The sequence below is a fragment of the Sphingobacterium sp. WOUb80 genome (genome assembly GCF_050058145.1).
In the GTDB taxonomy this organism is placed as follows: domain Bacteria; phylum Bacteroidota; class Bacteroidia; order Sphingobacteriales; family Sphingobacteriaceae; genus Sphingobacterium.
The window spans coordinates 6,459,200-6,516,870 of the sequence record NZ_CP165617.1 but is presented as its reverse complement, the minus strand read 5'-3'; the positions used below and the strand labels follow the sequence as shown (position 1 = coordinate 6,516,870).

General features: G+C 39.2%; 49 protein-coding genes (2 of these 49 running past the window's edge). 27 read left to right on the top strand and 22 right to left on the bottom strand.

What is annotated here, in order from left to right; genetic code table 11:
* On the top strand, positions 1-2,133 hold the 3' portion of the coding sequence (locus AB1Z56_RS26900; RefSeq protein ID WP_426790609.1) for an ABC transporter permease. Its footprint begins 255 nt before the window's first position; 2,133 of the gene's 2,388 nt are visible here — the last part of the coding sequence; the start codon falls outside the window, past its left edge; its stop codon occupies positions 2,131-2,133.
* Positions 2,134-2,334: 201 nt separating this feature from the next.
* Here the strand turns inward: AB1Z56_RS26900 and AB1Z56_RS26895 are convergent, their stop codons facing one another.
* Positions 2,335-3,549, bottom strand: a complete 1,215-nt coding sequence (locus AB1Z56_RS26895) for an outer membrane beta-barrel protein (protein WP_309366808.1) — start codon at positions 3,547-3,549, stop codon at positions 2,335-2,337.
* Positions 3,546-4,124: an RNA polymerase sigma factor gene (locus AB1Z56_RS26890; protein ID WP_309366807.1), complete on the bottom strand. Its 579-nt coding sequence runs from the start codon at positions 4,122-4,124 to the stop codon at positions 3,546-3,548. The genes AB1Z56_RS26895 and AB1Z56_RS26890 overlap by 4 nt, the downstream gene beginning before the upstream one ends.
* Positions 4,125-4,286: 162 nt before the next feature.
* Here AB1Z56_RS26890 and AB1Z56_RS26885 point away from each other — a divergent pair, with 162 nt between their 5' ends.
* The 9 genes from AB1Z56_RS26885 to AB1Z56_RS26845 all read left to right on the top strand — a co-directional run bounded on the left by AB1Z56_RS26885 (position 4,287) and on the right by AB1Z56_RS26845 (position 15,745).
* Complete coding sequence (locus tag AB1Z56_RS26885; protein ID WP_309366806.1) at positions 4,287-5,144, top strand: hypothetical protein; 858 nt, start codon at positions 4,287-4,289, stop codon at positions 5,142-5,144.
* 38 nt (positions 5,145-5,182) lie between these two features.
* Positions 5,183-5,590, top strand: a complete 408-nt coding sequence (locus tag AB1Z56_RS26880; protein WP_309366805.1) for a c-type cytochrome — start codon at positions 5,183-5,185, stop codon at positions 5,588-5,590.
* 10 nt (positions 5,591-5,600) lie between these two features.
* A complete protein-coding gene (locus AB1Z56_RS26875) occupies positions 5,601-6,152 on the top strand; it encodes a YceI family protein (RefSeq protein WP_309366804.1) in 552 nt (183 codons plus the stop codon).
* Positions 6,153-6,171: 19 nt separating this feature from the next.
* Positions 6,172-7,113, top strand: coding sequence for a DUF5777 family beta-barrel protein (locus AB1Z56_RS26870; protein ID WP_309366803.1), 942 nt, complete (start codon positions 6,172-6,174; stop codon positions 7,111-7,113).
* 204 nt (positions 7,114-7,317) lie between these two features.
* Positions 7,318-8,472 (top strand): FecR family protein, encoded by a 1,155-nt coding sequence (locus AB1Z56_RS26865; protein WP_426790608.1) that lies wholly within the window; start codon positions 7,318-7,320, stop codon positions 8,470-8,472.
* 124 nt (positions 8,473-8,596) lie between these two features.
* Entirely contained in the window at positions 8,597-11,968 is a 3,372-nt protein-coding gene (locus tag AB1Z56_RS26860; protein WP_309366801.1) for a SusC/RagA family TonB-linked outer membrane protein, read from the top strand.
* A 10-nt stretch (positions 11,969-11,978) separates the two neighbouring features.
* On the top strand, positions 11,979-13,847 hold the full coding sequence (locus AB1Z56_RS26855; RefSeq protein ID WP_426790607.1) for a RagB/SusD family nutrient uptake outer membrane protein: 1,869 nt from the start codon (positions 11,979-11,981) through the stop codon (positions 13,845-13,847).
* Between the two features lie 19 nt (positions 13,848-13,866).
* Complete coding sequence (locus AB1Z56_RS26850) at positions 13,867-14,871, top strand: BT_3987 domain-containing protein (protein WP_309366799.1); 1,005 nt, start codon at positions 13,867-13,869, stop codon at positions 14,869-14,871.
* A 61-nt stretch (positions 14,872-14,932) separates the two neighbouring features.
* A complete protein-coding gene (locus AB1Z56_RS26845; protein ID WP_309366798.1) occupies positions 14,933-15,745 on the top strand; it encodes an endonuclease/exonuclease/phosphatase family protein in 813 nt (270 codons plus the stop codon).
* Positions 15,746-15,859: 114 nt separating this feature from the next.
* On the opposite strand, the gene AB1Z56_RS26840 is transcribed toward AB1Z56_RS26845, so the two are convergent.
* The 3 genes from AB1Z56_RS26840 to AB1Z56_RS26830 form a co-directional block, all read right to left on the bottom strand.
* Positions 15,860-16,456: an RNA polymerase sigma factor gene (locus AB1Z56_RS26840; protein ID WP_309366797.1), complete on the bottom strand. Its 597-nt coding sequence runs from the start codon at positions 16,454-16,456 to the stop codon at positions 15,860-15,862.
* A 322-nt stretch (positions 16,457-16,778) separates the two neighbouring features.
* Positions 16,779-16,964, bottom strand: coding sequence for a CsbD family protein (locus tag AB1Z56_RS26835; RefSeq protein ID WP_046672091.1), 186 nt, complete (start codon positions 16,962-16,964; stop codon positions 16,779-16,781).
* 128 nt (positions 16,965-17,092) lie between these two features.
* A complete protein-coding gene (locus tag AB1Z56_RS26830; protein ID WP_309366795.1) occupies positions 17,093-17,488 on the bottom strand; it encodes a hypothetical protein in 396 nt (131 codons plus the stop codon).
* Between the two features lie 309 nt (positions 17,489-17,797).
* On the opposite strand from AB1Z56_RS26830, the gene AB1Z56_RS26825 reads away from it, so the two are divergent.
* The 5 genes from AB1Z56_RS26825 (at position 17,798) to AB1Z56_RS26805 (ending at position 24,732) form a co-directional block, all read left to right on the top strand.
* Complete coding sequence (locus AB1Z56_RS26825) at positions 17,798-18,163, top strand: hypothetical protein (protein ID WP_426790606.1); 366 nt, start codon at positions 17,798-17,800, stop codon at positions 18,161-18,163.
* Positions 18,164-18,241: 78 nt separating this feature from the next.
* The gene (locus AB1Z56_RS26820) at positions 18,242-18,772 is read left to right on the top strand and encodes a sigma-70 family RNA polymerase sigma factor (protein ID WP_309366793.1); all 531 of its coding nucleotides are present in this window, start codon (positions 18,242-18,244) and stop codon (positions 18,770-18,772) included.
* A 42-nt stretch (positions 18,773-18,814) separates the two neighbouring features.
* Positions 18,815-19,840, top strand: coding sequence for a FecR family protein (locus AB1Z56_RS26815; RefSeq protein WP_309366792.1), 1,026 nt, complete (start codon positions 18,815-18,817; stop codon positions 19,838-19,840).
* Between the two features lie 25 nt (positions 19,841-19,865).
* On the top strand, positions 19,866-23,222 hold the full coding sequence (locus tag AB1Z56_RS26810; RefSeq protein ID WP_426790605.1) for a SusC/RagA family TonB-linked outer membrane protein: 3,357 nt from the start codon (positions 19,866-19,868) through the stop codon (positions 23,220-23,222).
* A gap of 10 nt (positions 23,223-23,232) precedes the next feature.
* A complete protein-coding gene (locus tag AB1Z56_RS26805) occupies positions 23,233-24,732 on the top strand; it encodes a SusD/RagB family nutrient-binding outer membrane lipoprotein (protein ID WP_426790604.1) in 1,500 nt (499 codons plus the stop codon).
* Positions 24,733-24,891: 159 nt separating this feature from the next.
* On the opposite strand, the gene AB1Z56_RS26800 is transcribed toward AB1Z56_RS26805, so the two are convergent.
* The 6 genes from AB1Z56_RS26800 to AB1Z56_RS26775 all read right to left on the bottom strand — a co-directional run bounded on the left by AB1Z56_RS26800 (position 24,892) and on the right by AB1Z56_RS26775 (position 30,664).
* Positions 24,892-25,677: a hypothetical protein gene (locus AB1Z56_RS26800; RefSeq protein WP_426790603.1), complete on the bottom strand. Its 786-nt coding sequence runs from the start codon at positions 25,675-25,677 to the stop codon at positions 24,892-24,894.
* Positions 25,678-25,829: 152 nt separating this feature from the next.
* Positions 25,830-26,636: a helix-turn-helix domain-containing protein gene (locus tag AB1Z56_RS26795; RefSeq protein ID WP_309366788.1), complete on the bottom strand. Its 807-nt coding sequence runs from the start codon at positions 26,634-26,636 to the stop codon at positions 25,830-25,832.
* Between the two features lie 172 nt (positions 26,637-26,808).
* Complete coding sequence (locus AB1Z56_RS26790) at positions 26,809-27,699, bottom strand: hypothetical protein (RefSeq protein ID WP_426790602.1); 891 nt, start codon at positions 27,697-27,699, stop codon at positions 26,809-26,811.
* A 269-nt stretch (positions 27,700-27,968) separates the two neighbouring features.
* Positions 27,969-28,415, bottom strand: a complete 447-nt coding sequence (locus AB1Z56_RS26785) for a nuclear transport factor 2 family protein (protein ID WP_309366784.1) — start codon at positions 28,413-28,415, stop codon at positions 27,969-27,971.
* Between the two features lie 255 nt (positions 28,416-28,670).
* Positions 28,671-29,648 (bottom strand): zinc-dependent alcohol dehydrogenase family protein, encoded by a 978-nt coding sequence (locus tag AB1Z56_RS26780; protein WP_426790601.1) that lies wholly within the window; start codon positions 29,646-29,648, stop codon positions 28,671-28,673.
* A 41-nt stretch (positions 29,649-29,689) separates the two neighbouring features.
* Entirely contained in the window at positions 29,690-30,664 is a 975-nt protein-coding gene (locus AB1Z56_RS26775; RefSeq protein ID WP_426790600.1) for an alpha/beta fold hydrolase, read from the bottom strand.
* A gap of 94 nt (positions 30,665-30,758) precedes the next feature.
* Between AB1Z56_RS26775 and AB1Z56_RS26770 the strand changes: the two genes are divergently transcribed.
* The 7 genes from AB1Z56_RS26770 to AB1Z56_RS26740 all read left to right on the top strand — a co-directional run bounded on the left by AB1Z56_RS26770 (position 30,759) and on the right by AB1Z56_RS26740 (position 42,461).
* Positions 30,759-31,628, top strand: a complete 870-nt coding sequence (locus AB1Z56_RS26770; RefSeq protein WP_309366778.1) for a LysR family transcriptional regulator — start codon at positions 30,759-30,761, stop codon at positions 31,626-31,628.
* Between the two features lie 364 nt (positions 31,629-31,992).
* Positions 31,993-32,580, top strand: coding sequence for an RNA polymerase sigma factor (locus AB1Z56_RS26765; RefSeq protein WP_426790599.1), 588 nt, complete (start codon positions 31,993-31,995; stop codon positions 32,578-32,580).
* Between the two features lie 59 nt (positions 32,581-32,639).
* Complete coding sequence (locus AB1Z56_RS26760; RefSeq protein WP_426790598.1) at positions 32,640-33,740, top strand: FecR family protein; 1,101 nt, start codon at positions 32,640-32,642, stop codon at positions 33,738-33,740.
* A gap of 184 nt (positions 33,741-33,924) precedes the next feature.
* Complete coding sequence (locus AB1Z56_RS26755; protein WP_426790597.1) at positions 33,925-37,407, top strand: TonB-dependent receptor; 3,483 nt, start codon at positions 33,925-33,927, stop codon at positions 37,405-37,407.
* Between the two features lie 24 nt (positions 37,408-37,431).
* Entirely contained in the window at positions 37,432-39,099 is a 1,668-nt protein-coding gene (locus AB1Z56_RS26750; RefSeq protein ID WP_309366771.1) for a RagB/SusD family nutrient uptake outer membrane protein, read from the top strand.
* 11 nt (positions 39,100-39,110) lie between these two features.
* On the top strand, positions 39,111-40,454 hold the full coding sequence (locus AB1Z56_RS26745; RefSeq protein WP_426790596.1) for an alpha-L-fucosidase: 1,344 nt from the start codon (positions 39,111-39,113) through the stop codon (positions 40,452-40,454).
* Positions 40,455-40,697: 243 nt separating this feature from the next.
* The gene (locus tag AB1Z56_RS26740; protein WP_309366767.1) at positions 40,698-42,461 is read left to right on the top strand and encodes a hypothetical protein; all 1,764 of its coding nucleotides are present in this window, start codon (positions 40,698-40,700) and stop codon (positions 42,459-42,461) included.
* 493 nt (positions 42,462-42,954) lie between these two features.
* On the opposite strand, the gene AB1Z56_RS26735 is transcribed toward AB1Z56_RS26740, so the two are convergent.
* The 5 genes from AB1Z56_RS26735 to AB1Z56_RS26715 all read right to left on the bottom strand — a co-directional run bounded on the left by AB1Z56_RS26735 (position 42,955) and on the right by AB1Z56_RS26715 (position 47,965).
* A complete protein-coding gene (locus tag AB1Z56_RS26735; RefSeq protein ID WP_426790595.1) occupies positions 42,955-43,152 on the bottom strand; it encodes a hypothetical protein in 198 nt (65 codons plus the stop codon).
* 22 nt (positions 43,153-43,174) lie between these two features.
* On the bottom strand, positions 43,175-45,370 hold the full coding sequence (locus AB1Z56_RS26730; protein WP_426790594.1) for a TonB-dependent siderophore receptor: 2,196 nt from the start codon (positions 45,368-45,370) through the stop codon (positions 43,175-43,177).
* Positions 45,371-45,501: 131 nt separating this feature from the next.
* Entirely contained in the window at positions 45,502-46,719 is a 1,218-nt protein-coding gene (locus AB1Z56_RS26725; RefSeq protein ID WP_426790593.1) for a hypothetical protein, read from the bottom strand.
* A complete protein-coding gene (locus tag AB1Z56_RS26720; RefSeq protein WP_426790592.1) occupies positions 46,712-47,314 on the bottom strand; it encodes a hypothetical protein in 603 nt (200 codons plus the stop codon). Before AB1Z56_RS26720 ends, AB1Z56_RS26725 begins: the two co-directional genes overlap by 8 nt.
* A gap of 117 nt (positions 47,315-47,431) precedes the next feature.
* Positions 47,432-47,965, bottom strand: coding sequence for a sigma-70 family RNA polymerase sigma factor (locus AB1Z56_RS26715; RefSeq protein WP_426790591.1), 534 nt, complete (start codon positions 47,963-47,965; stop codon positions 47,432-47,434).
* Between the two features lie 168 nt (positions 47,966-48,133).
* Between AB1Z56_RS26715 and AB1Z56_RS26710 the strand changes: the two genes are divergently transcribed.
* The gene (locus AB1Z56_RS26710) at positions 48,134-48,622 is read left to right on the top strand and encodes a GtrA family protein (RefSeq protein WP_369012343.1); all 489 of its coding nucleotides are present in this window, start codon (positions 48,134-48,136) and stop codon (positions 48,620-48,622) included.
* A 146-nt stretch (positions 48,623-48,768) separates the two neighbouring features.
* Here AB1Z56_RS26710 and AB1Z56_RS26705 read toward each other — a convergent pair whose 3' ends face one another.
* Both AB1Z56_RS26705 and AB1Z56_RS26700 read right to left on the bottom strand, forming a co-directional pair.
* Positions 48,769-50,295, bottom strand: a complete 1,527-nt coding sequence (locus AB1Z56_RS26705; protein ID WP_426790590.1) for a glycosyltransferase family 39 protein — start codon at positions 50,293-50,295, stop codon at positions 48,769-48,771.
* Between the two features lie 98 nt (positions 50,296-50,393).
* Positions 50,394-51,329 carry a hypothetical protein gene (locus AB1Z56_RS26700; protein WP_309366757.1) on the bottom strand — a complete coding sequence of 312 codons (936 nt, stop codon included), beginning with the start codon at positions 51,327-51,329 and terminating at the stop codon, positions 50,394-50,396.
* Between the two features lie 253 nt (positions 51,330-51,582).
* Here AB1Z56_RS26700 and AB1Z56_RS26695 point away from each other — a divergent pair, with 253 nt between their 5' ends.
* From AB1Z56_RS26695 to AB1Z56_RS26685, 3 genes are all read left to right on the top strand, one after another.
* Positions 51,583-52,179, top strand: coding sequence for a porin family protein (locus AB1Z56_RS26695; protein ID WP_309366755.1), 597 nt, complete (start codon positions 51,583-51,585; stop codon positions 52,177-52,179).
* 72 nt (positions 52,180-52,251) lie between these two features.
* Positions 52,252-53,289 carry a sensor histidine kinase gene (locus AB1Z56_RS26690; protein ID WP_426790589.1) on the top strand — a complete coding sequence of 346 codons (1,038 nt, stop codon included), beginning with the start codon at positions 52,252-52,254 and terminating at the stop codon, positions 53,287-53,289.
* A 9-nt stretch (positions 53,290-53,298) separates the two neighbouring features.
* Positions 53,299-54,027, top strand: coding sequence for a LytR/AlgR family response regulator transcription factor (locus AB1Z56_RS26685; protein ID WP_309366751.1), 729 nt, complete (start codon positions 53,299-53,301; stop codon positions 54,025-54,027).
* On the opposite strand, the gene AB1Z56_RS26680 is transcribed toward AB1Z56_RS26685, so the two are convergent.
* From AB1Z56_RS26680 to AB1Z56_RS26670, 3 genes are all read right to left on the bottom strand, one after another.
* Positions 54,028-54,936 carry a DUF6268 family outer membrane beta-barrel protein gene (locus AB1Z56_RS26680; protein WP_309366749.1) on the bottom strand — a complete coding sequence of 303 codons (909 nt, stop codon included), beginning with the start codon at positions 54,934-54,936 and terminating at the stop codon, positions 54,028-54,030.
* A 145-nt stretch (positions 54,937-55,081) separates the two neighbouring features.
* Complete coding sequence (locus tag AB1Z56_RS26675) at positions 55,082-55,930, bottom strand: TraB/GumN family protein (RefSeq protein WP_309366748.1); 849 nt, start codon at positions 55,928-55,930, stop codon at positions 55,082-55,084.
* Positions 55,931-56,009: 79 nt separating this feature from the next.
* Entirely contained in the window at positions 56,010-56,222 is a 213-nt protein-coding gene (locus tag AB1Z56_RS26670) for a hypothetical protein (RefSeq protein ID WP_293904693.1), read from the bottom strand.
* A gap of 288 nt (positions 56,223-56,510) precedes the next feature.
* Between AB1Z56_RS26670 and AB1Z56_RS26665 the strand changes: the two genes are divergently transcribed.
* The gene (locus tag AB1Z56_RS26665) at positions 56,511-57,515 is read left to right on the top strand and encodes an ADP-ribosylglycohydrolase family protein (RefSeq protein ID WP_309366745.1); all 1,005 of its coding nucleotides are present in this window, start codon (positions 56,511-56,513) and stop codon (positions 57,513-57,515) included.
* Here AB1Z56_RS26665 and AB1Z56_RS26660 read toward each other — a convergent pair.
* On the bottom strand, positions 57,512-57,671 hold the final stretch of the coding sequence (locus AB1Z56_RS26660; RefSeq protein WP_309366744.1) for an SRPBCC family protein. It continues 299 nt past the right edge of the window; 160 of the gene's 459 nt are visible here — the last part of the coding sequence; its start codon lies off the right edge, out of view; the stop codon is at positions 57,512-57,514. The two genes, AB1Z56_RS26665 and AB1Z56_RS26660, sit on opposite strands and share 4 nt — an antisense overlap.

The following is a 57,671-nucleotide window of genomic DNA, read 5'->3' as shown; positions in this document are numbered from 1 at the left end:
GAATTTCCCGGCGTAAAAGAAGCTACCCGATTTGATGTGGAGGGCGGCGGTATTATCACGATCGGTAGTCAACAAACAAAGGTGGACGAAATTTTCATGGCTGACAGGAATTTTTTCAATCTCTTTGATTATAAATTTCTTGCTGGCAATCCTGCAACTGCATTAAATAATCCACAGTCTATTGTATTGACAGAAGACTTAGCCATACAATTATTTGGATCTGCGGCAACAGCGCTCAACAAAACCCTTTATTTTAATAAATCAGAGCCAACTCTCGTTACGGGTATTATCCAAAATGTACCACAAAATACTCATTTCACTTTTAGAGCCATTCGTTCTTTTTCAAAAGACTTCAATCCGGATTGGAATCAACTTTATCTCTATACCTACATATTGCTAAAAGACCAGTCTTACTTGCCGCAACTTCAAGAAAAACTTCCCTACATTGTAAAAAAATATATCCATGGGCGCGATCTCGATTTTGATTATAAAATCGAATTACAACCCATTACCGATATCCATCTACATTCTAACCTAAGCTATGAGCTTGGCAATAATAGTAATATCAAATATGTGTACATTTTTTCTATTATCGGTGTGCTCGTCCTATTGATCGCTATCGTAAATTACATTAATATCACAACAGCCCAAGCTTCAATAAGAATGAAAGAAGTTGCTGTTAGGAAAGTGATAGGCTCCAGCACATTAAATCTGACCAAACAGTTTCTTGTCGAGACATCACTAATTATTTTGTTTGCAACATTGCTAAGTATATTACTGGCATCGTTATTTCTTCCTTGGTTAAACCAGATGATCGGCAAGCAATTGGATCTGTGGCATTTTGGAATAGGAAAATCGCTGCTTTTTGTATTGCCGTTTATGGTATTTTTAGTGTTCACAACCGGTATTTATCCCGCATTAGTATTATCCGGACTAAAAACAATTCCTTCTCTAAAAAACCAGATCGGAACGCATGGATACCAACATCTATTGAGAAAATCACTCGTGGTTTTTCAATTTGTAATTGCGGTATTGCTTATTGTATCCACCATAGTCATTTTTCTGCAATTGGATTTTATGACGACAAAAAATCTAGGCTTTGACAAAAATCAGGTCATGGTTTTCCATCTGGACAATGAATCAACCCGTAATAAAGGCGATGAGCTCCGGAATAGCTTACTTGAGGATAGCCATATCACAGAAGTCGCGTTCGCTAGTAATCCTATTGGAAAAAACGACATTGGTGTGGGAACTTTCAATGTTGAAAATAATGGTAAAATTGATCCCAACTTTACACTCGCTAATACCTTAAAAATTGATCCTAATTTTATCCCAGCTATGCATATTCAACTGGTAAAAGGAAGAAATTTCGACAGTACTATGCCAACAGATAGTGCTTCCGTCATTATAAATTCGGCATTCGAAAAAAAACAGGGCTGGATAAATGCTGTAGGGAAACGAATTGAATTTGGAAGGTACAAAGCTGGCAAATCAATTTTGAAATCTGTTATTGGGGTAGTCAGTGATTTTCATATTTACTCACTCCAGCACAAGATTGAACCCCTTGTTTTAGTACTTCCGACCAATAAAATGGAAATGGACAATATTTATATCCGCATGAAATCGACAAATATGAATCATACGATTTCGTATATCAACAAGGTATACAGTAAATACGTCCCCGATTATCCTTTGGAATACACATTTTTAGATAAAACCTATGAGCACCAATATAATTCAGAAGTAAAGCAGGGCCAGATTCTCTTAATTTTTGCATTGCTGTCTATCGTTATTGCCTGTTTGGGCCTATTTGGTGTGATTACATTCTCTATTCAATTACGAATAAAGGAAATTGGCATACGTAAAACATTGGGCGCAACACTTAGCAATTTGGTCTATCTGCTGTGCTCTGATATGGTTAAACTGGTCGGTATAGCTCTGTTGATTGCACTACCTGTAGGATGGCTGCTAATGAATCAATGGTTACAAGAATTCGCCTATCGCATTACAGTAAGCTGGTGGATACTTGCCAGCGCAGGAATCATCGCCCTGGTAATTGCTATTCTCACGCTATGTACAAGAGCAATAGCTGCTGCGAAAGCTAATCCGGTCGACAGCTTAAAAGTGGAGTAAATTTTTAAGACAATATGTTGATACTTACCTTTGCTGGAGGAGAATCTATCACTTTATACGATATCGGAAATACCATACTAACATCCTTGCTAACACGCCTAATTTCAACAGACTCAAATATTCTGGTCAGGCCATTTTCCTGATATAGGTTTTGATTCTTGTCTACAGCAACATGCTAACTTTTGCGCAATTCCGCCAGAATTACAAACTCATTCCTAAGGTAAACGCTACGCCTTTAGATTCTAGATCCACATTTCCGTAACCAATCCCTGTCAATGGCATTTTAACAAAAGGTTTTACACCGATATTAATTTTATCATTGATTTTCTTCTCAATGGAGATTGAAAAATCGGCTACACCAAAAATATGTTGGTTCTCTCCATTCACTTCATAGACGGCACTTTTCTGAGCTCCACCGTAGCTACCTCCGCTTTCATAATCAAAAGTGTATTTTTCCTTTAGCATAAAATAGCTCGAAAGTCCTGCGCTAACATTAAACTTCACTTTTTTACTTTTCAATACCGTATAACTTGCTGTCAGTGGTACATCAAGAACATCACATACTGCGCTGACATTGCTCGGCAATTGCGTCATTTCTGGTGGATTTGATGGCGTATAAAATTTATAAGCTGACGTATAATTCTTTTTAGCATAGGTAGCCCCCACAGATACACGCAATGCTTTTGTGAGGGGATAGGAGTAGGCCAAACCTATATTCTCACTAAGGGATGATTTGCCTGCCCCGCGTACGCTTGTCAAATCTGGCCCTGCCAAGAAACTAACAACCGACCGCTCTCTTTCCTGTGCATTGGATCCGATACTTTCTTTGGGCTGATAAATGGCTGCCAGACGCTCCCCTGTCCCTTCAACCGGTTCTTCTCTTAAGTTGAAATGAGGCAATCTCTGATTGTTATATTCCATGCGCGGAATAGTGAATGTAGTATTTAGTTTTCTTTCTTGCCCGCTTATCGGATTTGCATCCGCTATCTTCGCCAAACGAATATCCTGCAGTACGATGGTTTCATTTGAAATCTGGAACACATTATTCGTACGTTTGATCTGTTGAACTGCAATCCAACCTTGCCCCCGTTTGGATTCCTCTAGCGAATGCTCCTTAGGTTGAACTATTTTGCTCTCCGGAACCTCTTTTTCAGGCGAAATACCCGCCGAATTTATTTCACCTTGTAAATTATTGGTTTTAAATAAAGTGCTATTCCAGGTAAAAAAGATCGTTAAAACTGCTGCAAGTGTAGCAGCCAAGGTCGTTAAAACGACGATCTTTCGTCTCTTTACACGCCTTTCATTGTCTAACCGCGATTCTATATCTTGCCAATGTGATTCATCAAATTCAAAGTTAGCATCACTTAAGCCTTCCTTAAATAGCTCATCAATCTTGTTCTTATCCTTTTCCATCATCTTTTCTCTTCCGTTTTACCAAATTTTACACCTTGAACTTCCACCATTTCTGCCAGTCGACCGCGTGCCTTATGCAGATTAGATTTTGATGTTCCAATAGCAATCCCCAACATGCCACTAATTTCTTCGTGTCCATAACCATCGATCGCGTAGAGATTGAACACTGTCCTGTAGGCAGGTGGAAGCTGCTGTACCATCGCCAACAAGTCTTCATAGTTTAACTTTTGACTGATGCTATCATCTTCAACAATGGTATGCTCATACATGGATACATCTACCAGGATGCCCTGTTTAATCTTTGCCCGATAAAAATCAATTGCAGTATTTGTCATGATTTTTTTGATCCATATGGAAAAAGGCTTCTGAAAATCATATTTGTTGATATTTTTAAAAACCTTGAAAAAGCCCTCATTTAAAATACTTATGGCATCCTCTCTGTGATTAGCGTAGCGCAGACATATCCCTAAAGACATAGCGTAATAGATTGTATAAAGATCTTTCTGAGCCCTACGGTCCTCATCAATACATCCTTTAATAATATGGATAGATTTTTCGTCAACTTCTGTTATCGCCACTCGATATTGCTTCTTTCTTTTGATAAATATAGTATTAAGTCTAATACGAGAGGATAATCGGAAAGGTTGCCTCCATAAAATATTTTTTTTCAACCCGATTTCCAAGCAACCTTTTCGCTGACCTGATCGTAGTATCAAGACATTATTTTAAAACATACAATTATGAAATCAAACCAAAAACAAGTCAAATTAACCTTTATAGGTGGTCTATTGACCTTAGCCATGTTTTCTGCTTGTTCAAAAAACGATGGTGAGCCTGGCAATGTCGAAAATAAAAACAAGGGCGTGCAAATGTCTGCCAATACTCAATTTGGCAATATTTTGACCGATGCCGATGGTAAAACACTTTATTTCTTTTCGAATGATACAAAAGGAACTTCGACCTGCAGCGGTAATTGTTTGGCTACTTGGCCGGTTTATTATAGCAGCGAAACAAGCACAGACCTAAAAATTGACAAAAGCCTGCTCGGTGAAATAACCCGTGAAGATGGTTCCAAACAAAGTACATTTAAAGGCTGGCCGCTTTACTACTATGCAGGCGATAGTCAATCTGGTCAGGTGAAAGGAGATGCTGTAAATAAAATATGGTACGTGGCCAAACCCGATTATTTACTCATGGTCGCCAATGCGCAACTTATCGGTCACGATACTAAAAACTATTTAGGCGACTATACGGAAGGAACAGGAAAAACAATTTATCTGACAGATGATAAGGGCAGAACATTATATGCCTTTAAACCCGACAAATTCAACAAAAACAATTATACTGCTGCAGATTTCAGTAATGATGCGATCTGGCCAATCTTTCAAAAAGAGACGGGAGCTCTGCCTTCGCTTGTTCGTACAGCTGACATCGCTGTCATAACCGTCTATGGAAAGAAACAATTAACTTTCAAAGGATGGCCCTTATATTATTTCGGCCAGGATATACAACGCGGAGACAATAAAGGGATAAGTTTTCCACGCGTTGGCGTTTGGCCAATAGTAAATGACAACACAGTCGTTGCTCCTGCTAACTAAGCCAAGACTAACTAAGCCAAGACTAACTATTCAAACTTATGGTACAAAATCTAAAAACGGTAAATCCTCGCCTCAGCGCACATCGTTACGTTGTTATTTCACTCTTTACCTTAACAGTTCTCTCATTCTCGGCCTGTACCAAAAAGCAAGCGCAAGAACTTACGACCATTCCGGATAACGGAACTGAAACGGTGACAACCCAGAATGTGTCCTACACGAATTTTTCTAAAGCACTTTTTGAAACGAAATGTAGTTCATGCCACGCAACAGGACGTTCGGCAAGTGGGCGATGGGCGTTCAGTGGTTATACCTCTGTCAAAGACAATATTGCAAAGATTAACAATGCGGTATTGGTGACCAAATCCATGCCATTAGGCGGCTCACTCACATCAAAAGAAATAGAGCTGCTGGATGCATGGATTAAGAAAAATTCACCTGAAAATTAATGTTATGCATATGAACAAAATCAACATTTACATAGCGCTCTTCATGATGCTCATCAGTATGACGACATTTGCGCAACAAAAGGCTTCCTTTGTTTCAAAAGAGACCAGCATCACTTTTTTCAGTAATGCACCATTGGAAGACATCGAAGCCAAAAGTATCTTAGGCGCTTCGGCGATGAACCTTCAAAGCGGAGATATCATCTTTCGGGTAAAAAATACATCTTTTCAATTTGACAAAAAGCTCATGCAAGAGCATTTCAATGAAAATTACATGGAAAGTGACCGATACCCCCTATCAGAATTTAAAGGGAAAGTCGAAAATGCAGACAAATTAACAAAAGACGGCAGTTATACGCTGAACGTAACGGGCACACTTCAGATCCATGGAGTTACCAAGCCGTACAGCACCAAGGCTGCATTTATTGTTAAAGATGGGACATTAAAAGCTGTTACAAGTTTTCAGGTAAGACTCGCCGATCACAAAATTTCTATTCCTTCCATCGTCGGAAAAAAAATTGCTGAAGTAGTGAAAATCACAGTTGATGCGACCTATAAACCATAATCACCCGAATTCATTGCAAATGAGAAAAACGCTATTTATACTCCTGTGCTTTACTTCCGTAAGGTCATTCGCTCAGGAAGACCTTGATAAATTAATCCATATCGATGGGGTTAAAAATGAAAAAGTCACTGCAACCTTTAAATCCGGTAACCTGATCAACCTCAAGACGACGGAAACAATTCACCGCCATGAAATGGACTTTAGAGTAGATCACCGTTTTGGCGATATAGCAGGCAGTGCCGGTGGAGGGAAGAATTTCTTCGGTCTCGATAATTCGACCGACATCCGAATAGGTTTTGATTACGGTCTATTAGATAACCTAAACATTGGAATCGCCCGCTCGAAGGGTGCAACAGAGGTTAGACAACTATTTGAGGGGAATGTGAAATATAGATTTATCGAACAAACTGTCGACAATAATGTACCTGTTTCTGTTGCTTTTTTTGGAAGTACAACACTATCTGCCATGGAAGCCAGCCCGGATAAGTCGTCGGCAGCAAGCTTTGAAGACTTTAATGATCGATTGAGCTATGTGACGCAGCTCATCATTGCCCGTAAATTTAGTTCAAATCTATCGCTCGTTGTGGTCCCAACCTATCTTCACCGGAACTATACTGCTTATAACGATCAGAATGATGTATTTGCTCTTGGTATTGGTGGGCGGGCCAAGGTAAGCAATAGGATAGCATTAGTAGCAGACTATACATTTCCTTTCCGAAAGTCGTCGAACAAAAAATACCGTGAAGATGTAAGCGGACAGCATTACTATAATGCACTAGGTGTCGGTTTGGAAATGGATACTGGAGGCCATATCTTCCATCTCAATTTTACCAATGCTACCGCAATACAAGAATCTCAGTTTATTAGCGAAACAAATAGCTCATGGGGTAAAGGACAATTCCGTTGGGGATTTAGCATTGCTCGCCGTTTTAATTTTAACAAAAAGAAACATATTGAATAAAAAGCTATTCAAAGCAAAAAAATATAACGCTTCATCTTACGACTGGCTTATAAACTAATAATTCACTAGTGTTCTGCCTCTAGATCACTAGTGAATCACTATTGCTATTTATTATCTCCTTCAGCTGCGACATCGTGCGTTAAGGCCAAAAAAATATTTTTTTATCGAACCCTACCAAATCTAAATTCAGCTCTATTATAGGGTATGATAGAAGATGATTTTTTAATACTGGTTCAAAAGTTAAACGATAATTCGATCAATAAAGATGAACTCATTCTGCTGGAGTCTATGCTCCGTAACCGAAAGAATTCACAAAATCTCTTATTGAGCGTACGTAAACTATTCGATGAACTTACAACCAACGATACCAACCTGCCTGATAATCCCAATAAGGAGAAAACTAAAAATCGGCTCTTGTCTTCCATTTCCGTGGAAACAAATCACCGCACAAAAAAATCTGTGTGGGCAAATAGGGCGATCAAGCTTGCAGCTATCTCTCTTATCGCCCTTTTTACAGCATTATACTTCTATACTTCTTCAAAGAGAAATCATACAAAAGTACAATGGGCGACAATACACACCAATTACGGGGAGCGCAAAAAGGTAATATTAAATGATTCAACGACTGTTCTCCTAAATGGGAACAGTACGCTGACCTACCCACTCCTACAGATCAGCAATATGCGGATCGTAAAGCTTAAAGGCGAAGCGTTCTTTGAAGTGAGTCCCGATCCTGCCAAACCATTTCTTGTCATAGCAAAAAATTTCACGACACAAGTTGTCGGTACGGCATTTAATATCGATAGTGATATTGAGCGACTGGTGGAAGTCAGTTCCGGAAAGGTCAATGTCTACCGTATAGATGAAAAAGATCTTATCCATATAATTGCCAATCCAACTGACGAGCCACGATCTGGCGTAGGACGCTTTTTTGGGAAAATTAAATCCACACTTTCCCTTTCTTCTGGGGACAAGGGACAACTACAAAATGACGATTGGCATAAATCTCCTATCATTGAAAAACTAGTTACTGTTGAAAACAAGATCACGCTTATAAAAGGAGAACGTGCGAAGCTGACTTCAACCAACGACTGGGCTAAAACAACGCACAATAACATGATGTGGTTTAACAATGAAACAGTACATATCAATGAACCGCTTAGCCAGATCGCCCAAAAAGTTTACCGTATTTATGGTGACTCCATAGCTGTCGACCCAGCCCTTGCTGACACTAAAATTTCAATAACATTCAAAAACAAAGATAAAACACAAGTAATAAAAACATTAGCAGAATTGAGCAATGCTAATTTGACATTTGATAAGAGTAAAAATATATGGAATATTAAAGCTACCAATTAGAAAAAACTAAGCCAGAACTGCAAGGCAATTCTGGCAAATGATCCAGATGTTATCAGATGGCCTGAGAAACTATTGATATCATCTCATCCTTAACAAAGTACTAACCTTATTAATTATTGCAAAGATGCAAAAAAAAAGACATTGTTGTCAAAATCATAATCTTAAACAGTTTATGCGTATCTCTACTGTATTATCAGGATTTTTAATGACATCAGCTATCGTTTGTGCAAGCACAAAGAGCTACGGTCAAAAAGAATTGAATAATGCTGTTTCAGTAAATTTCAAAAACATCAGTCTTCAGGAAGCGCTTGAGCAACTTCAGACCAAATACCATATTCCTTTAGCCTATAACAACCAGGATAGCTTCTTAAAAGTCAAAATAAATTATAGGGGAGCGAAACTCGCAAAGGAGGTTTTAAAGGAAATGCTCGAACCTTATCACCTGACCTATGAAGTAAGACATGACTTTGTACGAATTCTGAAAGCAGCAAATCCAGTTTCAACAGTCAGTCATGTTCAGAAAGATATTACCGGAACAGTAACAAACACCAAAGGTGAGACACTAGCAGGTGTTTCCATCACGCTGAAGGACAAACCCAACGTGGGTACTACGACGGATATTCATGGTAAATTTATTCTGGCAGCACTCCCCGGCAGTGTGCTGGTCTTCCAAAGTATAGGTTACAAAAAAATTGAGATTACAGCTGACGGTCAAGCTCCCCTACAGGTGAGCCTTGAACCGACAGAAGCCGGACTTGACGAAGTTGTTGTGGTAGGATTTGGAACACAGAAAAAAATATCTGTCGTCGGTGCTCAGTCTACTGTGACAGCAAAGGATCTTCAGGTTCCTGTTGCAAACCTTACGAATGCGTTGGCAGGGAGAATTGCCGGTGTTGTTTCCGTGCAAAGAACCGGGGAACCGGGGTTTGATGATTCCAGCATCTGGATTCGGGGGATCTCGACCTTCAGCCAAGGATTGAGTGAACCACTTGTGCTCGTCGATGGTACACCCCGAAAAATGTCTAATGTCGATCCCGAAGATATTGAAAGCTTCACTGTACTCAAAGATGCTGCCGCAACAGCTGTATATGGTGTTCGTGGCGCAAATGGTGTTGTGATCATAAAAACAAAATCAGGAACACCCGGAAAACCCAAGTTCAATGTCCGTTATTATGAAGGCCTCACGCAGATGACCAAACTGCCTGAATTTGCAGATGGTATCACTTATATGAAAATGTCGAACGAAGCCTTGACAAACCGTGGTGCAGCACCGATTTACAGCGATGAAAAAATTCAAAAAACAGCCAGTGGTGAGGACCCCTATTTATACCCAAACGTAGACTGGATGGGGGCGTTATTTAATAAATTTGGTCATCAGCGCCGGGGAAATATGAATATAAACGGGGGCTCTGATATGTCCAATTATTATGTAGGTGTCAGTTATTTCGACGAAGTAGGGCTCTATAAACAAGATAAGTCTGTTAATTATAACCAACAAGTAGGTTATAAAAGGTATAATCTTACGTCCAACTTAACCGTACGACCTTCCACACTGACCAAAATTGAGTTGGGAGTACAAGGCTATCTTGCCAATGCAAACTATCCCGCATCAAGCCAGGGGACAATATTTGAAAATGCCTGGTTAATGACACCAGTGATTCACCCGATCATGTTTGAAAATGGGACCGTGCCTGACCAACGTGCAGGTTCATTAATGAATCCTTATGCTCACCTCACCCAAACAGGATATGCAAACCAGTGGCGCAATCAGCTATTTTCCAATTTGCGTGCTACCCAAGAGCTCCCTTTTATAACCAAAGGTTTATCTGCGACAGCGATGTTCTCATTTGACGTCTACAATTATACAAGTATGCGCAGAACCAAACGTCCAGACTCTTTTTTAGCAACAGGCAGGGACGAAAATGGTGTGATGCAATATGATCAGACCTATGTTGGCGAACGCTTTCTAAGTTTCTCGAGAAACAGTGAAGGGGAAAGAACAATATACCTAGAGGGTGCACTAAACTATAAACGCGATTTCGGCAAACATTCAACCTCCGGAATGGTGCTCTACAACAAAAGTGATAGGTTAAATTCACAGGCGAGTACACTGATCACCTCACTTCCCTATCGGTTTTTGGGTGTATCGGGACGTGCAACTTATAGTTATGACAGCCGCTATTTTATGGAAGCCAATTTTGGATATAACGGTTCGGAAAACTTTGCGCCCACTAATCGATTTGGATTCTTCCCCTCATTTGGACTTGCATGGGTACTGAGCGAAGAGCAGTTTTTCTCGGGATTGAAAGACAAAATTTCACTTGCCAAAATAAGGTTCTCACATGGTAAAGTAGGTAACAGTAAAATTTTAATCTCCAATGATGAGCTCCGGTTTGCCTATATCTCTACCATTAAAGATGACGCTGGAGGATATAATTTTGGAAAAAATAGCCAGACAAAATTTGACAAAGGTGTAAATATCGGCGAGTACGGTGTCAACGTAACTTGGGAGACTTCCATCAAAAGCAACTTAGGCCTAGATCTCCAAACCAAAAACAACGCGGTGAACCTCCAACTCGATTTTTTCAGAGAACGTCGAAGCGGCATATTTCTTAGACGCGGCAATGTACCTAGTTATGTCGGACTTCAATCTGCACCTTCAGGAAATTTGGGAATAATCGACAATAAAGGAATCGATGGATCGTTGACATGGAATAAAAAGTTCGATGATTTTAGTTTTCAGTTGCTCGGCAATATTACCTACAATAGAAATAAGGTCATTGAAAATGATCAACCTAACCCTCTTTATCCCTGGCAAGACGATCGGGGCAGAAAACTCGGATTAAGAAAAGGTTATATTGCACTCGGATTATTCGATTCTGAAGATGATATCAATAATGGCCCATTGCACCCCGGACTGGTAAAGCCGGGGGACATCAAATTCCAAGATGTCAACGGCGATGGGAAAATCGATGATTTTGACAAGGTACCTATTGGCTACGGAACAATTCCGGAGCTTGTTTATGGACTTGGTTTTTCTTTCACTTATAAAAATTGGTCCCTATCAACTTTATTTCAAGGTGTAGGAAATGTTGATGTCATGATGACCGGAGAAGGACTCAATCCATTCTCGGTATCCATGAGCCGCGGAAATTTATTAAATAACATCGAAGATCGCTGGACCATTGATAATCCCCGACAGGATGCATTTTATCCAAGACTGTCAGACGGAAGTCCCAACAGCAATTTTGTACCAAGTACCTGGTGGCTAAAAAATGGTCGATATGTACGTTTAAAAGATGTACAATTAAGCTATCAGCTACCCAAACATGTTGTCAAACACGCAAAACTTGACGCGGCCAGCATTTTCTTTTCAGGCTACAATCTGTTTACCTGGAGTCCTTTCAAATTCTGGGATGTGGAACTCGGCGATGGAAAAGGGTCTAAATACCCCAATATCAAAACCTATTCACTGGGCTTAAATATCAACTTCTAATTCAAGCAAAATGAAAACAGTATTTAAAAATATTATATATAGCACACTAATAACTGCTCTGTTTACATTCCATATATCGTGCAGTAAAGATTACCTAGATCAGGTTCCCGACGACCGTCTTTCGCTCGAGGAGGTTTTTAACAGAAGGGATCTTTCAGAAAAATGGCTGGCAAACACCTATAGTTATATCCGCGATGAAGCCCATCGGACCAATGACACCCCTTGGGATGTGTTGTCTGACGATAACGATGTGTCGCAACGAAACAATCCTTTTCGCGTAAACCTGGGGAACTGGAATGCCTCCTCAAATTATTGGAATTTTTGGGAACATTACTACAAAGGAATTCGAACAGCCACTACTTTTATCAATAACATAGAGGGTAATAAACAAATATTAGAGGACCGCGAAGGGCAGAATTTCATCAAGAGAAGAAAAGCAGAAGCACGTTTTTTACGTGCATTTTTCTACGCTGAATTGCTCAAGCAATACGGACCTGTCATTTTACTTGGCGATCAGGAGATAGATCCAGATCTACCTCTTACCGATCCGGCAATGCAAATACCAAGGAGTTCATACGACGAATGTGTAGACTACATCGTATCTGAATTAAATCAGGCTGAAACTGATCTTGATATAGAACATTACTATTCCGGAGACAATGTACTTGAAAATGATATGGGCCGCGCAAGCAAAGTACTTTGCCGGGCAATCAAGAGCAAGCTACTCCTTTATGCTGCCAGCCCCCTTTTTAATGGCAATCCGGATTTTAACGGCGTGTTAAACAATGATGGGAAGGCACTATTTAACCCTACATCTGATAATAACAAATGGAAAAAAGCAGCGGATGCGGCGAAGACAATTATAGACTACGCTGAATCCTCAGGTAAGCTCGGCCTATACAAGAAAACAAAAAGTGATGGTTCAATAGACGGTTTTCTCTCCTACAGAGATGTGTTCCTTGATTCATGGAATATCGAATGGATACTCGCTCGCAATTCGAACAATCTCGGTAGTTACCAAAGATCCTGTACACCACGGTTGGCTAGTGGATACGCCTCTATGGGGCCTACGCAACAACTGATCGACACTTACAGAATGGCCAATGGAGAATCTCCGATCACTGGTTATGCTAGTGATGGAAGCCCCAAAATAAATACAGCGAGCGGTTATACAGAATCAGGCTTCAGTACGTTTACGGCTCCAGGCGCCACACGGTCAAAGTCAACTTTCAATATGTATATCAATCGGGAACCACGCTTCTATGCCGCCATCACCTATAGTGGCAGCGATTGGATAAATACGACTTCTAGTCTAGGTGTACGGGAAATACAACTATACTACTCAGGTGAATCTGGAAAAGGTGGCTCACACGATTATTCGGAAACCGGCTATTTGTTCCGAAAAAATATATCCCCAACATACCACCCTACCCAAAACAATGTAGCTCGTTCACTGGTGATGATGCGCTATGCTGAAATCCTACTTAACTATGTCGAAGCGCTGAATGAATATACCCCAGGACATGCAGATATATTAAAATATTTAAACCAAATTCGTTTAAGAGGTGGAATTCCGGCGCTAGGCACAGGGCTCAACCAAGCTGAAATGAGGCAACAGATCAGAACGGAAAGACGGATAGAGCTTACGATGGAGCATTTGCGTTATTTCGATACCCGTCGATGGAAAATTGCAGAGCAAACAGATGGGGGAGCTTTTTACGGAATGAACGTCGAGGCAGGAACTTCCAATACCGATATGGCGTTTTTTAAGCGAACTAAATTCGAAACACGAGTTTTCCGCAAGAGCTTCTATTTATTTCCAATACCGCAGACAGAAATCCAACGTAACATTAACTTAGTTCAGAATCCAGGCTGGTAAATTAATCCGTTTAGTCACCATGAAAAAATTCAATAAAAACCAACATACAAATCGCTGGAAGTACTCCGGCGTCCTTCTATGCTTATCGATCATAGCCTTATTTCAGGCTTGCAAGGAACCTGAACTGAATATCGAAAATTCAAAGCAATATGGAAGTGTCTATCTACAATCTGCAGCTAATGGCGCTATCCTCCAATCCTACAACATAAAGGATGAATGGGTTGAAACCACTATCGGTGCAGGATATGGCGGATTAGACAAACTTGCACAGAAAATCAGCATTGAGCTAGCAATTGACGCAAGTAAAGTCGCTGAATACAACATTCAAAATAACAGTAACTATGAGTTACCACCTGCGGGAAGTTATGCCCTTGAAAGCCCCACAGTGGAAATTAACCGAAACTTTGGCGGTAGCAATTCAGCCAAACTCCGGGTCAATGCGATAAATCTAGGGGGCACAAAATCGTACATTATCCCTGTAAGCATAAAAAACGTGTCACCAGAACTTCCAATTACAAAGGGGTTACAGACCACCTATTATATTGTTAACGGTGTATACGAGAGCAATCCATTTCCTCCGATCCCATTGACAGGATGGAAAATAATTGACTTCTCTGACGATGATTATGATGCCATTGGTGGAAGAGCACCTTTCTGTATCGACGGTGATAAAACAACATGCTGGCTCTCTACCTATAGAAAAGTAAACGGCTGGCGTCCAACACATCCGCACCACGTAACAGTTGACATGGCTCACGAACATACCCTTCATGGCCTAAAGTTATATGGAAGAACTGGAACCAGCAATGCCTATCTATTTCCTAAGACTGTGCAAATCGAAACAAGTATAGACGGTCAAAGCTGGAAGAGTGCCGGGATTTTTATTATCGGAGCATCTTCAGAAGAAACCGCAGCGACCATGTACTTTGAGAAGAGTGCAAATGCCAAATATTTTAAAGTTACTGTACTCAATAGTGCCGGAAATGGTGACACCACAGCTATTGCTGAACTTGAAGCCTTTTAATTAACCACGAAAAGCTGCTCCAAAATTTATTGGGGCAGCTTTCATAAAATAAAAATTTCCAATGAGACACTTCATCGTAGCCTGCTTGGCAATACTTCATTTTGCCTGTAGCAAAAGTCCATCCCTACCAACACCTGAGCCAGAAAAAAAAGAAACAACGGTAAAAATAATGACCTATAACATTTTTGGAGCCCGTACCGGAGGGATACCCGATCTTAAAGTAATTGCAGATGTTATCAAGCGTGCTGACCCTGACCTACTGGCATTGCAGGAGGTGGATAAATTTACCGATCGAAACAAAAACAATGGCGATATTGCAAAAGAACTAGCCTTATTAACAGGAATGAATTATTTCTTTGCTAAAGCCATAAATGTACAAAACGGTGAATATGGGGATGCAATACTAAGCAAGCTCCCCATTAAGGAGCGAGTTGCCTATAATCTGGAAGTAGATCCCACATTAGGCGGAGAGCGCAGGTCGGTGGCCCGCATTTTAATAGAAAAAGATAACAAAGCTTTTTATTTTATCAGCACGCATTTTGACCACTTAAGTGACGAAAGAAACCGGATTAAGCAAGCAAATGACTTTGTTGCATTGGCAAAGTCTTTTGACAAACCCGTTATCGTAGGAGCCGACTTTAATTGCCTCCCCACCTCCAACCCGATGAATGTTTTACGTAAATACTTTTCTGTGGGCTGTCTAAATGGAAACTGCGATCAATTTACCTTTCCAACGACGGGTGCAAATCGAACAATAGACTACCTGCTATATGCCCCTATTGATGCGATTAGTCCAAAAGCATATGCTGTGTATACCTGGGCAAATAAAGAATCTGACCATTTTCCTGTTCTTGCTACATTTAAAATCAACTAATCTCCGCTCCTATTATTTTTTTTAAGTTGGATCAAAGTACAAGATTCCATATAAATCGTTCCAGCCAATTAAAATATAGTTGATCAAAGCACCCAGAAAACAGGTCATTGGAGATCACCGACCTAATGTATAAAGAAAAAGAAGTGCATAGATAATACCATGATCCTTGGCAATATATTCACGAATAGTTTTCATTGCCAAGGACATATGCTCTTTCACTGTGTTGGGTGAAATTTTTAAATGATCGGCAATTTCCTTATAGCTCAACCCCTCTTCTCTAGACATCATAAAAATACGCTTGCGCTGCGGCGGCAATTGACCAATGGCCAACTCATAAATTTTATCATACTCACTACTTTCAAGTGAATAATCAGCAGATGGCGAATTATCAAAAGACTGAATATTACTTGAGGTTTCCAGAATTGCCTCGGCAGACCTCATTTTTTCTTTCAGATGTTTGAATATAATATTCCTCGAAATGCGGTAAAGGTAAGCTTGTAGCGATAGGTTATTTTTGATATTAGATCTATATTTCCAAAGGTTGAGAAATGCATCGTGGATAATATCATCAATTGTATCAGTATCTTGAATGAACTTATTTATAAAGTGATATATTCCTTTATTGTACTTTTCATAAACTTCCATAAAAGCGTTATGATCCCCTTCTTTGAGCCGTACATTCAGTAAAAATATTTCTTTAGTATCACTCATGGTTTTTCCTAGTCAGTCGCAAAAATATTCAACTTATATTAAACAGGCATTAAGCACATTTTAAAGAATTAAAAATTTTATCGGTTCATAAATTGATTACTCAAATATAAATTAAAGTGACGACTAAATCAAATAGAGAGTATCCCTAAAAATGTTACATTGCTCATTATAGCTTATGAACTTTAATCCAAATAGCTTATGAACTTTAATCCAACGAGCAAGAAAGCTTTCCGAAAAGACGGAAATAGCTGTATAAGTCTTTTATATAAAAAAAGCGGATAACAAATGCTGTTATCCGCTTTTTTATCACACAATATTAAATCTACAAATCATTTAACCACTTATTTACCTCATCTTGTGTTTTACCAGTCTTCTTTTGAAGCTTACCTACCAATTCGTCTTCTTTGCCCTCGGCATACAATAGATCATCATCAGTAAGATCAGCATATTGTTGTTTTACCTTACCTTTGATTTCATTCCAACGGCCTTTCCATGTTAATTCGCTCATAATTATTTTCCTTTTATTGTTTGTTAATAGAACAGTATTGCTCTGCAAATCGTTTAAAAAATAATGTTATAAAATGTTAATTTCACAACATTCACCTGGTAAACAAGCACTTTCTACTATTCGTCGTATTATTTCCGGTTACAATTCGCTGTCCACGCTTTGCCGTCTTTTGTATAACCAATAGTCAATTTACCGGCATCAATACGGATAACTCCCGTACCTGCTGAACCAATGTTGACCAAGACGTTATCCTTTTTTTCAAAATCTACTCCGTTGAGATTTGGAATGCCATTTCCAAAAGCAAAATTATAGGTATCGCCCACCTTTGTTACGGTAACCGTTCCTTCTCCAGCAGCAACATCATTGTCATTGTTGTTCATATCATCATATGCGATAGTACCTTCATATTTTCCTAAAAAAAGATCGTTATCAGCCGGATCATCATCTTTGCTACATGATGTAAAGCCTACTAATACTGTTAAAATAAGCATACCTAGTCCCAGTGTTTGAATTAATTTTTTCATACGTCGATGTGTTAATGTGAATATTCTGTTTTATTACAGCTGGGTGAATTTCAAACTTTATGCCAGTCCAAATACGACTTTAGAAACACCCGTATCAAACAACCAAGAAGGGGTATAAATACTTCAAACCTGTATTTATACAGAAATTAAGCATATTACTTCCAGGGTAGCTATTTCGTATGATTTTTCTTATTTTTATAGCGACCTGCTACATTCCTATCTTTTTACTGCAATTATCCAAACTGGAGCAATGCTAAAAGATGTCCAATACAGGATATGAAGGCTCTATATTCCAAAACACCTATAAGTATGAAATTATTTTCCGTTTTATTATTTTTTATCACTTTACAGTCCTGTACAATTCAAGGTATAGGAAAAAAAGAAAAAGATTCATTGTACATCAATACATCGATCCCAGCACATACTTCTTTGACTATCGCAAGTGAAGATGCCAGTTTATTTTCTCTGGATGCCGTAGAAAAATCAAATACCACTTTGCAAATTCACAATGATACCCAAAATATCAATATGGAAAAAAACAATATATATACCTTAAAAATTGCCCAAAACGGCAGTGTAACCTTCCAAAATTCATCCAATCGAGGAGCCACCATCACATTAAGAGTATACAATCACAGCGCCAAAATTATCCAGAAAACGGGTCAAGCTCAGTAAAATCAGATCAAAATATTCCTTGAAAAACTTGGAGCGAAAGCGCATTATCGCTAAATTCATTTATTCCAAGCCTACACTATGGAAATCAATTATACGTTTATTGTCCGAAGATTTGAGGAATACTTTGACCTATGGAGTTCCAAAGTATACCAATATGCACTCAACAAAACAAAATCTTCTTATTTAGCCGAAGAAACCGTACAACGTGTATTTATCAAACTCTGGAAAAATATGAGCGCTAAAAATATCGATGCCAGCATAGAATCCCAGATTTTCTGTATCACCCGAACAGTAGTGCTCGATTTGGTCAAAGCAGAGTATAATCGAAAGAAACTTTTGGATCACAATCAGGCAGTTGTCTTAAGGCATAGTCCTCATGATGATTTTTATGCCAAACAACTTTCATCCACACTTCATGAAATTGTCGATAAATTACCAAAGAAACGCAAAGAGATCTTTATGCTAAGCCGATTTTCCAATCTTTCGCATCAAGAAATTGCTGAAAAGCTGGCCATATCGACGAAAACCGTAGAAAACCAACTGACGCTAGCACTAAAAACCATTCGGAAGGCTTTATTGTTCAGTATGCTGGTGCAAATTATTTTTTGATTTCTTTGGGGGCTACCTCATTTTCGATCGTAATCTTTATACATGAAGATTACAAAAACACTCATCGACAAATACCTCAGCGGTAAAGCCAATGCGGAAGAAATTGCTGCAGTAGAGCATGCCATCGCCAATAAAGAGTTTTATTGGGAGGATTTTATGCCGGAGACGGAATGGCAAGAATATGAGGTGGATTCGGATTTTAAAAACCAAAAGGAAATAAAAGCGCATATCTTCACACAAATAAGGCAAAAAAACAAGGATCGTTTTAACTGGTTAAAATATGCGGCCATTATCATCTTCATTGGAATCGGAGCTTTGCTGGGGTTAAATCAGATCGATTTACCTGAACATAACACTGTACATCGCAGCACCAAGAAAGTCCATACAGCACCGCAGGAGCAACCAAGTAATTTATATTATATCAATTCAGGTAATACCATTCAACAAATTGCAGTACCAGACGGATCCACGATCGATCTATATCCCAATTCTGAAGTAAAATTCAGTTCAGATTTCACAACGATTAGCTCGCGAGAAATCCAATTAAAGGGAAAAGCCAAATTTACTGTAGCAAAGGATAAGGCGAAGCCTTTTCGCGTACATACGGCAGGTTTGACAACAACGGCACTTGGCACCGTTTTCAGTGTCGACGAAGAGGGTACCGCGATTACGAAGATAAAACTATATGAAGGTCGTATTGAAGTCAAAAGCAATAAGAATCCTGAAAATAAACAGACCTTAAATCTACAGTTTCAACCCAATGAAGAAATCAGCATTGACCGCAAGCAGCAACAGATCGTCGCCGAAACCCGAATCAATGCTTCTCAATCCAGCAAAAGGGGATCATATCTAAAGACAAGTGGACAACTCATCTTTAAAAACCTCCCTTTGCAAGATGTACTTCATATCATCAGTCATAATTATGCGGTTAAACTAAGCTTTGAACCTTCAGATATACAAGATAAATACTATAGTGGGACGTATAAAAATACGGCATCCGCATACGTCAACATGCTAGCTGATATCCAAGCACTTCATAGCATAACCATTCATGTACAAACCGAATAAAATTCACTCAATTAACCCACAAATTATGCACAATTATTTACCTTCCAAGCATAGTATCCTGACTATGCTACTGTTGAGATCCAACATTAGAGCCGACGTAAACTGGGCACTACGTTTAGGCCTCATGGGGCTTGTGTCAACAAGCTATCTTCTTGCTGACGCCCAACAAAATGCTTCTATTAACGGAATAATCAAAGATGAAACCGGAAAGCCCATCCCTTCAGCAACGGTTACCGTACGTAATGCGACAAGTGGATTGAAAAAAACAACGACCAGCAGACCTGACGGAACTTTTTCGTTCGATCAGATTCCAGCCGGACAGGGCTACCAGATCAGTGTATCATCTATCGGCTTTAAGAGCAGAGAATTGTTGGATTACACCATTACCGACAGAGACAAGCTGGCGATTAATATCAGTTTGGAATCGAGCGCACAGAACCTACAGGAAGTTGTCGTTACAGCGCTTGGTATCAAACGCGAAAAAAAAGCGCTCGGATATACGGTTGCTGAACTCAAAGGCGACGAGCTGACACAGGGTAAGGAAACCAATGTGGCTAATGCCCTGTCAGGAAAAGTTGCTGGTGTACAAGTGAGTCGTGCTGCATCCGGTGCTGGAGGTTCATCCAAAGTCGTCATCCGTGGTAACAACTCACTTATCGGAAATAGCCAACCCCTCTATGTTGTCGATGGCGTACCGATAGACAACCAAAACATTTCATCCCCAAACCAATCTGGGGGAACAGATTATGGTGACGGAATCGGAAATATCAACCCTGAGGATATCGAAACAATGTCGGTATTAAAAGGCCCCAACGCTGCAGCCCTCTATGGTCAGCGAGGAAGTAACGGTGTTATCTTGATCACGACGAAATCTGGTCAAGCTGGTAAGACTCGCTTTAGCTATGGTACAGATTTTTCATTGGGTAATGGATTGGTCTTACCTGATTTTCAAAATGTCTATGGGCAAGGGTTGAATGGTACATTTACACACTTCAGAAAAGATGACGGCACTATTGTTTCCATGAGTGAGGCACTGAAAAATGGCTACAGCGGAATGCCTAAAATGAGTGCTGGACGTGACCGTACAACACGGGCTAGCTGGGGGGCAAAAATGGAAGGCCAGACTTATGAAGACGCTTATGGCAACATCTTACAGTTAACACCAAAGCCTGACACCTATTCGTCATTTTTTCAAACAGAGAAACAGTTTGTCAACAACCTTAGTATCGATGGCGGAACAGACAAAGTAAATTACCGTTTTTCATTCGCCAATACAGATGTAAAAGGGTATATTCCAACCAATACACTGAAAAGAAACAATTTCGGTCTACGCACCCAAGCTAAAATAACGGATAAATTTCATATCGACATCAAGGCGAACTATATCGGCCAAAAGGGACAGAACCGGCCTACATTGGCTGATGCAGCAGACAATCCAGCGTATCTATTCATCAGCCAGCCGCGGAGCTTGGGCAACGACATCATGGCACAGTATAAGTGGACAGCACAGGAGATCAGCAGACAGCTCGGATTTTCGGGGTTGACGGAAGGATTGGAGAAAACTTATGCCACCAATAGTTCCACAGCCAACCCCTTTTGGACCATTCATGAAAACCACAATGAAGATCGTCGTGACCGTATCATTGGATTGCTCCGCCTGAGCTACGACTTTGCTCCTTGGCTTAAGGTCACTGCGACAGGGGGGACGGACTTCTACACCGATCAACGGTTCCGCTACCGTCCAATAAACACCTACCAAAGTTTGAACCGAAAAGGAGATATCCGAGAAGAGGTCATCAGAGCCCGGGAAGACAATTTTGACGTCCTCGCTAGCTCCAACTTTAAATTGACCGACGACATTAAACTCAGTGCCAACTTAGGCGCTAGTCACCAAAGCAGATATATGCGTATGACAGGAAATTCAGGCAATCAGTTTATTGTACCCAATCTCTTTGTAATCAACAATACCACGACAAATAGTTACATATTTGACCTGATTGAGTCCAAGATTAATTCGGCTTATCTATCAGGACAGTTCAGTTACAAAGACTATTGGTTTGTTGATTTCTCTGCCCGTAACGACTGGTCTTCAACCCTATCAAAGGAAAACAATTCGTTCTTTTATCCTTCTGTAAGCTCCAGTTTGGTCTTATCAGATGCTTTCAAATGGCAGTCTGAAGCCCTGTCATTTGCAAAAATCAGGGCCTCCTGGGCACAAGCTGGAAGTTCAGGAAACCCCTATCAGCTAACAGGAGCCTATAGTCTCAACCAGTACACCCACGGCGGTATACCCATGGCCTCTTATACGGAAATCATACCTGATCCGAATCTGAAAAACGAATTGACCACTTCGATCGAAGCTGGAGCAGATCTGCGATTCCTAAAAAACAGACTTTCGTTCTCCTTTACCTACTATCAGGCAAAGACAAAGAATCAGATTCTGGATGTACCCATTGCCCCTTCTAGCCTCTATGTAAAAAACAGGATCAACGCTGGAGAAATTAGCAACAGAGGTATTGAATTTGTATTGGGGGCAACACCTATCAAAAGCGAATCGGGATTTGAATGGAATACCACCTTCAATTACAACCGCAACAGGAATAAAGTTGAATCACTCTATCCTGGTGTAGAAAGCTTTTTGCTCGCAACAGACCGTGGGATAAATGTTGTGGCGGAAGTCGGAAAACCATTTGGCCAACTAATTGGGACACAGTTTGCCTGGATCAAAGATGAGCAGGGAAATAGATTGATCGATCCAACTACTGGACTGCCTCTGCGCACAGCTGGGCGTGTAGAAACCGATCTTGGAAATGCGCAACCCGACTGGCTGGGAGGTTTTGCCAATACCTTTAAATATAAAGGTTTCAACCTCTATGCGCTTGTCGATATCCGTCAGGGCGGGGTGATCTTCTCCCAGTCGAACCGTGAACAAATTATTTACGGGACTTCTAAAAAGACCTTGGAAGGACGTGACGGCACCTACATTGCCGAGGGGATGGTCGGACAAAAAGATGGATCAGGAAACTGGACAAGCACTGGAACAAAAAATAGTAAGCAGGTCGCCGCACAAGATTACTGGAACATGGTTGCAAGTGACAAAGAAGTCATGGTATCCGAAGAAATGATCAATGATATGAGCTACATAGCCATGCGAGAAATCAGTCTATCCTATTCTTTCCCTAAAAAGATGATGCCACATAAACTTGTTAACTCCCTAAAATTGGGCGTGTATGGACGGAATCTCTTTTATTTTCAACGGAAAACTGATGGATTTTCACCAGAAGCTTCTGCTTTCAATGTAAACAATAGCTCCATTGGTATTGAATCAACTTCGCTTCCAATGATGCGTACATTCGGTATTAACCTAACTGTAGGTCTGTAAACCCTTTATCATGAAAAAGAAACTATTTAAAAATACATTTATCGTCGGACTTATTTCTGTGGCAGGACTAGGTTCCTGTACCAAAGATTTCGAACGAATTAATACACCACCAACATCTGTCACCACTGTGGATCCTTCCTTACTCATAGCCCGCATTCTACGTGATGGTACTTTTCAGGAGTCCGGAGAATTACCCAACAACAAGTTCGGCTCTTGGATTCAACATTGGGCGGGGGGGCCAGTAGTACCTGTATCTCGATATTTTGAAGGACCCGAAAATCTTATTTGGTCACAGCACTACACCTTGCTCCGCAATATCGTTCAGATTAAACAGGAATTGAGCGGCCAGGAAGACAATGCTGAAGGCAGGAGTAAACTAGCTATTGCCGAACTTTATGAAGCACATCTATATCAACGCCTTACAGACTTGTTTGGGGATATCCCCTACTCCGAGATTACAAAATCCAATAAGGAAATTAACCGCACACCCAAATTTGACAAGCAAGAAGATATCTATTCGGCACTCATTCAAAAGGTCGATGCTGCTATAGCGAGGCTGACCAGCGGAGACTTGTCTTACGGCTCTTCAGATTTCTTTTACAAAGGCAGCATTGACAAATGGAAAAAATTCGGCAATTCACTCAAACTAAAGCTAGGCATGCGCATACGCTATGCCAACCCTGCTTTGGCGCAGAAAACGGTTACCGAAGCCATGACCTCCACACTAGGTCTATTCAGCAGTAATAGTGACAATGCGGCGGTGCCGACCTACAACGATGCTCAAGCTGAAAACCAAAACCCTATCCTACGTCAAATGACAACAGGAAGTGCCGATCTGCGTTATTTGGCCAATACGTTGGTCGATAAACTAAAAGAATATAACGACCCTAGGCTTCCACTACTTGCCGAACCAGTCAATGTCAATGGTACGGCAACCTATCAGGGCATTGGGGTCTCACTGACCGATAATCAACTATCACAATTGATTCGAGCCAATTATTCAACAGCAAATAAATCAACTTGGTTTAGTCTTACCTTTGCTCCAATTCCGAGTTATGCCTTTACTTATTCGGATATCTGTTTCTACAAAGCCGAAGCAGCTCTATTAGGCTGGGGAGCTACAAGTGCCAATGCCCAAACATTTTTTACAGAAGGGGTGAAAGCTGCGTTGGCACTTCCGCCCTACAATATGGCGGCAATTCCAACTTCCTACGAACCAATATTAAGTTTAAACGGTCTGACTGACGAGCAGAAGATGGAGAAAATAGCGACACAAAAATGGATTCACCTATTTGGCAGAGATATGGAAGCCTTTGCCGAATGGCGGCGTACGGGATATCCGAGATTAACACCTGGTCCCAATCCGGGTTCAACCAACGGACAAATCCCACGTCGGGCGATTTATTCCAGTGAAGAAGCTGAGCTGAACGCTGCGAACCTCAAGGAAGCCGCGGCACGAATGACAAATGGCGATTCTTTCTTATCGAAAGTTTGGTGGGACAAGAAATAAACTGTCCCATATAGAAGTGGCCGAAACACAAAAACTTATTTATTATTACAAATTGGTCCTAGCAAAAGGTCCTGATATTGATATCAGGACCTTTACTTCTACCGTATAAAATTGGCACCACTGATAGATCCGGCCGATTTAAATTTACTCGAAACGATATTACCGGATCCTCTTAAATATCTCTTCTTTGTTATGATGAATAATCTTGAGTTCTTTACCTTTGATGGAATATTTTCCTGAATAATAAATTAAGCTGTCTTTATGAAAGCTCTCATTCTCCTTTGGAAGATAAAACAACAGCGAATCTGCTGAAACACGGTAAGATCCGTCAGTACCATTTTTTACCGAGCATGGCAATTTTGATTGAAAATGCTGGGCGGCCTCGAAATATAATCTTTCTTTCGTAACTGAATGTTCCCAGGCTCCATACAGTTCATCTTTCGCAAGGTACTTATTTTTCAAAACCGCTAATAACGTAACAATCCCAATCGCTGCCAACGGAATATAAATGAATTTAATTTTACGGACTTTATTCATCCAATTAGGTCTATCTGCATCGGTGAATAAAGGTGGTGTATCAATAAAAAAGGCATAAAAAGCTTTAAAATCCGACAAAAGAACGAAAACAGCCATAAGGGTAAGGAGAGTTGCCATACCTTTTGCTCCTTGTATATCAAAAGCAAAATCCATCAATAAAATATTGACGATAAAGGTCAGAAAAAGTATCACACCAATCCTGGTGGTTTTCCGAAAAAAGAGTAAAAGCGCACTGATAAGTTGTGCAACAGCTATCGCATTACCATACCATTTGGAATAGCCAAAATAATACCAGGCCAATTCGAATCCTGATAGCGCTGAAAGTGGTTTATCAAAAACGCTGGGCTGCGAGGTAAACTGTGTTTCCATGAGCTTAGCCGCAGCATAGGAAATGATTATCGTTGCCATAAAGTACCGGCAAAATGTATACAGATAAAGATGTAGTGTCTTCCAATTCATGTTATAGGAATACGAGGTTAAATTTAAAGTGAAAACTGATGATACACATCGAATCATCAAATTTATTGTTTTAGAAAAGAGTAAAATTGTAAAAATGGAAACTACGCAACAATTAGCCAAACATTTTCTTTATTCACATCAACATCTTTAAAAAAACTATTAGGGTTCAATGCTGTAAATGCCCTGAAGTCCTTAATATAATGTGATTGGTCGTAAAACCCTGTATTTAACAAAAGTGAAAATCGTTTGTATTTATGCTGTATTTTCAGGGCCTGTCTAAAACGATGTATTTTTTTGTATTCAGAAGGTGATTTACCTAAATTCCGCAAAAATAATCTGTTGATATACTGTCGGGAGAATCTATATTTTGCCGCCAATTCATCGACCGTAAGTTCATTTTCGAGATCAACAAGCATCTGTCTAAAGATCGTAAAATCTTTATCCACTTTGAGCTTAGACAATAAGTAGGACTCTAACTCAGTAATTTGAGTCATTCTATCCAAGGAAAAGAGTATCCTCATCTTATCATTAAATCCTTCTAAAAAATTTATATCAATCTGTGTGTTTTTAATAAAAAGGCTGGTGGGATCTTCAACAAAATGATTTATCCCTAAAGGATGAAAATAAATAGTCAGTTCATCAACGAGATCTTTATAGTAAATCTGCATCGGTCTAGTATATCGGGAGACCACGCAAGTCATAATATTTTTTACTTCGGAAGAACTTATAATAACGAGGTCACCCTTATCTTCTACTTCGAACTGTTGATTAACCGTTAAAATACAGTAGTTATTAGGAAATGTCCAATACTTGATAGGCCCCTTATCTTGATCTTTAGAAATAAAATAAAATCCTTTGATATATTTTCGCAGTATTTGGCTATTCGGCGTGTAAAAGTCTAATTTCATGCTTAAATGACGAATACTATTTACAAAAATAAGGTTGCATATCGTCTGATGCTTAAGTTACAGCAATTGTTACATAAAACAAATACCGATTATTGGATTAAAATGGCAAATAAATCTATTTTCATTACTACAGTAAATTTCACTTCACAACCCTATGGTATTACTTTGTGTTTTACGTCAATTCCAGATCGTCAAGACTAATTGTCTCTTTTTTAAGTGTTGCGATCTCCTCCTCTAATTTTTTCAGGTTTTTATTGATCATCTCCATACTGCTGTTGGGAAGAATAATCTCCTTACCATCCGACTTAATCGATTGTGTGCTAACCATCAATTCCAAGTCGTAATTTGCTAAGTTGATGCCTTTAACGGGATAACTGGCAAATTCCCAAAGCTTAGGGAAGTCCTTTTTGTTCTGGTTGAAGACAATGGTGTTAACCCGCGACTCACCCGGCTGGAGCACACTTTCAGATTCGCCATAAACAGCCTGTTCATCGCTTACAATAGTTTGTGTTGAACGTTTTTTCAACGTATACGAAAAACCTTGGCTTCCTTTCAGAGGCTTTTTCCCAATATACTTCATACTGATAATGATCCTTGGAACAGGTTCACCAAAGAAATCTTCGAGATCGAGTTCAACAGGTTCCAATTCAAAGACTGCAAGTTCTTTTTTAATCAATTCGAATTCAGTTTTATATTTTTGCAGACTATCAATCTCATTTTGAAGATGAGTAATCTTTCGTTCCTGTTGTTTTTGAAGAATATCATCAGCCAGATCTAACATGGCGCCATAAGATTTCCCATCGACCAGCCCCATCGATATATGATTTATTGATTCTCCTGTATATTTCTCAGCGTCATTCATCTTGAGCCACATGGCTTCTGACAATGTTACCCGCAATGCTTTTTCCAATTTCTCTTTTTCTTTGTTATTAAGCTTGGCTTCCACTTTTTTACGGGAACTGTCAAAAGACGATTCATCCTTTCCACTTAGTTTCTCCCCACAAGAGATCAAAGAAAATGCGAAGAATAATCCGATTAGCGTGATTTTTATAACTTGTTTCATTTAAAAAATGCTGTTTTTAGATCAATTTTACTTTGCCATATTTTACATAACCTCCTTCATATACAGTTCGTTCTTCGTATGACCACAGTAACTTCAAAATTGGCTTCTAGTAAGTTTATAAAATTATGCAAAAAACTTAATCTTAAAAATATATTTATTGACGACAACTAGTTTATTAGATCGAACAGGCTCGACTATCAAATGCTATTCATATAAAAAGCCACATTTTGCAATGTGGCTTCTATTTATATATTTAGGTGAAAAAGCTCTTATTTATAAGAATTGATCGATTTTGATACTTTCCAGCTATCTCCCTCACGGACAAGTGTAACAAGATCAGTCTTAGTGAAATGCTCAAATTTCATTGTTACCTTAGCGATCATATAGTCTGCTGACTCATCAATAATCTGTGTAGTAACCCGACAGTTTAGCTTTTCACCTTTCTGGTTTTTTAAAAATTTAATCAGTTGATCGCGACCAATAGCTTTGGACTCTGTTGACTGGATCTTTTGATTGAAATCCCCAGTAAACAATTGATCCACTCCTACCGATTCTCCTTCTGTAATAACCGCAACGTAATGTTCGAGTGCAAGGTCTGCCGTAAAATGATTAACGATTGCTTTCTCTGATATCGATGCTGCTTTATCAGCTGCCATAACGAAAGTTGATACTGCAATTAAGGCTACTGCTGCGACTGTTTTTATAAGCGTTTTCATATTTTTCATTTTTATTGTGTTAGTAGTTTTCGTCTTATTTATTGATTCAAAACTACAGCACAATACCTTCCTAACCTATGGAGTTTAGACTAACACGGCTGAAAACTCGGTGAATAAAGGAAATAGGAAGGTGAAATTTCAATTTTTCCTTAGCAAAGGATGTAATTTACCGTAATCATCCCAATCACCGAAACCTGCGAAATTAAGTTTTTCACTCCATGAAACCATGGTCTTACAATCCGTTGCAGAGATAGCTTAATCATGCTCTTGTTTGATAGCGATTCCTATTTTACCGTAAAAGTCCTTCTCAGTAGCTTTTGTTTCAAGCAGATCATGGGCTTTGCCTATTTCAGCTAAAGGAAAGACTTTAGTCAATATTGGTTTTAACTTTCCACGTTCTACCAATTTAGTCAGTTCATCCAGCTTATTTCTATTCTGCCTTGTGAAAACAAAATGATAGGTTGCATTCTTTCCCCAGGCTTCAATCAGGTTTTGAGGTTTCTCAATATCTACTAAGGTAACCACCTGTCCAAATTGACTTAGGATCTTTCCACTATCAGAAAGTGTGTTTCCACCAATAGTGTCGATAATGACATCCACCCCTTTATATGCAGTCAATTGATTAATGACCTCTATATAGTCCTCATTCTCGTAATCTATTACATAATCAGCACCTAGTTCAAGAAGAAACGTATGATGAATTTTCCTTGCTGTCGTCATTACCCTCGCCCCCATTTCCTTAGCAATTTGGATAGCTGGTATTCCGACACCACCGGCACCACCGTGGATTAAAATGGTCTGATTAATCTTAAGTTGCGCCCTACTGACCAACATTTCCCACGCCGTGCCTGCAGCCAGAGGCAGTGTAGCCGCCTCTAAATGAGTAATATTTACAGGTTTTAACCCCACTATAGACTCTTCTGCACAATGATATTGTGCATAACTACCTTGCCCATTGAAAATCTCAGGAGAATAATAAACCTCATCCCCAATTTTAAAATTTTGAACTCCCGGACCAATTTCTACGATTACACCCGAGATGTCGTGTCCCGTTATAACCGGAAGTGCTAATTCATTTTTATAATCGCCACGACGTACTTGATAGTCTAGCGTATTGACGGACGAAGCATAAACCTCAACCAAAACTTCCCTAAATTGAGGTTTCGGACGAGATACTTCGGTTATTTTAAAATTTTCTATTGATCCGAACTGTTCTAATAATGCTGCTTTCATTGTTATATTATACTATGTTGTTTGCAAGATGTTATCTGTTATTATTTCGCTAAAGTTTTCATAAACGCTAGAATTTCCACTCCAATTTCATGAACATGTGTTTCTAATGCAAAATGTCCCGTGTCATAGAATTTCAGCTTGGCATGAGGTAAATCCCGTCGATAAGCCTCTGCGCCCTGAGGTAGGAAATAAGGATCGTTTTTCCCCCACACGAGCAATGTTTTCGGCTGATACTTTTTGAAATATGCATGAAATTTGGGATATAATGCGACATTAGTTTTATAATCTTTAACAAGATCCAATTGTATTTCAATATTTCCGGGCCTATCTAAAAAATGTTGGTCGAGGGTATAAGATTCAGGTGCGATCAGAGATTTATCAGCTACACCATGATAATATTGAAACCAAGTAGCTTCTTTGGCAACGAAACCTTGGAGAGCCTTTCGATTGGCTTGCGTACTATCTCGCCAATAACGTTGTATTGGATCCCATTCTTTACTCAGACCTTCCTCATAAGCATTTCCATTTTGTGAGATGATGCCTGTTATTTTATCAGGATTATTCATTGCCAACCTCAAACCTACTGGAGCCCCATAGTCAAATACATAGATAGCAAAACATTCAATTTTAAGCTTATCTATAAACGCCTGCATAATTTCCGTTAAATGATCAAAGGTGTAACTAAACTTACGATGATCCGGCGCATCAGAAAATCCGAATCCTGGTAGATCAGGGGCTATAACATGATAATTGCTACTCAGCAGGGGAATCAGATTTCTAAACATATGGGACGAAGTAGGATACCCATGAAGCAAGAACAAAATTGGTTTGTCTATATCTCCTGCTTCCCGATAGAATATATTCAATCCATTCAGTTGGATATTCCGATAGTGAGTTAAATGCTGTTTCATATTTTTATCTTTTAAAATTAATTTTTGCGTTGTCTGTGCTATTCCATGTGCATCAGCACCGAGTACCAATGCAACAACGATTATCCATCCAAATATTTTTTTCATGTGTTTATTTTATAGTGTCAAAATTATAGGTGATATTTGATTATTAAAAACGATTAATAATGATTATATAAATCATAAAAAATGATTTTAACACATGAACACAAATGATTTAAAAATATTTGAAGCTGTGGCGGAAAGCGGTAGTTTCACAAAAGCTGCGGATAAGATGTTTACTGTTCAATCCAATGTCACGGCAAGAGTGAAAAGTCTTGAAGAAGAGTTTGATGCCAAACTTTTTTCACGTACTTCACGTAAAGTAGAACTCACTGAAGCCGGATTTGTATTGATGCGCTATGCAAAACAGATTAAGCATTTGGTCGAAGAAGCAAAACATGAGATTAAAAGCAATGATACTATCAACGGACATTTAAGTATAGGATGCATGGAAACTACTATGGCCTTAAAAGCACCAGAAATATTACTGGCTTTTGGCGAAAAATATCCCGCCGTAGACCTCGAATTTAAATCTGACAATAGAGATGTTCTTATTGCTGATGTCCTAAATTACAAGCTTGATGCGGCTTTCGTTTCGGCCCCACTGAGCACAAATGGGTTGGAAAAAATAAAGATAAAGGAAGAACAGCTAGTAATTTTAACAGCTTCCAAAGAAGCAAGTTTAAATCAGCTTGTAGCAAGGGAGCCTTTAAAAAGCATCGTCTTTGACAATGGATGTATTTTTAGAGAACGTCTAGAATCCTGGTTTAGCCATAAAGGTATTCACAACTATAAAAGCATTGAACTCAATTCTATTGAGGGAATCATAAATTTTGTTGAAGCTGGTCTCGGGATTAGCTTATTACCGGAAGAAGTTGTCTCTAAGTATTACCCCCGAAGAAAGGTCTGTACCTATCCTTTAAGTAAACAGTTAGGTACTATGACGACTTTATTGGTTTATAGAAAAGATAAAACTCCATCAAAAGCTCTGCAATGTTTTATCGATATGTATCTGAAAGATGTCGTTTAGCATACTAATTCAGTTTTACCAAGTCCTCTAAAAGAAAATGTTAATTGACTACGTAATAAAGTGGCAGTATCCCCACAAGTTAGACAAAAGGAATACACAAAGATCACCAAGTTATATAATTTAGATACAACTAAAGCAAGAGAAAACGATGCGGACTTCCAAATATGAAAGACTATATTAAGGATTGGGACTTGCAAGATTACAATGTGTATCAGCCCTATGCACAAGAACGTCTAAAGAAACATATAGTTCTATAAGTCACGGATCTGGACAAATAACAAATATTGCGCAATCGTGTGCGCTTAAACAAAAAGAGAATAGATTTGCTCAACTATGCATTGTTTACTAATATTGTCCATTAATCATGTACAAAACGCAAAAAATAGAGGAGATAGAACTACTGCAGGAGCTACAGGAGGGAAACGCCATAGCATTTCAGAAACTCTATAACAATTATTTTGCACTATTATACCTTCATGCAACACGTAAACTACAAGATCGCGAAGCCGCTAAAGATATTGTACATGACTTATTTACTTCAATTTGGCAAAACAGATATACGCTCTCGATCCAAGGAGAAATATCCGCCTATCTTTACAGTGCCATACGATATCGTGTAATCGACTATATTGCCAAAGAACAGTCGAAAACCAACTATCTGGCTTCCTTACCTCCAATCACTGCACATCACACCGGAGATACTGACCATTCCCTACGGGAGAAATTACTCCAGGAACAAATAGAACACGTACTTGATAAACTATCTCCACGTGTGAGGGAGGTTTTCGAACTTAGTAGAAAGCATTATCTCAGTCATAAAGATATCGCTAAAAGGCTCAATCTATCAGAACATAGCGTCCGCAGTTATATGAAAGAAGCTTTACGCCTCCTTCGCAGTAAATTAGGAAGCCTGCTATGGATAGGTTTACTATTTTTTTGCAAAAATTTTTAATTTACCCCCCCTCTTCCCTTCTTTCGTCCGTCATATAGAAGTAACCAAATTATTGCATCATGACGAACAACAGGCATTCAGATGGATCTTCTTTGCTAAAGAAATACTTGGAAGGAAAATGTACCGCACAAGAAAAAGCACTGGTTGAAGAATGGTATCTCAACCTTGGTGAAAACAAAGTTCCAGCTGACAATGAGATGATTGCTGATCTAGCGGAACTGCAAAAGAGATTAAAACAAATAACTGCAAATCAACCTTATGCTAAGGGTTATATCATAGCTCTTGCAGCAGCTATCCTTGCCTTTTTTACAATTGGAGTAATTATATATTCACAACGGAATAATGATCAGCAAAACAAACATGAGCTTTTTGTGGACGATATCACACCCGGTAGCAACAAAGCGCTGTTGTCAATCGATGGTCAACCAGCAATTGCACTAGATGGAAAAAATGGCGGTATTGTTTCAAAAGATAATTCGGTAGGATATAACAACGGAACTACAATCACTGAAACAGAACATGTTAAAACAATTACACTTTCGACGCCAGCAGCGGGACAATTTGAGGTGATACTTTCAGATGGAACCAAAGCATGGTTGAATGCATTATCGTCCATCACTTATCCAGCAACTTTTACCGGTCACGAAAGACAGATTCAACTGACCGGCGAAGTTTACCTAGAGGTCGCTAAAAATGCACAGAAACCATTCGTCATCCATACAGCACAACAGCGGATTGAAGTTCTGGGTACAAGTTTTAATGTTAACACCTATAACGACAATGGCTACACCTATACGACATTAGTCAATGGAAGTCTACGTGTGACGGATACAAAGACAAGACATCAAGTCCTCTTAAGTCCGGGCCAACAGGCAATTGTTAATGGAAAGGACGCTATCGAAGTTTCCACCAACGGTATTGAAGATAGCTACACTTGGAAGGATGGTCTTTATGTGCTACATGAAGAGACTTTAAGTCAATATGCGCTAAAAATCGAACGTTGGTATGATGTTGAAGTCGACATGGGGCCTTATGGCAATCGGAGGTTCTCAGCGATTATCCCCAGAGATGCCAAATTATCAGAAGTATTACAAGCTATTGAATTAAAGTCAAATGTGAAATTCACAAGAGAAGGAAGGAGGATTGTAGCGATGCGATAACTGGACAAAAAATAGCTCATTCTTCGAAATTCAAGAAGGACTTCAAAACCAATTATAATGAGTTTGTCTCACAAAGACCTGGGATAAAAACCTATAACCGCCAATGCAAAATTGACATACATAGCTGCATCTACCAAAAGCTATTTATCCGCCAAACTGCATTGTTTATTAAACTTAAAAGAATATGAAAAAAGATAATCCAAGGCATTATTACCGATACCTGAAATCTTACAAGACACATCTGTCTATGAAACTAACCTTTGTTCTACTGTTAGCTTCCATTATGGTTGCTATGGGAAACGTTCGTGCACAGCGCATCAACCTCAATCAGAATAAGGCACAGCTGAAAAATATACTGATTGAGATCAGCAGACAGTCTGGCTACACGTTTATTTACGATGAAAATGACCTGAAAAATATAAAACCAATTACAATCAATGCAAATAATAAAACAATAACGACTTTATTGGATGAGCTCCTTTATGGAGAGTCTTTAGGTTATCAGATAAAAGGCCGATCGATCGCCATTGAGCGCAAAACTGCTACACCCGCTATTGTTAAAAATACCGATGACAGGATTCAAAAAAGAACAATAACTGGTCGTGTGACAAATGAAAATGGACAGGCCCTCCCAGGTATCAATGTGCTTATCAAAGGAAGTGCGGTTGGTACAAGTACCAATGCAAAGGGAGAATTTTCTCTTAGCGTTCCAGAAGCGAATAGCTTATTAATCATCAGCTCTGTTGGATACGCAACAGCAGAAATACCCACACAAGGAAAAAGCGAAGTCAATGTTATCCTAAAAGCAGCAAACAGTAACCTCCAAGAAGTCGTTGTTGTCGGATTTGGTACACAAAAGAAAGAGAATCTAACGGGGGCGGTCTCAACGGTCAGTGCCAAACGACTAGCAGACCGCCCAATTGCAAATCTAGGGCAAGGCTTACAAGGTTTAGTGCCTAACTTAAACATTACTTCTGCAAATGGTAAACCAGGAACGGGATCCCAATTCAATATACGCGGCACCGGATCAATTAATGGCGGCACAGCGGGTCCACTGATCTTGGTAGACGGCGTACAGCGTGATCCGAATTCTATTGACCCTTCGGATGTGGAGAATGTGACGGTACTAAAAGATGCAGCAGCGGCAGCTATTTATGGCGGTAGAGCGGCTTATGGTGTTATCTTGATTCAGACCAAGAATCCCAAAAGTCAAAATCCTCAAATCAATTACTCTGGTGAGTATACCATCTCCAGACCGACCAAAATGGCCAAATACATCAATTCGATCGATTACATCAGAATGCATCGCGAAGCAAATCGTAACGGACAAGATGGTGGAACCACAGCATCAGAACCCTTTACAGAGCAAGATTCCATTCTTGCTAATGCCTATTTTAATGATCCAATTAACAACCTACCTGTTTATGTAGACCCGGCCAATCCTAATAAATACCGTTATGTGGGCAATACTGACTGGATCAAGGAACAATATCCGGGTTGGGCACCCATGCAACGACACAATCTTTCGATACAAGGTGGTCGCGGTGCAACCTCGGTGATTACCTCCCTCGGTTATCTACAGCAAAAAGGATTATTTAAAGAGGCTGGTCAAAAGTATCAACGCCTAAATCCATCCATGAAAGTCAACTCCGAAATTACAGATTGGCTAACCTTAACAGGAAACTTTGCACTCACACATATCGACGACAAAGAAACAGCCGGTGTAGTCACAGGCGGAACATCTTCCGGATGGATCTCCGGAGATTTAAGACCTATCATGCCTATTCGACATCCTGACGGCAACTTCTCAGGACAGGGAAACTTTACCAATCCCTTTGCTGTAGCAGCCAACAACGGAAAAAGAAAACGATACTCGAATGACCTATGGTTAACTGGAGGCGTAAAAATCAAACCTATCGAACATGTTTCGGTCGTCGCTGATTATACCTGGAATGCTTACAACAATTTCCTACAAAGCCATCAGATTCCGTTTAAAGAATATGGCGTGAATGGAATTTTGCTTGGAACATTTCCTTGGACAAGCCCTTCATCTGTAACGGAAACAACTGATAACCACAATTATTTTGCCTTAAATGCTTTTGCAACTTACGAAAACACCTTTGCCGAAAAGCATTATTTTAAAGCAATGGCAGGTATTAATCGAGAAAGTAGTCGCTACAAACGATTGGGCGTATTTGCGAATAACCTTGTAGACCCCACCAAACCGGCTATTAACTTAAATAGTGATTCGCGACCAAAGATCACAGGCGCCGAAAATGAGTGGGCAATCTTTGGAACAGTATTCAGACTGAACTATATTTTCGATAAGAAGTACTTATTAGAAGTCAATGGTCGTTACGACGGCTCTTCCCGCTTTTCTGCAGATAAAAGATATGTTTTCACCCCTTCTGTTTCAGCTGGCTGGAGAATTTCCGAAGAAAATTTTATGGCGGGAATCAAGAATGTTATCAATGATTTAAAATTGAGAGGATCCTATGGTGAATTGCCTAATCAGGGATTTAATAGCGATGATTTGTATTCGGCTACCAATTTCTATCCCTACCTTGCCACATTACCTGTCAACAATAGCATAGACTATATTTTTGGCAATCAAACCGGTGTAAGTGTAGGTGCCCCCGGACTTGTCAGCACAAACTTTACTTGGGAAAAATCAGCTACGACAAATATTGGACTCGACTTCGCCTTTCTGAAGAATCGCCTAACTGGTAGCTTTGATATCTATGAAAGACGTACAAGGGATATGCTTGTTACAGGCTTTCCTTTGCCGGCAGTATTGGGAACAACACCACCAAGCCAAAATGCAGGTACGTTGGTAACCAAAGGATGGGAACTTAGCGTAGGCTGGAATGACCGCATAGGCGATGATCTTACTTATGATCTTATGCTTTCGTTATCAGACAATCATACCAAACTCACCAAATACCCAATGAATCCATCCAAAGCATTCAACAACTGGTACGAAGGTAAATTGGATGGTGAAATTTGGGGATTTGAAACGCAGGGATATTTCCAAAGCCAAGAGGAAATCGATGCGGCACCAAAACAGACCCAAGTCTGGGGAGGAACCTGGAGACCCGGAGATATCCGTTATGTAGATCTGAATAATGATGGTAAAATAGACTTTGGCAACAATACAGTAGGTAATCCAGGAGATCGAAAAATCATCGGTAACTCTACACCTCGCTATTCCTTCGGACTTAACATGGGCTTAAATTATAAGAACTTTGATTTTTCGGCTTTCTTACAAGGTATTGGCAAGCGAGATACCTGGATCAGTAATAGTGCTTTTTGGGGATTCACCAGCGAATGGAATGTTCCGTTTGTCTATGCAACAGATTATTGGACACCAGAAAACAGAGATGCATATTTTCCAAGATTACGATTTGGCAATGGAGGAAACTCGCAGCAACAGACGAAATACCTACAAAATGCAGCCTACCTTCGGGTGAAACAGCTTACGCTTGGTTATTCATTGCCTAAAAAATGGACGGAGAAAGCCAAACTCGGACGTGCACGCGTCTATGTTTCAGGACAAAACCTACTGACATTTACGAGCTTGTTTGATGCCTTCGATCCCGAAGTACTCAATTTTCAAGACGCTCCACAAAGTAAATCGGTAGCATTTGGATTACAACTTGGATTTTAATTGATAAAATTTAGCTTTTAGAATATGAAAATTTTAAAAACACTGCTTATACTTGGTTCGTTGGCAATGCTTGCTTCTTGTAAAGATGACAGCTATTTGGATAAACTTCCTTTATCGTCGATCACTGAACCAACGTTCTTTAAGAACGAAAATGACCTGATGCTCTATGCCAATCAATTTTATACTTCCCTCCCTGCCCAAAACTTTATCCAAGACAATCAGTCAGATGATAAAGTCCCCAGCAGTGTCAACACCTTTTTGGCAGGACAATATGTAGTCCCCAATACGGATGACGCTTATAACTGGACAAACATCCGCAATGTAAATTATTTCTTACAGCGGTACAATAATGCCGACGCAAGTCCTGCCATTAAAAATCAATATGCGGGAGAAGTTCGCTTTTTCCGTGCACTATTTTATTGGGGGCTTTCCAAGCGTTATGGTGACGTCGCTTGGTACAGCAAAGATTTGACCGAAACAAGTGAAGAACTATATGCTCCAAGGACACCGCGTAACATCGTCATGGACTCTATCTTAGCAGATCTAAATTTCGCTCTTGAAAATATTCCTGCCGATAAGGTAGCCGCTGGACGCTTACACAAATATGCTGCTGCCGCCTTAAAAGCCAGAATATGCTTATGGGAGGGAACACGAAGAAAATATTTTGGTGTTGAAGGAAGCGAAAAATATCTGCGCGAAGCACTCAGTGCTGCTGAACTTATTATGGACTCAAATAAATATTCCTTATACTCCACCGGCAACCCATCAACGGATTACTACAACCTCTTTATCCAGCAGGAACTCATTGACAATACCGAATCTATCCTCGGAAGACGCTACCTTCAAAGTATCCTAATGAACGGTATCAGCAGAACGTTGGGCGAATCAGGAACAGGATACAGCAAGGATTTCGTTCAGAACTACCTTTGTTCGGATGGGTTACCTACAGCGCTTAGTACAAAATATAAAGGCGACAACAGTCCCGAGGATGAATTTACTGATCGTGACCCACGGGCTAAACAGACTATCGCAACCAAAGGATTTGTATTATTGGAGAATAGCAACGGTACCAAGGATATCATCGATCTACCTCGCATTGGTACAAATACCGCCAATACAGGATATCAATTGATCAAAGGACGGAGTTCAGACCCTAATATGTGGCAAGCCAATCAGTCTACATTAGACTTCTTCATCTTCCGTTATGCTGAAACACTATTGATCTATGCCGAAGCGAAAGCAGAACTAGGGGATATTCAGCAAACCGATATTGACAAAAGTATCAATCTGCTCAGGAAACGTGTAGGCATGCCGGATATGGTCATTGCTTCCCTAAAAAGAGATCCTAATTCAGCATTTCCGGAAGTACCGATCCTGATAGACGAAATTAGAAGGGAGCGAAGGGTCGAACTCGCCGACGAAGGATTTAGGTTTGACGATCTATTACGCTGGAAGGCTGGAAAGAGAATCGAACGTCCAGAAACAATATTGGGTATGAAACTTACGCCTGCTTTAAGAGCTAAATATCCAACGGACCAAGTCAAAGGTATTGTCGTCAATAGCGATTTTTATATTCGGATCTATACCGCGCTGGAAAAAAGAACATGGAATGATAAAATGTATTTATTCCCGATTCCTTTAGAGGAAATAAGTTTAAATCCGGCCTTAGGACAAAATACTGGGTGGCAATAATTATGATGAAAATGCATACATATATATTAATGATCAACTTTTTTCTGTTGGGCTTCCTTTGTGAAGCTCAACAAAAGGAAGTTGTCCCTTCTCCGGCCCATGTAGCATGGGCAGAAGCAGAGATCGGTGTGATTTTTCACTTTGATGTCGTGAATTATGTACCTAACTACAAATGGCAGCAATGGGGATCGCACCCTCCAGCTTCAGTCTTTAATCCGAGTAAATTAGACACAGATCAATGGATCCGGTCAGCCAAAGCTGCTGGCGCAAAATATGCGGTTCTCGTTGCAAAGCATTGTTCGGGCTTCAGCTTATGGCCAACTAAAGCACACGACTACAACATCAGCAAATCACCCTGGAAAGACGGAAAAGGCGATATTGTAAAGGACTTTATCCAGTCTTGCCAAAAATATGGCATCAAACCGGGTATCTATGCCAGCGCTTCAGCCAATGGATATTTACATGTAAACAATCCGGGCAAGGTTCAACCTGGAGGCCCTCTTACCCAGCAGCAATACAATGAAGTTGTGAAAACGCAGCTATCCGAATTATGGTCGAATTATGGTAAGCTTTTTGAAATCTGGTTTGATGGCGGAGTATTACCCATAAAAGATGGCGGGCCAGATATTGCTCCGCTGTTAAAAAAATTACAGCCTGATGCAGTGGTTTTCCAAGGTCCAAGTGATGCCAAAAATCTAATCAGATGGATAGGAAATGAAGAAGGCAGGGCCCCGTATCCCAATTGGAGCCGTTCAGATTTCACAACATCGGCTACAGGGACTATTGTTATTGACGGCTTGAATGGCGATCCCAATGGTGCAATATGGTGCCCTGGAGAAGCCGATTTCCCAATGCGCACAGGCTGGCAAGGGGGGTGGTTTTGGAAGGAAAATGGACAAAAACTCCTTTCTGTGGAACAATTGGTGGACTCCTACTACACTAGTGTAGGCAGAAATTCCAACATGCTACTTGGTATAGTAGTCGATACGAGCGGCTTGGTACCCAAAGAGGATGTTGATCGACTAGCGGAGTTTGGCAAGGAATTGTCTAAAGCTACATCACACCCAATAGCATCTATTAAAAATAAAGCAGAAAAGGAATTTACCCTAGAGCTGAAAACTCAGGCAGTTAATCAAGTTATTTTTGCCGAAATGATACAGAAAGGAGAACGTATTCGAAAATACCGAATAGATGCCTGGATCAACAATCATTGGATAGAAATAGCAGCAGGTGAATCCGTAGGGAATAAAAGGATACATAAGTTTAAAGAGATTAAAACATCTAAAATTAGGTTAAATATCATTGAATCAACAGGCACCCCACTAATTAAAAGCTTTGCAGTTTATAATATTTAAAAGCGAGCGACCACCCAATAGATATCCTATGAATCTCCCCATGCAAAATGGCCTGATGTACATCAGGCCATTTTTTTATTATAATAAATTCCGTTCTAGCAATTTGTAGAATATTTTATTTCCAACGAAACGCAATAACCGATCTAGTGTAGTAGAAAAATAACTACAATCTCATAAAATTTAATTTTTAAAAAACTTAACTACAAGATTTTTGGTTTACTTTTGAGACAGATATATAATATTATGAAAATGAAATTTTACCTGCCACTTCTAGCATTGACTTTGACTGCTTTTATCAGCTGTAATAAGAATAAGGATGATATCGACAATCCTAAAAACCAGTCTGTGGTCATCGACAATAATTCAAGTCAATTAAATGCACGTTTAGATCACCAAAATGCGGGCTTATTACCATTAGCTAACCTGATGGCGACGGGTAAACGGGCGGCCAATAACGCAACAGTCACCGCAACTCAAAATCCAGACTTTTCTCTTGCTCTTGTCGCACAGGTTGCCCCTCCTGATTATGAAGGAAATAAACTACGGGCGACCCATGTAGCTGTTTCCGGCAATTACGCTTATGTAAGCTACAATACCGAAGGGGATCGTTATCTTGGAGGCGTAGATGTCATCGACATTGCCGACATCAATAATCCTCGCCTTATCGTGAATGCTAAATTACCGAATATCGATATTAGTTCTTTGGCGGTTGACGGGAATAATTTATTGTTGGCGGGTGCAGCAGATGAAGGTGTATTGGCAAATATGAAATCTCCTGCGGTGCTTATTGTTTTACCTCTTCAGAACGGCCTTCCTACGGACGCTTATCGCTATACAGGTTTACCTAGTTATGTGGCAACCGATGTAGCAGTTAATAGCGAAAGTCATTATGCTGTTTCTGGCAACTCAGGTTCAGTTTCTAAGATCAACAAGTCTTCTGGAGCAATTGAAAAATCGGTAAATATTGCTGATCTGTTATCCGTTAGAACCTACCAAAATCAGGTTTATGTTCTTTCGGGAACACAGGGGATAAAAGTTGTGTCCAACAATCTTGATCCAGTTAAAACAATCAATGTAAGCCAAAATCCAACTTCGGCGAAGCGCACAATCGATTTTTATAACAACTATCTTTTAGCTTCTGAGGGCGCACAAGGATTGGGAATATATAATATTAACACAGGAGCATTGGATAAACGTGTAAGTATTCCCGTAAGCCCAGATGATAGCAGTATAGATCCAGAAGATATTGTCACCAATGCTGTATCAACAAACGACAAGCGTGTATTTGTTGCCAATGGTGGTGCGGGTATCGCAGCTTATCAATTCGATACTCAAAACAACTTTTCCTATATTGGAAGCGCAAGCTTCAATGCCATTGACGCCAGTTCAAGCAATTTTGTTATCAGTAGGGATAACTATGTATTTGTTGCAACTGGAAAAGGTGGTCTAAAAATTTTAAAGCTTATCGAGCTGAAACCCACTACTCCAACCTGTAATGGTACTTATCCAGCTTTCACGGGCAGCACACAAGGAGATCTTAATGTAAACAGTGAAGCGAGCTACTCGGATACAAAAACATTTGCCTCAAATGTCAATATCAACCGTAATTTTAACTGGTGTGGAACCCTTAATATCAACGGAAATTCTGTCAACATAAACAATGGTGTATTCAACATGTATGGTTCCATTGCTTTGAAGCAGAATATCAACATCAATACAACAATGAACTTAGTTGGTTCGGGTGTTATCGGTGGAACCTTTACTGTTAATGGAAATGGTGTATTCAGTATAATGGGTTCACTTTCTCAGGGAACTGTAGGGTCTAAAGCAACCTCGTTTATCAATGGTAAGATGATCATTGACGGTGAAGTAGTCGTGTATGGCAACCTGACGATCAATGGTAGCGGAAAAGTAGAATTTGCCAACAATAAGTCGAAATTAATTGTCTATGGAAGTCTTACCAACTGGGGTAGTGTAAGCAACGGAACCATTACACAAGTCAAATAAGACATTTTCAATGAATTAAATAACCTCAAAAGGGCCTGATTAATTTCAGGTCCTTTTGTCATAATAAGGCTTTCCCTTAGCTTTAGACCTCATTTATTCCGAGCCTGACCCGTAACATCTGATACCTATACAGTCAATTCTTCAACGGATGTGTTTCAACCAACTATTTCATCCGCTTATTTTCTGAGGACGACGGCCAATTTCTTTATGCCAAATTTAATCGATTATTAGACGTTAGTATTTATAAAAAAGTCTACAGTTAAAACAGTACCTAAGCTATGATAAGGGAGTTAACTTAAAGGGACTTAATACGGACTTAATAGGGAGCTAATAGGGACCTCATTCGGATGAAAGCGTATAAAGCACGAATAATCTACGGTTCATATAAGCTTAAAACATGTAGATGGGCACAACCTGTCTACTGCCTGTCTCCTAAAAGAAGGGGTATTGCTAAAAAAGCCACATCGAACGATGTGGCTTTAAACATATTTCGTTAAAACCGCAGACTGAGCTGTACGGCAAAATTGCGCGGCATCTGAGCCACGATGACCCCTTGTCCTGCAAAATATTCGCTATTGGTCAGATTATTCATCCGCACAGCGAATCGATATTTGTCTCTTTCTAGAAAAACTGATGTATTGACGAGCGTATATGCCGGGAAAGTGAATCGACCTGTCGCTTCCTGATCCACGGTAATCTGCTCACCGACACGGTTAAACTCCCACTCCTATCCCCAATCCATGAAGCACTCTATTTTGAAATACATAACTAAGCCATGAGTTAAAGACATTTCCCGGTCCAGCCGATGCGGGTCTTCGTCCTTCAACAGAAGCATCCGCTTTCTGGAATTTACTATCATTGTACGTATATCCGGCCATAACATTAAGCCCTCTTACAGGATTGGCGATCAACTCGAATTCAACACCTTTACTACGCTGCTCACCATCCTGTATAGTGACAAGAGCAGATTGCCCATCCTGCGTAACCTCGATATCTCTGCTCATATTATTCACGGTTATATCATAATAAGAAGCTGTCATGTTGAAGCGATTTTTCCATAGATTGGCTTTTATCCCAGCTTCCCATTGTCCGGCCATCTGAGGTTTTAAAACATTACTATAACCTACGATGCCTTTGTTGTCTACAGGAGCAACATTGCTAAATCCATTCATGTAATTGGCATAAGCCGAAAGCTGCTCTTTGACTAACTGGTAAACCATACCGAATTTAGGTGATAATGCGGTTTGTTTATATTCACCGTCACGTACGTTGGTGTTCAGATTTAATTGTCCTCTTGAATCAAAATGGTCTACGCGTAGACTTAATAGTGTTGTCCAGCGATCGGTCAAGTAGACTACATCTGAAATATATGCACCATATACATTATTGGAGGCATAAGTTCGAATCATACTGCCTTTTGATTTCTGAATACTAGCCGTTGCCAATTCTCTGGAAATAAAGCCATAGCCGCTTGTCAGATTCTGGGCATTTACAGTATCGTATTTCACAATAGGTGAATGGTTGTTGCGCAATGATTGATTTAGATAATCAATCCCAATAAGCAGTTTATTTTTGATACTTCCCAATTGAAATGTGCCATTGAGGTTATGCTGTATGCTTGTAGAAGCGGCCTCAGAATTATTCCATTGCACATTTCGTTCAAGCAATGCATCGCTGGAATTCCCTCTGATAAACTGATATTGATAAAGTCCTTCTGTTTTTCGAAAATTTCTAGAAATAATAGTTTGTGAAGACCAGGAGTCAGATATGCGGTAATTAATCTCACCTTTAATATTAATTGCCGGAGCTTTCAGTGTCATGTCATTATTGGAATAAGACCTTGTCCAGTCAAAACCTAATTCTTTAGGTGTTCTCGCAAAAAACTGACGATTTCTGCTCAAAAAGATAATCGGGGTATTGGTACCTTCGTAATTATAGATTTGTGCACCAAGATTAAATGTAAGACGGTCACTGACCTGATAGCTAAAAGTTGGTGCAACAAAAAATGATTTTCTGAATTCGGAGTCTCTGAATCCATTCTGGTACTGATAGGCACTATTCAATCGAAAAAGCGTCTTTCTATTCCGATCCACAGGACCATAAACGTCGGCTGTAAGTCTATTTAAATTAAAACTGCCAAATGTATAGGCTACTTCACCGCCAAAATAATCGCGCGGTTTCTTTGTTGTCACATTGATTAATCCCCCAAAGGATGTCACAGCACCTCCATACAAAGTTCCCGCAGGACCTTTAATAACCTCTATCCGTTCGATATCAGCCGGATCAATTTCTCCATTGGTCGTAGCCGGCACACCGTCCACCATAGAAACTTTAGTTGGAAATCCCCGCAAACTGTAATAGAAACTACCGTCACCACTACCACGCCCCGGACTGCCTTGCATCTTGATCATACCCGGTACGTTGCGCAAAGCATCAGAAAGATCCGTCGTCAATTGTTCCTTCAGAATCGTCTGGTTGATACTGGTATAGGCTTGTGGATTTTCCATATAAGACAAAGGCATCTTAGCAATCATACTGGTATCCTGATCCAGAAATTTGTTTCTCTTATACCCGTATACGGTCACCCCATCCAAATTATTCATTTTCTTGATAACATAAATGACAGGAAGGCTTGCCATCTCTTCGTTAATTTGGATGTTTTCCCGAATGATTTCTACATCATTAACAGAGGCTTGAAGAATGTACTGTCCAGGAGGCACATCGCTAAAATAAAACTCTCCCGATGCATTGGTCCTCGTCTGAAAGGCGGTATTTAAAAGCCTTAATAACGCATCTTTTGCAGGAATGCTTTCAGACATCATAATCTTTCCTTTAACCCTATCCGGTTTTTGCGCCATGGCAACAAAGGATAATAGGCAACATAAGAAAATTGATAAAATTGACTTCATATCAAAAAAATAAAAAACATTAATAATATATGTACAACAATAAATATTTACACGAAACGAAAACACAGGACAATAAGATTCCCCGTACTGTCAAAAAACAGCACCTTAAGCATTCGATAATTATTTTACGACTATCTGATACGGGCTATATAGATACCACTTCCGCCAAGGGCTTCTGTTGTTGCTTTGAAAACCTGGTCATCGTCCTGTTCAAAAAAATGATAAGTCCCATCTTTTGCACCGAAATTTGCAAAATATTGTTTACCATCTAACTCTCCCACTGGATAGATCGTACCATAGTGATCCAAAAGCGGGGTATTTTTATAAGTCATCTGGTGGAGGTCGACCACAGCCAGTTTTGTAGGACAATCAAACCATTCTCCCGGATCCTTCGGTATCTGCCATCCTTTTTCAATATACTGAACCAATACATCTTTCCCCTTGATATAGATGACAGATACGATGCGATGCGCGTCCAATACTTTCTGGAGGTCGACAAAGAAATCCGAAGCAAAGTTTCCATCTTTTTTAACCTTCAACAGGCCTCCCGTTGGCGGAGAATCGGAAACAGGAGCATAATCCTGTGCTCGCGCGATGTACTTCGAGGGTCTATAATAGAGGTCACCATTCAAGATATCTACAGCGAAATTGTTATATCCCAAAGACATGCGAGAATCACTGCTATAGCGGATTGACCTTTCACGAGAATTGAAAACTGCCACCTGGGCCACCGTCGGAAATTTATCAAAGTTATTGGGGTTTATCCCTATAGGCAACAATATCGTATGATCATCGGTTACAAAAGAATAATAGGTATTGGTATTTACTTCTGCCGTTTTCCCCATTGGTAGAGCGGGCACCGTTAGAGATGCTGTCATACGCATTGTACTGGGGTTGAACTGAATGACCTTTCCTTCAGCAAGAAAGAATGCATAGGCTTCTTCATTGGAAATAAAAGCTAGGGAGCCAAAAGATTCAGCTTTGACTATATTTTTGAATTGCATTGAATCAACCACCTTAACCTTCATCGCGTTATCTACAGCATATTTTCTCAAAATAGCTGAGCTGCCGTCCCAAACATAGGGATGCTTTCCGTAGGAATATATCGCATTTTCGCGTCCCAATAACACCATTTCCTTGGGGTCAACCCGTGTAGGCATATCTTGATAGGCCCCCAAATAGAACATACGTCCCTGAGGGGTCTTCACACGCGTTCCGATCAGAATCAGTCCATGATCTTTATCTCCATGACCATTTGAGGAACTTCGACAGGCCACAAAAAGGAAAACGAATAGCCAAAGGAGCACAATAGCATAGGTTGTTAATCTTAAGCTGGATATATTATACATTATTTTTGGCTTTTTCTGGATATATTTTCACATCCCCGCGAATGAAACGTGAGTAATTGTCGTCTGGTGAAAGATGGCTTTCTGGTACAATTGAATGCTTACCATCAATTGTTTCGAGATAATAAGTCTCCCCTGGCGCTAATGTGTATTTTTCTCCATTGGTACATTCAATGGACTTAATCTTCGAAGAGCGATTGAAAACTTGTAGATATCCCGAAAATTGCAATTTGCAATGATCCTCCAAAATCTCAATATCGCCTTGTGCGGAAGTAATGATGATCGCATCTGAATCATTCGGATAAGATCCAGTCCAGCGCTGGTAAGCTACAGTAATCAACAAAAAGATCGCTAAAGCCGCTGTAAGCGGCAGCGCATAGTTCTTTTTCCTAGGCTTGGTAAACTGGACTACATTTGCCCCATTTGTCTTCTGTTGGATCTGCCGCCAAACGGAATGTTTCATGCTGTGCAATTCATTCGAAGAAAGAACATTCAGATCCTCTGAATAATCATTGAGCCAATCCTCCACAGCTTTACATTCAGCTTCATTCGCGGTATGCTCATTATATCGTTTTAAAATTTCTGGGTTAATTTCCAAAATATAGCAATTGTATGATACCTACTTTTTATAGAGAAAGCCAAAAGCTAATTTTAGCCTCCTTTATGAGTATAGTTGGTCAAAGTGCATAATACCCTTAGTTAGATTTTATTTTTTTTATACTTTTCTTTCTATACTATTTCTTATGGCTTTCAAAGCTTTGGTTAAATGTGCCTCTACAGTCTTTTCAGCAATGGATAATCGCTGCGAAATTGTACGGGTATTGAGACCTTCTTCTCTGCTCATAACAAATACTGTCCTGCACTTTGGAGGAAGCTGATCTGTTATTGCATGAATTCGTTTCTTTAAATCCCTGAAAAAAATCGTTTTTTCGGTGATATTATCACCTCCGTCTTGGTCAAGACGCAGCTGATTAAGGTATGTATTTCTTCGATGGTTTGTTTTAAGGTAATTTAATGCGGCGAGTTTAGCCGCACGATTCAAATAATGCTGGATGGGAACCGTGAGCTGGATTTCAAATCTTCTTTCCCATAATCTTAGGTAAATATCCTGTACAAGTCCCTCCGTGATAGACCGATCTCTTATCTGTTTGAAAATAATATTGAATAGTTGCTCCGAAGTACTCTTGTAAAGAACCTCAAAATCGTTAGGTGTTTTAAAATCAATACTTATATTACTTCCGCTTTTCACAGTTATTTAGAATAAATCTAATTTAATGCAAGTATAGGAAAAGTTCTCCATGTTATCCTAATTTTTTCTCAATTCGAATAATTTCTTTATTCTCTGTTTCCCATCGGAATTGAGATTTATATATTTGTTGAATTTTAAAATCGATCGGTATGACAAAAGAAGAGAAAGATGCTTTTCGCAAGAATTAATGATAGTTTAGAAACTATCTATCAATATTTTAAACCATATTTAAGCTTTATTGACTTTCAAAAATTTAAATATGCTTTTTGGGGCTGTGTGAATGTTGGCTTGAGCTGGCTGCTTTATTTTGCTATATTTAATTTTATAATAAAAAAAGAGAACGTATCAGTTTTCGAATTGATCACCATCAGTCCGCACATTTTTTCTTTTTTATTATCCTTCGTAATTACCTTTTTCACAGGATTTTGCATCAACTGTTATATTGTGTTTGACGAAAGCAAAACCCATGGAATCTATATAATGTTACTTAGGTACCTTATTTCCAACATAGGCTCTATTTTGATCAACTACCTTCTGTTGAAACTGTTTGTCGAACAATTTCTTTGGTATCCCACACCATCCCAGATTCTATGTACTTTTATCGTCACGATCTATAGCTTTTTAATGCAGAAAAAATTTACTTTTACCTTCTCCTGAAAACAATTACACAGCACTAAATATCAACAATCTACAAAAAACATTATAATATACCCTGCTCTGTAGAATTCTAACTTGCAGCTGTTCATCTGATCTACCAAAGGGGTTCCTTTTACCTGGCAGATAATAAAAATCCAATGATAGTACTATTCAAATATTCGAGCCTTAAATAGCGCTTTCATTTGATCAAAATCCTGTTTTGGATGCTTACATAGATAGATTGTCTGCTCAACCCAGCCCTCACTGCTGGCATACGGACTGTATAGCTTTCGTATTGGAACCACTTCTCTAAAAAAGGGATAAAAGAATTCATCGCTGGTATCATTGTAACAAATGGCTATTATAGTTTCAGGCATTTTTCCCCGAGGAGCCCAGCTGTAAAAACTTCCGTGGTAAGAAAAAGCATTCGGAAGTCCATAATTATTTTTCATCAGCTCCACAGCGCCTGCCTGAGAATAATGTTTCCCCCAAATGAGACATCTTTCTCTTTCTTGTGCCGGTAGACTATCATAAACCATTGTTAACTGCTGCATGACTGTTTCCCACTTTTCTTTCGCTTTGTACTCCTGCATTGGTAGTACCGTTTTGCCATTTTTTATCGTTTGAGGATAATACTTGTAAATCGTATCCATAAAATAGGAATAAGAGTAAACAGGTATGCCAAAGGGAATCATTATTGTTCCAAGCAATAAAACCAAACTCAACGGATACAGCAGCCATTTCCTCTTTAGCTGGATGATCCGTTCATAGAAGACACCACAGAAAGGCAGTATTGTAAGCACAATTGGAAAGAAATAATAAGCTTTCCCTTTCGCATAAGCGAGAAAAGCAATAGACAATAAAATGGAACTCGCGATTGGTCGGTAAAAATCTTTACTTGTTCTATCCCGCCACATAAACACAAAAGCCGGCAGCATCAGCATAAACACAATGGGGTTTAAATCCAAAAATAAGCTATGCAGTACTTGTTTAACGTTTAATTCATCCAATTGGGTTTCATAAAGTCTATGAAACATTTGTAGTGCTGGAAACTGATGTAAATACTGCCAGATTAAATTTGGCAGCAAAATCAAAAAACCGACCAACAAACAGCGCCAATAGTCTGCAGAAATCAATGCTGCTCTAGTTCTTCTAAACAAAAACAATGAAGATAGCCCAAACAAGAAAAACAATGCGTCATATTTGGTCATGAAAAACAAGGCAACAAGAATAGCTAAATACCATAGGTATCTGGGGTTCTCATATTTTACAAATCGTACGAGCTGATAAAATGAAAGTATCCAGAATAACTGGCTAAAGACAACCGGCTGAAACGTCTGTTGCGAGCCTCCGAACCCCGGCGAGATTAATAAGCACAGCAATGTGATAAATACAGCAATACTACCTCCACCCAATTCGATCGCCGTTTTACCTAGATACACGACGATCAGTAACATCGCGATATGCGGAAAAATATGATGAACAAATACAGATTGGCTGTGTAATAAATTTTGAAAAAAGGCCAGTAGTCCAATGATCGGTGGAAATTCCATATAGCCAAAGGCCAAATGCTTTCCTGTCTCAATATGCAGCAATTCATCCCCCTGGAAACCCGAATGGTAATCAGCAATGCTGTGAAGCGCAAGTTTTATAAGGCAGAAAACAAAGATGATGATTTTGCTTCGTTTAGTCATTTTGGCTAAGAAAATTTTAGTAAACCACAAGGTAGAGTATACATCGAGAAAAAAGTCTATCGCGGGTGCAATCTGAAACAGATAATTTCAGTAAAGAGTTATTCCATAATTGTATGTGGAGTTAGCGGAACCTTTTGTTTCCAGATCCCCTTTACGATAAACTCATGACCCGATCCTCTATTCTTAATGGTAAAAATGTAATTGCAAGTTCTTTCTAGATATTTAAACTCTCCCCTTACGGCGATACGCGCATAAGGTTTGAGTAGCAGTTCTTGTTTATCGCCCGATTTAATATAATTTTCAAAAGTTTTGCCCTTGGTATAAGGCACCTTTCCCTGCCAGCGCACAGCCCCATTTATCAACAGTTCATCCATAAATAGTGAAGAATCTGCACTTTTGAGCCATTCGAAAGCACCATAGTTTTCACTTATAAATTCGGAGCTATATTTTACGTCTTTAAAGATAGCAGTGATATCGGCTTTCCGCTCTTGGTTTGAACTGTTTGTCAGCGTTATAGCAGCACAACCTTCGGCACTAACATAAATTTTTCGACTTCCTTTCACTTCTGTAATTTCTTTTTTAACCAACTCATATCCCTCAGCTCTTGTTTGGATAAAGTTCACTTCATCCTGTTTATCCGCAGACAATATGCCAATGACAAAATTACGCGGCTGGTCACTAAAATTCTCCAACAAAGTTAATCGGAGCTTATTATTAGCCGTTTTTTCCAGCTGTAACCAACCGTCTTCAACTTCTACAGCACCAGTATGTTCCAATTTGAGTTTTTTTCCGGTAGAATCTTTCAGCATTTCACCAGTAACCGCATCTTTTACATAAGAAACATACCAAAGATCAGCTTTGATCGGGATGATATTCCCAATAATTCCGGTTTTCAAAGTGACAGTTCTGGAATCAGGATCTATTAAACCTCCTCGGGAATTCAGTCCCTCTTTTGAACAGGATATGAGCACAAGCAGACAAAAGAACCATACCAGATGAGGAAAAGGGGATGTAGGCTTCAACGGATTTTTCATGCAAAATCGATTATTTGTACCACGCAATTGATTAGACAGCATCTATCTTGTAAGTTAAAAAAATAATCATAATTTTCCTACTATCGCTAACAGAAATGCTCATAAACCATAAATTTTGACAAATAAATAGAAAGATTCTATTTACTAATCTCTCTTATATTAATCTTCGTCACCACAGAAATGCAGTTCGTCAAACACTTTTTGCCAAGGAATTGATCCTTCGTTCTTTTGGACAAATTAAAACAATAAAAAAATGAATAAAAACGCAATTTTATCCTGCATCGTATTATTTGCTATGATGTTTAGCAAAAAGCTGTTTGCTCAGGAACAACCTTTCATTCAACTGGGTATTAAGGGTGGAAGTAGTCTCAACAAACTCAATACAGAATTAGCTGATTTGGATGACAAATATGCCATAGGATTACACGTAGGTGGTATGGCAAGAATTAATTTTGGAAGAGCTTATATCCAGGGTGAGGCTCTTTTCAATAAAAGGAAAGCAGCGCTTAAACCGCAAGGACAAACAGAGAGCAAACTAAAATGGAACGCAATCGATATTCCCGTGGTTGCAGGTTACAAAATATATCAAAATCAGGAGCTCAATTTCCGGATATTGGGCGGTGCAATTTACAGCTACACCCTAAATGACAACCTGCCGCCTCTAAAAGCAATACAACAGGGAATCAAACATTTTGACAAATCAAACTTACAACTTACAGGCGGTCTTGGAGTAGACATTCAGCGATTTACACTCGACGTTCGCTATGAACGCGGTTTTTCTGACCTCAACAAATCTTTTAAATCCAAACCACAGGCATTTTCTATTGGATTGGGTTACTTTATCTTCTAAAACAATGAATATGTTTTACCTTTGGAGCTATCTGGGGATCAGGCTCCAAAGGTATTTTTATAAAATCGCTATATGTTCAAAAAAAACTATCTAACTAAACATCTTTTCCTTACCTTATTTTGGCTTGTACTCGGATTTGCAGTATGGATTCAAATAAAAGATGAATTCAATGCGCTACAGGCTCTATTCCATACTTCTTTGATAATGGTTTCTTCCATTATTGTTTCACAATGGCTTAGTGACCGGGTTCTGCCTCAGGCGATCAAGACTCGACAAATGAAACCTTTTGTCCTGAAAGCGATCGTTTTTGTAATCATTTTAGCAATTTTAATTGGCGGTATAGATTACTATTTCATCCTTTCTAAGGAGGGTATATCTATTCAACAAAGGACAGATCTCATACTCACTCATTTCTATCAAGCAATTCCATCTTCTCTACTTATTAATGGCACAGCCTGTGGGATTAGGTTTTATCAGGAACATGCCGATATACAACGTGTTCACAGCCAGCTGCAGCAAAATTTTTTAGAGAGTCAGGTAAAATTTTTACAGGATCAGGTTAATCCTCACTTTATGTTTAATGTTCTGAACCACATTCATATTCTGATGAAAAAGAACGTGGAAATGGCCGATTATTTGCTTCTTAAATTTTCAGATATTTTAAGATACCAACTCTATGAATGTAATCAACCGCTCGTTCTTTTAACACGTGAACTGCAGTATTTACAAGATTTTATAGCCATAGAAAAAATGCGTTGGGGAAAAGAGCTGGATGTAAATTGCTCCTGGACACAATCTTCAAAGGATTTATATATTGCGCCCTTGATGCTCATCTGCTTTGTCGAAAATGCATTCAAACATGTAAACCGGCTTCCAAATCAAAAAGGAAGTATCCTCCTATCTTGTGTTGAGGAAGAGGGAAAACTCCAATTTAACATCAGCAATAGTTATCAGGAATATCCTCATTTAGCTTCAACAGGGCACTCCGGTATAGGGCTAGAAAACGTAAAAAAGAGATTGGAACTGCAATATGAAAATAACTATTCTTTAACAATCCACAAACTCGATAGCAGTTTTGCTGTCCAACTGACAATTGATCTTAACAGCTAACTTTTGACAATGGAAGAAATGAAAATGAAATGTATCATCGTTGACGATGAACCTATGTTGCGTCAACATATTGCTGAAATGACCGAACAGATCGATTTTTTGGATTTAGTAGAAACATTTCCTTCAGCGCTTGCTGCAACCTCAAGATTACAGCAGGGAGATATAGACCTTATTTTTTTAGATATTAATATGCCCTATCTCAATGGCATAGACTTTTTAGACTCGCTTGAGAATCCACCGTTATGTATCTTCATTACAGCTTATTCAGAATATGCCTTGGAAGGATTCAGGCTGCAAGCTGTTGATTACCTACTCAAACCTATAGTTTTCCAGCGTTTCTACCAGGCCAGTACCAAGGCTTTTCAGCTCTTTTTGCAGCGGAACAAACCTTTACAGGAGAGCAATCCCAATGATCACATGTTATTTGTAAGACAAGGAGATTCTTTTGTTAAAATCTCCTGGACAGATATTCTATACGCTGAAAGTATGCAGAATTATACAAAACTTCATTTTAAAGAACGTACAATTACAATCCATCAAACCATGCTGGCTTTGGAAGAGGCATTACCCAACAACCATTTTTTTCGCATTCACAAATCCTATCTAGTCAATGTAAACCATATCGATATCATTACTGGAGGGAGAGTGTACATACAGGAACGAGAACTGCCTATTTCGCGTACAAAAAGAGAGGAGCTTCTCCAAAATGTTGTTTTTAAGAAGCTCCTCAGCCGATAATTAAGGCATATTCCATTTAATTGCTATCGAAGTATAAAAGGTTGGTGAAAACCGGGGATCTTCTTGCGTTTTATTCTTAAATAAACTTTTTAAGGATCGATCGTTTTCAACATACAATCTGGCCAATGTACTTCCTCCTGTCAGCTGGAGCTTGAGGCTCTTACCTAGATTGAACTGTGGCTGAAGCCCAGCTGTCAATAACATAAAACCGCCTAAAGTAGATTTTCCATTCTTTTCGCGCTCTGCCGTCATTCCGTCTAAATTAAGGACAGCGCGTAGATCCATCAATTCATTGACATGGTAGGATGCGGATAGACCTTGCGGGAAATTCACATTAAACTTCACTTTTCCATTTGTTTTCCAGTCAAAATACAAACCTGGCAAGATCATTGGTACGCCAAAACTATTGCTCAATACAGGTCCAAAACCAAAAGCTAAATTCGGTCTAAATTTTTTGATAAAAAGCACGCCCCCCTGTCCCAGCACATCCTTGCCATCGACCTTAACGAGATCTGAATAAATCCCTACAGAGGCAAAAGTTAATAAAGACCAATTTTTCCTTAATGAGGTCAGATATTGAAGTCCCATTTCCGCATTTAACATTTCAGTCGGAAATAAAGGTTCTTCGTACCCTCGATTTTCCATTCTTGCATAAGCTGCCCCTATTTTCCATGACCAACGTTTGATATTACCCAAAGAATCTATTTTAGTGGATAGCGGAACTTCCAGATTAAATTGTATCCTCTTGAAATCACTTTTTGACCCCGTCTTAACACTATCTTCAGGTCGAATATAGTTTGAAAGCGGAACATAATCTACGGCAACCTGCCCCGATACGGCATTTTGAGCATGTGCAGCCAGCGTCGTCAATCCGCTGAGTATAACTGCACATAATACTTGTTTCTTCATGTTTTTTCAACAAAGGAAGCTTTTGGCTTGCTCAAGCACCAATTTTTTTGATATAGTGCATGTAGACTTTGACCAAATGCAAATTTATCGCGATGTCAAAATTTCAAAATGTTATGAGATGTCTCTAGGAAAGGATCAAAAAAATTTATTTAACGGCCTCTACAGTAAATCCTTTATCACGCAGTAGGCTAATCAAGCCCTTATCGCCAGCTAGGTGACCTGCCCCAACAGCAATAAAACAAGATTGATCCTTAATAACTTCTGGTATCAAGTTGCTCCAATTTAAATTTCGGCCAATTAATAATTTATCTTTTTGCTCTGCTGTCATCCATGCTGAATCTTCCAATAATTTTGTTAGCTCTTCCAAATTTTCGCTCTTATAGGTTTCAACCATTTTTGCAGTTAATGCCGGATATTTGTCCAACTGAAAAACCGACTCCATAAACAATTTGGGCGTAATGAGATCTTTCAATAAATTAAACTGAAAATCAGGCGTTTCCAGCTCCCCAATTATCTTTCCTTGATTGGACGCAAGTGCAGCTAATTCAACCTCATAAGACTTCATCTTCGTTGGATCTGGGCAATTAAACCCTTTCATCGAGAATAATGAAATCACCGCAACAGGCGATACATAATCCAACAATTTGATTGAGAGCTGCTGAGCAATCAACACACTATCCATTTTTTTGATCTCCTCTTCAGAAAACGCCTTTATAAAATTTGGATCCGAAACAGCAAATGCTTGCAGAGATTTTGCATTTTCCGGTTTAGAAAGGTCAACTTCAAAAATGAGCTTTTTACACGAATTGAATGCATCCAAATTCTTTTGTTTGATAACAAAATCATCTGGACATAACATATGGATTGTACCGAACAAATATGAATCTTGTTTCAGACCATTACCGGAAATTTTCCACAACATAGAACTGCCTTGGGCGAAGCTGCAAAAAACAACGAAAAGAAGCAGCCCTAATAGGCTTGATATTTTTTTCATATGATCGTATAAATTGATTTTATCTATTAAAGAAGCAAAAAATCGCCTTTTCTGAAAAACTGTCATCCTGTTTAAAGGATTAAATGCTTGTCCCAAAAAATTCCTGATGCTGTCTTTCGCTCTTGATATCTTCAATATTTTTTTCGATCAGCCAAGCCTTAAAATGTTCTGGATCCTGCGGTGTAAAGTGGATCACATCACCGGATTTTAAAAGTAGGGAAAATATTCCGCAAGAGGCAGCAAATTTTATGATTTCATTAGAATGGTATCCGAGTTGGGAAAAATATTCCATTTTTTTATTCAATTCTAGAAATATATGCTTTGCATGCCAATAAAAGTCTATTTGGACAGCTATCGTTCAGAAAGCATGTTAATTTTTATTTTCTCTCAGTTTTATAATTCATTCAAATATCGTAAATTATTTCAAGTATTTCACCAAACAGATTATTAATTTAATTGTTATTTTCATAAATTAAGTAAACAATTAACAACCTCTTCAACTCAAAAACACAAGAAACTACAAATCAAACACATAACACGAAGTAATTATTCTTTACAACAAAACTTACAATTAATCGATATGGAGCAACAACCGAATCTGTCAAATAGTATAACAAATAATTCTTGTATCCTCGAAAGAAGCAGAATTGCAGGTGCTTTGTTTGGTCTGGCAGTTGGGGATGCTATTGGTGTTCCATTTGAATTCAGATCCAAAGAAGATATGCAAAATAACCCAGCGACTGATTTGACTGGTTACGGTAGTCATCACCAAGCACCTGGGACCTGGTCAGATGATAGCTCCTTATGTTTCTGTCTTGCTGAATCTCTTATAAATGGTTACAATTTGGTCGATATTGCCAAAAAATTTATTGAGTGGAAAGAAGAAGGTCTATGGACGGCCAGGGGTAGCGTATTTGATATAGGTACAACGACCTCGAAGTCGATCAGTGAACTTAAAACTATCCTTGAACAAGATAAAGTGGAAGACTTAAAGACATTACGGTACGCTGCTAGAGAACAGGACAATGGAAATGGCTCACTGATGAGAATACTTCCCTTGCTCTACGAAATCAAAGGGATAGCATCTTTGGATCAGTTTCAAATAGTCTGGGAAGTCTCGGCCTTGACACATAAGCATATTCGTTCGGCAATGGCATGTTTTATCTACATTAAGTTGGCAGAAATGTTATGCAATGGCCTCGACAAAGAACAAGCTTATACAGAAATGCGCAATCAAATTATGCATTTCTGGGGCGAAATAGAATTTCCCAAAGCAGAAAGGTGCCATTTTGATCATGTCATTCTTCATGATATTAGGAGTAAAGCTGAAGATGAGCTGAAATCCAGTGGATACGTAATCGATAGTTTAGAATCAAGCATATGGTATTTTTTGGAAAAAGAAAATTATAGAGACACTGTTTTAGGTATTATTAATCTTGGAGGAGACACAGATACCGGAGCAGCCATCGCTGGAGGACTTGCAGGTCTATATTACGGTGAGAAATCCATTCCTAGAGATTGGTTATTACATTTAGCCCGTTATGAAGACATTAACAACTTAATCAATTCACTGTTGGCTAGCTAACAGTGAATTGATTCAAAAGGCTGTCCTTTGCCGGTTTCGATATAGATCTCTAAACTCTTTAAAAATTGTTTCCATCCACCTATGCAAATATCATAACATTCGATTTTAGGGTGTAAGCCAATATGTTCGAGTTGTAATACAGTTCCATTATCTCTT

What these genes read in the sequence shown, in the direction of transcription:
- AB1Z56_RS26895 (WP_309366808.1), bottom strand. Translation starts at nt 3,549, where the DNA reads ATGATGGAAAAGGATAAGAACAAGATTGATGAGCTATTTAAGGAAGGC.
- AB1Z56_RS26885 (WP_309366806.1), top strand. Translation starts at nt 4,287, where the DNA reads ATGAAATCAAACCAAAAACAAGTCAAATTAACCTTTATAGGTGGTCTA.
- AB1Z56_RS26880 (WP_309366805.1), top strand. Translation starts at nt 5,183, where the DNA reads ATGGTACAAAATCTAAAAACGGTAAATCCTCGCCTCAGCGCACATCGT.
- AB1Z56_RS26875 (WP_309366804.1), top strand. Translation starts at nt 5,601, where the DNA reads ATGAACAAAATCAACATTTACATAGCGCTCTTCATGATGCTCATCAGT.
- AB1Z56_RS26870 (WP_309366803.1), top strand. Translation starts at nt 6,172, where the DNA reads ATGAGAAAAACGCTATTTATACTCCTGTGCTTTACTTCCGTAAGGTCA.
- AB1Z56_RS26865 (WP_426790608.1), top strand. Translation starts at nt 7,318, where the DNA reads ATGATAGAAGATGATTTTTTAATACTGGTTCAAAAGTTAAACGATAAT.
- AB1Z56_RS26860 (WP_309366801.1), top strand. Translation starts at nt 8,597, where the DNA reads ATGCAAAAAAAAAGACATTGTTGTCAAAATCATAATCTTAAACAGTTT.
- AB1Z56_RS26855 (WP_426790607.1), top strand. Translation starts at nt 11,979, where the DNA reads ATGAAAACAGTATTTAAAAATATTATATATAGCACACTAATAACTGCT.
- AB1Z56_RS26850 (WP_309366799.1), top strand. Translation starts at nt 13,867, where the DNA reads ATGAAAAAATTCAATAAAAACCAACATACAAATCGCTGGAAGTACTCC.
- AB1Z56_RS26845 (WP_309366798.1), top strand. Translation starts at nt 14,933, where the DNA reads ATGAGACACTTCATCGTAGCCTGCTTGGCAATACTTCATTTTGCCTGT.
- AB1Z56_RS26840 (WP_309366797.1), bottom strand. Translation starts at nt 16,456, where the DNA reads ATGAGTGATACTAAAGAAATATTTTTACTGAATGTACGGCTCAAAGAA.
- AB1Z56_RS26835 (WP_046672091.1), bottom strand. Translation starts at nt 16,964, where the DNA reads ATGAGCGAATTAACATGGAAAGGCCGTTGGAATGAAATCAAAGGTAAG.
- AB1Z56_RS26830 (WP_309366795.1), bottom strand. Translation starts at nt 17,488, where the DNA reads ATGAAAAAATTAATTCAAACACTGGGACTAGGTATGCTTATTTTAACA.
- AB1Z56_RS26825 (WP_426790606.1), top strand. Translation starts at nt 17,798, where the DNA reads ATGAAATTATTTTCCGTTTTATTATTTTTTATCACTTTACAGTCCTGT.
- AB1Z56_RS26820 (WP_309366793.1), top strand. Translation starts at nt 18,242, where the DNA reads ATGGAAATCAATTATACGTTTATTGTCCGAAGATTTGAGGAATACTTT.
- AB1Z56_RS26815 (WP_309366792.1), top strand. Translation starts at nt 18,815, where the DNA reads ATGAAGATTACAAAAACACTCATCGACAAATACCTCAGCGGTAAAGCC.
- AB1Z56_RS26810 (WP_426790605.1), top strand. Translation starts at nt 19,866, where the DNA reads ATGCACAATTATTTACCTTCCAAGCATAGTATCCTGACTATGCTACTG.
- AB1Z56_RS26805 (WP_426790604.1), top strand. Translation starts at nt 23,233, where the DNA reads ATGAAAAAGAAACTATTTAAAAATACATTTATCGTCGGACTTATTTCT.
- AB1Z56_RS26800 (WP_426790603.1), bottom strand. Translation starts at nt 25,677, where the DNA reads ATGGCAACGATAATCATTTCCTATGCTGCGGCTAAGCTCATGGAAACA.
- AB1Z56_RS26795 (WP_309366788.1), bottom strand. Translation starts at nt 26,636, where the DNA reads ATGAAATTAGACTTTTACACGCCGAATAGCCAAATACTGCGAAAATAT.
- AB1Z56_RS26790 (WP_426790602.1), bottom strand. Translation starts at nt 27,699, where the DNA reads ATGAAACAAGTTATAAAAATCACGCTAATCGGATTATTCTTCGCATTT.
- AB1Z56_RS26785 (WP_309366784.1), bottom strand. Translation starts at nt 28,415, where the DNA reads ATGAAAACGCTTATAAAAACAGTCGCAGCAGTAGCCTTAATTGCAGTA.
- AB1Z56_RS26780 (WP_426790601.1), bottom strand. Translation starts at nt 29,648, where the DNA reads ATGAAAGCAGCATTATTAGAACAGTTCGGATCAATAGAAAATTTTAAA.
- AB1Z56_RS26775 (WP_426790600.1), bottom strand. Translation starts at nt 30,664, where the DNA reads ATGAAAAAAATATTTGGATGGATAATCGTTGTTGCATTGGTACTCGGT.
- AB1Z56_RS26770 (WP_309366778.1), top strand. Translation starts at nt 30,759, where the DNA reads ATGAACACAAATGATTTAAAAATATTTGAAGCTGTGGCGGAAAGCGGT.
- AB1Z56_RS26765 (WP_426790599.1), top strand. Translation starts at nt 31,993, where the DNA reads ATGTACAAAACGCAAAAAATAGAGGAGATAGAACTACTGCAGGAGCTA.
- AB1Z56_RS26760 (WP_426790598.1), top strand. Translation starts at nt 32,640, where the DNA reads ATGACGAACAACAGGCATTCAGATGGATCTTCTTTGCTAAAGAAATAC.
- AB1Z56_RS26755 (WP_426790597.1), top strand. Translation starts at nt 33,925, where the DNA reads ATGAAAAAAGATAATCCAAGGCATTATTACCGATACCTGAAATCTTAC.
- AB1Z56_RS26750 (WP_309366771.1), top strand. Translation starts at nt 37,432, where the DNA reads ATGAAAATTTTAAAAACACTGCTTATACTTGGTTCGTTGGCAATGCTT.
- AB1Z56_RS26745 (WP_426790596.1), top strand. Translation starts at nt 39,111, where the DNA reads ATGCATACATATATATTAATGATCAACTTTTTTCTGTTGGGCTTCCTT.
- AB1Z56_RS26740 (WP_309366767.1), top strand. Translation starts at nt 40,698, where the DNA reads ATGAAAATGAAATTTTACCTGCCACTTCTAGCATTGACTTTGACTGCT.
- AB1Z56_RS26730 (WP_426790594.1), bottom strand. Translation starts at nt 45,370, where the DNA reads ATGAAGTCAATTTTATCAATTTTCTTATGTTGCCTATTATCCTTTGTT.
- AB1Z56_RS26725 (WP_426790593.1), bottom strand. Translation starts at nt 46,719, where the DNA reads ATGTATAATATATCCAGCTTAAGATTAACAACCTATGCTATTGTGCTC.
- AB1Z56_RS26710 (WP_369012343.1), top strand. Translation starts at nt 48,134, where the DNA reads ATGCTTTTCGCAAGAATTAATGATAGTTTAGAAACTATCTATCAATAT.
- AB1Z56_RS26705 (WP_426790590.1), bottom strand. Translation starts at nt 50,295, where the DNA reads ATGACTAAACGAAGCAAAATCATCATCTTTGTTTTCTGCCTTATAAAA.
- AB1Z56_RS26700 (WP_309366757.1), bottom strand. Translation starts at nt 51,329, where the DNA reads ATGAAAAATCCGTTGAAGCCTACATCCCCTTTTCCTCATCTGGTATGG.
- AB1Z56_RS26695 (WP_309366755.1), top strand. Translation starts at nt 51,583, where the DNA reads ATGAATAAAAACGCAATTTTATCCTGCATCGTATTATTTGCTATGATG.
- AB1Z56_RS26690 (WP_426790589.1), top strand. Translation starts at nt 52,252, where the DNA reads ATGTTCAAAAAAAACTATCTAACTAAACATCTTTTCCTTACCTTATTT.
- AB1Z56_RS26685 (WP_309366751.1), top strand. Translation starts at nt 53,299, where the DNA reads ATGGAAGAAATGAAAATGAAATGTATCATCGTTGACGATGAACCTATG.
- AB1Z56_RS26680 (WP_309366749.1), bottom strand. Translation starts at nt 54,936, where the DNA reads ATGAAGAAACAAGTATTATGTGCAGTTATACTCAGCGGATTGACGACG.
- AB1Z56_RS26675 (WP_309366748.1), bottom strand. Translation starts at nt 55,930, where the DNA reads ATGAAAAAAATATCAAGCCTATTAGGGCTGCTTCTTTTCGTTGTTTTT.
- AB1Z56_RS26670 (WP_293904693.1), bottom strand. Translation starts at nt 56,222, where the DNA reads ATGGAATATTTTTCCCAACTCGGATACCATTCTAATGAAATCATAAAA.
- AB1Z56_RS26665 (WP_309366745.1), top strand. Translation starts at nt 56,511, where the DNA reads ATGGAGCAACAACCGAATCTGTCAAATAGTATAACAAATAATTCTTGT.